General features: G+C 75.5%; 47 protein-coding genes (1 of these 47 only partly in view). 16 read left to right on the top strand and 31 right to left on the bottom strand.

Features of this window, described 5'->3' with window-relative positions; translation table 11 throughout:
- Positions 1 to 643, top strand: partial view of a bis-aminopropyl spermidine synthase family protein gene (locus tag D459_RS0101700; protein ID WP_017591256.1) — the end only. It extends 989 nt beyond the left edge of the window; 643 of the gene's 1632 nt are visible here — the last part of the coding sequence; the start codon falls outside the window, past its left edge; its stop codon occupies positions 641 to 643.
- A 249-nt stretch (positions 644 to 892) separates the two neighbouring features.
- On the opposite strand, the gene D459_RS35740 is transcribed toward D459_RS0101700, so the two are convergent.
- The 13 genes from D459_RS35740 to hisI form a co-directional block, all read right to left on the bottom strand.
- Positions 893 to 1945: a hypothetical protein gene (locus tag D459_RS35740; RefSeq protein WP_026119965.1), complete on the bottom strand. Its 1053-nt coding sequence runs from the start codon at positions 1943 to 1945 to the stop codon at positions 893 to 895.
- A gap of 115 nt (positions 1946 to 2060) precedes the next feature.
- Complete coding sequence (locus D459_RS0101690; RefSeq protein ID WP_017591254.1) at positions 2061 to 3350, bottom strand: hypothetical protein; 1290 nt, start codon at positions 3348 to 3350, stop codon at positions 2061 to 2063.
- A 69-nt stretch (positions 3351 to 3419) separates the two neighbouring features.
- Positions 3420 to 4667 (bottom strand): prolipoprotein diacylglyceryl transferase, encoded by a 1248-nt coding sequence (gene lgt / locus D459_RS30380; protein ID WP_040708855.1) that lies wholly within the window; start codon positions 4665 to 4667, stop codon positions 3420 to 3422.
- 9 nt (positions 4668 to 4676) lie between these two features.
- Positions 4677 to 5735: a DsbA family protein gene (locus D459_RS0101680; RefSeq protein WP_017591252.1), complete on the bottom strand. Its 1059-nt coding sequence runs from the start codon at positions 5733 to 5735 to the stop codon at positions 4677 to 4679.
- Positions 5736 to 5848: 113 nt separating this feature from the next.
- On the bottom strand, positions 5849 to 6385 hold the full coding sequence (locus D459_RS0101675) for a MauE/DoxX family redox-associated membrane protein (RefSeq protein WP_017591251.1): 537 nt from the start codon (positions 6383 to 6385) through the stop codon (positions 5849 to 5851).
- A gap of 249 nt (positions 6386 to 6634) precedes the next feature.
- On the bottom strand, positions 6635 to 7462 hold the full coding sequence (trpA, locus tag D459_RS0101670) for a tryptophan synthase subunit alpha (RefSeq protein WP_017591250.1): 828 nt from the start codon (positions 7460 to 7462) through the stop codon (positions 6635 to 6637).
- Positions 7459 to 8697, bottom strand: coding sequence for a tryptophan synthase subunit beta (gene trpB / locus D459_RS0101665; protein WP_017591249.1), 1239 nt, complete (start codon positions 8695 to 8697; stop codon positions 7459 to 7461). Before trpB ends, trpA begins: the two co-directional genes overlap by 4 nt.
- Before the next feature lie 153 nt (positions 8698 to 8850).
- Positions 8851 to 9657 (bottom strand): indole-3-glycerol phosphate synthase TrpC, encoded by an 807-nt coding sequence (trpC, locus tag D459_RS0101660; RefSeq protein WP_017591248.1) that lies wholly within the window; start codon positions 9655 to 9657, stop codon positions 8851 to 8853.
- Between the two features lie 212 nt (positions 9658 to 9869).
- The gene (locus tag D459_RS0101655; protein WP_020380022.1) at positions 9870 to 10406 is read right to left on the bottom strand and encodes a DUF2752 domain-containing protein; all 537 of its coding nucleotides are present in this window, start codon (positions 10404 to 10406) and stop codon (positions 9870 to 9872) included.
- Positions 10407 to 10531: 125 nt separating this feature from the next.
- A complete protein-coding gene (locus tag D459_RS0101650; RefSeq protein WP_241484942.1) occupies positions 10532 to 10918 on the bottom strand; it encodes a CD225/dispanin family protein in 387 nt (128 codons plus the stop codon).
- Positions 10919 to 11301: 383 nt separating this feature from the next.
- Complete coding sequence (locus tag D459_RS0101645) at positions 11302 to 11625, bottom strand: HGxxPAAW family protein (protein WP_017591245.1); 324 nt, start codon at positions 11623 to 11625, stop codon at positions 11302 to 11304.
- Positions 11625 to 12332 (bottom strand): Trp biosynthesis-associated membrane protein, encoded by a 708-nt coding sequence (locus tag D459_RS0101640; RefSeq protein ID WP_017591244.1) that lies wholly within the window; start codon positions 12330 to 12332, stop codon positions 11625 to 11627. Before D459_RS0101640 ends, D459_RS0101645 begins: the two co-directional genes overlap by 1 nt.
- Positions 12329 to 12727, bottom strand: a complete 399-nt coding sequence (gene hisI, locus D459_RS0101635) for a phosphoribosyl-AMP cyclohydrolase (RefSeq protein WP_026119964.1) — start codon at positions 12725 to 12727, stop codon at positions 12329 to 12331. Before hisI ends, D459_RS0101640 begins: the two co-directional genes overlap by 4 nt.
- Before the next feature lie 175 nt (positions 12728 to 12902).
- Between hisI and D459_RS0101630 the strand changes: the two genes are divergently transcribed.
- The gene (locus D459_RS0101630) at positions 12903 to 13892 is read left to right on the top strand and encodes a hypothetical protein (protein ID WP_017591242.1); all 990 of its coding nucleotides are present in this window, start codon (positions 12903 to 12905) and stop codon (positions 13890 to 13892) included.
- A 79-nt stretch (positions 13893 to 13971) separates the two neighbouring features.
- On the opposite strand, the gene D459_RS0101625 is transcribed toward D459_RS0101630, so the two are convergent.
- The 3 genes from D459_RS0101625 to D459_RS0101615 all read right to left on the bottom strand — a co-directional run bounded on the left by D459_RS0101625 (position 13972) and on the right by D459_RS0101615 (position 18751).
- A complete protein-coding gene (locus D459_RS0101625) occupies positions 13972 to 15819 on the bottom strand; it encodes an ABC transporter ATP-binding protein (RefSeq protein ID WP_017591241.1) in 1848 nt (615 codons plus the stop codon).
- Positions 15816 to 17738, bottom strand: coding sequence for an ABC transporter ATP-binding protein (locus tag D459_RS0101620; RefSeq protein WP_017591240.1), 1923 nt, complete (start codon positions 17736 to 17738; stop codon positions 15816 to 15818). The genes D459_RS0101625 and D459_RS0101620 overlap by 4 nt, the downstream gene beginning before the upstream one ends.
- A 425-nt stretch (positions 17739 to 18163) precedes the next feature.
- Positions 18164 to 18751, bottom strand: a complete 588-nt coding sequence (locus D459_RS0101615; RefSeq protein WP_017591239.1) for a peptidoglycan-binding domain-containing protein — start codon at positions 18749 to 18751, stop codon at positions 18164 to 18166.
- Positions 18752 to 19067: 316 nt separating this feature from the next.
- Here D459_RS0101615 and D459_RS0101610 point away from each other — a divergent pair, with 316 nt between their 5' ends.
- The gene (locus D459_RS0101610) at positions 19068 to 20918 is read left to right on the top strand and encodes a glycosyltransferase family 4 protein (RefSeq protein WP_017591238.1); all 1851 of its coding nucleotides are present in this window, start codon (positions 19068 to 19070) and stop codon (positions 20916 to 20918) included.
- 272 nt (positions 20919 to 21190) lie between these two features.
- Here D459_RS0101610 and hisF read toward each other — a convergent pair whose 3' ends face one another.
- From hisF to hisD, 7 genes are all read right to left on the bottom strand, one after another.
- The gene (gene hisF, locus D459_RS0101605; RefSeq protein ID WP_017591237.1) at positions 21191 to 21964 is read right to left on the bottom strand and encodes an imidazole glycerol phosphate synthase subunit HisF; all 774 of its coding nucleotides are present in this window, start codon (positions 21962 to 21964) and stop codon (positions 21191 to 21193) included.
- A complete protein-coding gene (gene priA, locus D459_RS0101600) occupies positions 21961 to 22701 on the bottom strand; it encodes a bifunctional 1-(5-phosphoribosyl)-5-((5-phosphoribosylamino)methylideneamino)imidazole-4-carboxamide isomerase/phosphoribosylanthranilate isomerase PriA (protein WP_017591236.1) in 741 nt (246 codons plus the stop codon). The genes hisF and priA overlap by 4 nt, the downstream gene beginning before the upstream one ends.
- Positions 22702 to 22780: 79 nt before the next feature.
- Positions 22781 to 23416 carry an imidazole glycerol phosphate synthase subunit HisH gene (gene hisH, locus D459_RS0101595; RefSeq protein WP_017591235.1) on the bottom strand — a complete coding sequence of 212 codons (636 nt, stop codon included), beginning with the start codon at positions 23414 to 23416 and terminating at the stop codon, positions 22781 to 22783.
- A gap of 50 nt (positions 23417 to 23466) precedes the next feature.
- Positions 23467 to 23631, bottom strand: coding sequence for a hypothetical protein (locus tag D459_RS36065; protein ID WP_017591234.1), 165 nt, complete (start codon positions 23629 to 23631; stop codon positions 23467 to 23469).
- Positions 23631 to 24224: an imidazoleglycerol-phosphate dehydratase HisB gene (hisB, locus tag D459_RS0101585; RefSeq protein WP_017591233.1), complete on the bottom strand. Its 594-nt coding sequence runs from the start codon at positions 24222 to 24224 to the stop codon at positions 23631 to 23633. Before hisB ends, D459_RS36065 begins: the two co-directional genes overlap by 1 nt.
- 107 nt (positions 24225 to 24331) lie before the next feature.
- Complete coding sequence (locus D459_RS0101580) at positions 24332 to 25414, bottom strand: histidinol-phosphate transaminase (RefSeq protein ID WP_017591232.1); 1083 nt, start codon at positions 25412 to 25414, stop codon at positions 24332 to 24334.
- Between the two features lie 64 nt (positions 25415 to 25478).
- Entirely contained in the window at positions 25479 to 26789 is a 1311-nt protein-coding gene (gene hisD, locus D459_RS0101575; protein ID WP_017591231.1) for a histidinol dehydrogenase, read from the bottom strand.
- A 331-nt stretch (positions 26790 to 27120) separates the two neighbouring features.
- On the opposite strand from hisD, the gene D459_RS0101570 reads away from it, so the two are divergent.
- The 3 genes from D459_RS0101570 (at position 27121) to D459_RS0101560 (ending at position 29775) form a co-directional block, all read left to right on the top strand.
- Positions 27121 to 27690: a ferritin gene (locus D459_RS0101570; RefSeq protein ID WP_017591230.1), complete on the top strand. Its 570-nt coding sequence runs from the start codon at positions 27121 to 27123 to the stop codon at positions 27688 to 27690.
- Between the two features lie 173 nt (positions 27691 to 27863).
- Entirely contained in the window at positions 27864 to 28364 is a 501-nt protein-coding gene (gene ybaK / locus D459_RS0101565) for a Cys-tRNA(Pro) deacylase (RefSeq protein ID WP_017591229.1), read from the top strand.
- Positions 28365 to 28668: 304 nt separating this feature from the next.
- Complete coding sequence (locus tag D459_RS0101560) at positions 28669 to 29775, top strand: TIGR04222 domain-containing membrane protein (RefSeq protein ID WP_017591228.1); 1107 nt, start codon at positions 28669 to 28671, stop codon at positions 29773 to 29775.
- Positions 29776 to 30041: 266 nt separating this feature from the next.
- Here D459_RS0101560 and D459_RS0101555 read toward each other — a convergent pair whose 3' ends face one another.
- On the bottom strand, positions 30042 to 30713 hold the full coding sequence (locus tag D459_RS0101555) for a hypothetical protein (RefSeq protein ID WP_017591227.1): 672 nt from the start codon (positions 30711 to 30713) through the stop codon (positions 30042 to 30044).
- Between the two features lie 204 nt (positions 30714 to 30917).
- On the opposite strand from D459_RS0101555, the gene D459_RS0101550 reads away from it, so the two are divergent.
- On the top strand, positions 30918 to 31370 hold the full coding sequence (locus D459_RS0101550) for a mycothiol transferase (protein ID WP_017591226.1): 453 nt from the start codon (positions 30918 to 30920) through the stop codon (positions 31368 to 31370).
- Between the two features lie 80 nt (positions 31371 to 31450).
- Here the strand turns inward: D459_RS0101550 and dnaE are convergent, their stop codons facing one another.
- Entirely contained in the window at positions 31451 to 34975 is a 3525-nt protein-coding gene (dnaE, locus tag D459_RS0101545; protein WP_017591225.1) for a DNA polymerase III subunit alpha, read from the bottom strand.
- Between the two features lie 246 nt (positions 34976 to 35221).
- Between dnaE and D459_RS0101540 the strand changes: the two genes are divergently transcribed.
- The 4 genes from D459_RS0101540 (at position 35222) to fxsT (ending at position 44605) form a co-directional block, all read left to right on the top strand.
- Positions 35222 to 36658, top strand: a complete 1437-nt coding sequence (locus D459_RS0101540; protein ID WP_017591224.1) for an aldehyde dehydrogenase — start codon at positions 35222 to 35224, stop codon at positions 36656 to 36658.
- A 243-nt stretch (positions 36659 to 36901) separates the two neighbouring features.
- A complete protein-coding gene (locus D459_RS0101535) occupies positions 36902 to 38953 on the top strand; it encodes a VMAP-C domain-containing protein (RefSeq protein WP_081620403.1) in 2052 nt (683 codons plus the stop codon).
- 13 nt (positions 38954 to 38966) lie between these two features.
- Complete coding sequence (locus tag D459_RS0101530) at positions 38967 to 40082, top strand: AAA family ATPase (RefSeq protein WP_017591223.1); 1116 nt, start codon at positions 38967 to 38969, stop codon at positions 40080 to 40082.
- Entirely contained in the window at positions 40079 to 44605 is a 4527-nt protein-coding gene (fxsT, locus tag D459_RS0101525; RefSeq protein WP_017591222.1) for an FxSxx-COOH system tetratricopeptide repeat protein, read from the top strand. The genes D459_RS0101530 and fxsT overlap by 4 nt, the downstream gene beginning before the upstream one ends.
- A gap of 16 nt (positions 44606 to 44621) precedes the next feature.
- On the opposite strand, the gene D459_RS37290 is transcribed toward fxsT, so the two are convergent.
- On the bottom strand, positions 44622 to 44927 hold the full coding sequence (locus D459_RS37290; RefSeq protein ID WP_161634155.1) for a DUF397 domain-containing protein: 306 nt from the start codon (positions 44925 to 44927) through the stop codon (positions 44622 to 44624).
- 230 nt (positions 44928 to 45157) lie between these two features.
- Between D459_RS37290 and D459_RS0101515 the strand changes: the two genes are divergently transcribed.
- Entirely contained in the window at positions 45158 to 45484 is a 327-nt protein-coding gene (locus D459_RS0101515; protein WP_017591220.1) for a CU044_2847 family protein, read from the top strand.
- A 70-nt stretch (positions 45485 to 45554) separates the two neighbouring features.
- On the opposite strand, the gene D459_RS0101510 is transcribed toward D459_RS0101515, so the two are convergent.
- The 4 genes from D459_RS0101510 to D459_RS0101495 form a co-directional block, all read right to left on the bottom strand.
- Positions 45555 to 47387: an AMP-dependent synthetase/ligase gene (locus D459_RS0101510; protein ID WP_017591219.1), complete on the bottom strand. Its 1833-nt coding sequence runs from the start codon at positions 47385 to 47387 to the stop codon at positions 45555 to 45557.
- Positions 47388 to 47504: 117 nt separating this feature from the next.
- Positions 47505 to 48167 (bottom strand): PaaI family thioesterase, encoded by a 663-nt coding sequence (locus tag D459_RS0101505; protein ID WP_017591218.1) that lies wholly within the window; start codon positions 48165 to 48167, stop codon positions 47505 to 47507.
- A 220-nt stretch (positions 48168 to 48387) separates the two neighbouring features.
- Positions 48388 to 48855: a GNAT family N-acetyltransferase gene (locus D459_RS0101500; protein WP_017591217.1), complete on the bottom strand. Its 468-nt coding sequence runs from the start codon at positions 48853 to 48855 to the stop codon at positions 48388 to 48390.
- A gap of 277 nt (positions 48856 to 49132) precedes the next feature.
- Positions 49133 to 51682: a hypothetical protein gene (locus tag D459_RS0101495; protein WP_017591216.1), complete on the bottom strand. Its 2550-nt coding sequence runs from the start codon at positions 51680 to 51682 to the stop codon at positions 49133 to 49135.
- A gap of 282 nt (positions 51683 to 51964) precedes the next feature.
- Here D459_RS0101495 and D459_RS0101490 point away from each other — a divergent pair, with 282 nt between their 5' ends.
- The 3 genes from D459_RS0101490 (at position 51965) to D459_RS0101480 (ending at position 54982) form a co-directional block, all read left to right on the top strand.
- Positions 51965 to 52723 (top strand): AzlC family ABC transporter permease, encoded by a 759-nt coding sequence (locus tag D459_RS0101490; protein WP_017591215.1) that lies wholly within the window; start codon positions 51965 to 51967, stop codon positions 52721 to 52723.
- Positions 52720 to 53037, top strand: coding sequence for an AzlD domain-containing protein (locus tag D459_RS0101485; protein WP_017591214.1), 318 nt, complete (start codon positions 52720 to 52722; stop codon positions 53035 to 53037). Before D459_RS0101490 ends, D459_RS0101485 begins: the two co-directional genes overlap by 4 nt.
- Positions 53038 to 53284: 247 nt before the next feature.
- Positions 53285 to 54982, top strand: a complete 1698-nt coding sequence (locus D459_RS0101480; RefSeq protein WP_017591213.1) for a thiamine pyrophosphate-dependent enzyme — start codon at positions 53285 to 53287, stop codon at positions 54980 to 54982.
- A gap of 183 nt (positions 54983 to 55165) precedes the next feature.
- Here the strand turns inward: D459_RS0101480 and D459_RS30375 are convergent, their stop codons facing one another.
- Positions 55166 to 56089 (bottom strand): LysR family transcriptional regulator, encoded by a 924-nt coding sequence (locus tag D459_RS30375; RefSeq protein ID WP_017591212.1) that lies wholly within the window; start codon positions 56087 to 56089, stop codon positions 55166 to 55168.
- Between the two features lie 152 nt (positions 56090 to 56241).
- Between D459_RS30375 and D459_RS0101470 the strand changes: the two genes are divergently transcribed.
- Positions 56242 to 57180 carry a DMT family transporter gene (locus tag D459_RS0101470; RefSeq protein WP_338044390.1) on the top strand — a complete coding sequence of 313 codons (939 nt, stop codon included), beginning with the start codon at positions 56242 to 56244 and terminating at the stop codon, positions 57178 to 57180.
- Positions 57181 to 57192 lie beyond the last annotated feature (12 nt).

Below are 57192 nucleotides of genomic sequence, written 5' to 3'. Positions count from 1 at the left end.
CGCGGTGGCGGCCGCGGGCGCGGCGGAGCTGCTCGGCGGGGGGACGGCGGTGGGCGAGTGGCCGGCCGCGGCGCTGCCCGAGGGGGCCCGCCGGGTGCGGTTGGCGACCTGGCTGGCGTCGCCGGTGCCGGCCGAGGACCCGGTGCTGCTGCTGACCGGCGGGTGGGAGGCGCTGCTGGGCCGCGCGCTGCTGGCCGGGGCGGGGCCGCGGGTCCGCGCGGTGGTGCCGTCGTCGGCGCCGGAGGTGCGCGACGCCGCCGGGCAGCGGGCGCTGCGCGCGCTGCTGGAGCCGCGGTTCCGGGTGCGGTTCCTCAAGGGCCGCCCGGGGCCCCGGGAGACGGTGGTGGAGGTGTCCGCCGCTCCCCTGCCGGAGGACGCCCCGGCGGCGGAGCGGCTGCTGGCCTACTGCCAGGAGCGGGCGCACGGCCCGCTCCCCCGCACGCTGCGCGAGGGGCTGATCGCGGTCACCGGCCGGGACGGCGCCCCGGTGAACAAGCGCACCGCCCGTTCCCTGGTGTCCGAGTGGGCGCCGTGGGCCCCGAACCACACCCTGCTCGACCTGCCCGGCCACCGCTTCGCCGAGCTGCGCGCGGCCGCAGAGGGGATGACCGCCGCGGCGGCGGAGCACTCGGCGGAGGGCTGATCCGCCGCTCAGATCCTCGATGGAGGGTTTTCCCCGGACACGGAGCCCCGGCCTTCCCCGGCCCCGGCCCCGCACCACGGCGCTACCTCGTTGAGCTCAGGGTTGTCGTGTCGAGGCTCCGCCCGCCACCGCCCACCCTTGCCGCTGTCACGATGACGTTGAGCTCAACGAGGTAGCGCCGTGGTGCGGGTAGCGCTGTGAACGAGGTGGCGATGTGCCGGGCGGCCGGGGCGGGGCCCCGGCCGCGGGTCAGCCGGCGGGCTGCTCGGTCCCGGGGGCGGTCTCCGCGCCCGCACCGGCTCCGGTTCCGCCGGCTCCCGCACCGGTCCCGGTGTCCGTACCGGTTCCGGCTCCGGCTCCTGTGTCGGTGCCGGTTCCGGTGCCCGCGCCGGTCCCGGCGCCGCCTTCGGTGCCGGTCTGGCCGCCGCCCTGGAACTCCATGTTGCTCTCCACCTCGCCCAGGCGGCGGTAGAGCGGGTCCTTGAAGGAGTTGAGGGCGATCAGCGGCGAGGTGAGGTCCTGGTGCTCGGCCGGGTCCTCGGAGGACTTGTCCTGGGCCCAGGCCACCATCAGGTAGTGGCCGTTGACCGAGGCCTCCGCCCGGCTGTAGCCGGTGCCGAGCCGGGTGAGCGGGTCCTCGCCGCCCGGGTTGGCGATGAACCCGGGGCCCTTGTCCTCCAGGCTCTTCGGCTGCTCCAGGGCTTCGGCGACGGCCTGGGCCGCCTCGGCGTCGCGCAGGTTGAACAGGGCCGCCACCCCGACGTAGTCCTCGGAGTCGTAGGCGGCCCGGGCGGCCTGGGTGCAGCCGGCGTCGGAGAGCGCGGCGGCGGCCTCGTCGCCCCAGACCGCGGCCGAGCAGTCGTCCTCCAGGGACTTGGCCTTGAGGGTGAAGGTGATGCCCTGGCTCTCGATCTCCTCGTTGTCCCGCTCGAACATCTCGCCTTCGGCGAGCGGGCGGGAGTCCACCTCCTGGTCGGCGAGGACCTCGCTCATCCGCTCGGACTCGTAGACGATGGTGTAGGAGGAGGGGCGGGCGTCCGCGGGGGCCTGGGGCCCCGAGGAGGTGAACTGGAGGACGAGCACGACGGCCAGCGCGACCACGGCCAGGCCGAGGGCGCCGAGCAGGATCGGCAGGGCCTTGCCCCGCTTCTTTTTACCGCCGTCCTCCGTGCCGCTCCGGTCTGGCCTGCGGCGGGAGCCCGCCGAGCGCCGACCGGGCGCCGGGGAGCCCTCGGCCTCGTCGGTTTTCCTCCGCCGGCCGCCCTTCCGGGGGGCCGCGCCTGACGAATCAGAAGAAGACACCGGAACCTCTCGGTCGCTGAATCGGGATGCTCACGTGGACCACCGGGGCGCAGGCGTCCCTCGGGCCCCGGCGGGTGAATCCTAGCCGGAACCGCGGAACGGGCGGCCCCGCGGTTCACTCGCCTCCGTCGTCCTTGGCGCGGCTGACTTCCTCGTAGACCCAGACCGCGGCGTCCATCGCGACGACGCCCGCGGTGGCCATGGAGGTGTCCTTGTCGGGCTCCTCGCCGTTGGTGCGGGCGACCCAGAAGACCGCCAGGTAGTGGCCCATGACCTGGACGGAGGCCTGACTGTAGCCCTCGTGCAGGCCCTTGGTGTCCTCCTGCATCGGCACCAGGAAGCCGGGGTCGGACTCCAGGTTGCGCGGGTCGAGCGCCTCGGCCACGGCGGCGGAGGAGTCGGCGTCGGCGAGGTCGAACAGGGTGAACTGCGCCACGTAGTCGCCCTTCTCGTCCTGGTAGACGCCGCGGGCGGCGGAGGTGCAGCCGCCGTCGACCAGGGCCTGGCCGAGGTCCTCGCCCCAGACCCACTGGGTGCAGGTGTCGGTGGCCTCGGAGTCCTCCAGGGCGAAGGTGAAGTCGTCCTTCTCCAGCTTCTCCGCGTCGCCGCCGAAGATCTTCTCCGCGTCCAGGGGCGGCGCGTCCTCGGCCCGGGTGGCGATGGGGTCGAAGATCTCCTGCCCCTCGGTGGAGCCCTGGTAGACGGTGGGCAGCAGGGTGGAGTGGCCGTCTTCGGGCATCTCCAGCCTGGGCTTGTCGCCGCTGCCGATGGGCGTGTCGGAGACGAGCAGGTAGGCGAGGAGGCCCAGCAGGGCGACCAGGGCCACGCCGAAGAGGCCGAGCAGGATGCCCAGGACGACCGTGCCGCGCTTGCGGACGCTCTGCTCGGCGAGGTTGTTGACCACCTGGTTGGGGCGGTCGCCGAGGACGCTCACCTTGCGCAGGGCGGAGGCGGAGAACCGGGAGACGGGGTCGGCGGCGGCGGGTGCGGCCGCGGCGCGGCGGCCGCGGCGCGGGGCGCCGCCGGCGCTCTTGCCGCGCTTCTGCTCCCGCTTCCGGCGCTTCTTCTCGGCGCGCTTCTCGGCCTTGGAGAGCGGCGCCGCCTCGGCGGGGGCGCCGTCCTCCTCCGGTTCACCGTCGTAGGGCCCGTCATAGGGGCCGTCGTCGTAGGACCCGTCGTAGGGCCCGTCGTCGTAGGACCCCTCGTAGGAGCCGCCGTAGGGCTCTTCGGCGGGGCGTTCCGGGTAGGAGTCCGGGTAGGGCTCCCCGCCGCGGGGGTCACCGCCGTGGCCGCGCTCCTCGTCCTCCTGGTAGGCGACGCCGGCGGCGGGGGCCGCGTCGCGGTGGCGCCGGCCGCGGCTCGCCCGGCGGCGCCCCGCTCGTCCCGCGGAGTCGGATCTGCTCACCTGGGTTCTCACTCATCCTCGTCGGCGCCGCCGCGTCCCCCCGCGTCCTGTCCGCGGCGGCGCCGGCGCCTATTCGTCGCGTTCGGTTCCGGGAGCCTTGGCGGCGGCCCCGTTCGCGGTGGTCTCCGCGTCCTCGGTGCCGCTCTCCGCGCTCTCGGCGCCCTTCGCCCCGTCGGGCTCCTCCTCGGGGTCCTCCCCGTCGGCGGAGGAGCGCTCCTCACCGGGGGCCCGGCCCTCGTCGGGGTCTCGGCCCTCGGTGCTCTCCTCCCCGGTGGAGGAACGCTCGCCGTCCCGGTTCGAGTCCCCGGAGGGGGGCCCGGTCCGGTCCGGGGCGTCCGTTTCCGGTTCCGGGGCCGCGTCGCCGCTGTCCCGGCCGCCGGAGGCGGGGTCGGTGTCGAACACCTGGGTGCCCGCCTCCCTGCCGACGGGGACGACCCGGGTGGAGAACCGGTCCAGCCGCTGCCCGGCCCACACGAAGTAGGCCAGTGCCAGCAGGAAGACCAGGATCGACGTCCAGTTGTTCAGGCGCAGGCCGAGGATGTCGTGGGCCGGGTCCACCCGGAGGTATTCGATCCAGAACCGCCCCACACAGTAGCCCATGACGTACACCGCGAAGAGCCGCCCGCCGCCCAGCCGGTCGGTGTAGCGCCGGCCCAGCCAGGCGAGCAGGCCCGCCAGTGCGAGGCACCACAGCGACTCGTAGAGGAAGGTGGGGTGGTAGGTGGTCGCGCCGGGGATGTAGCCGGCCGGGATGCCGTTGTCGGTGGAGACGTGCAGCGCCCAGGGCAGGTCGGTGGGGGCGCCGAACAGCTCCTGGTTGAAGTAGTTGCCCCAGCGGCCGAAGGCCTGGGCCAGCGGGAGGGCCGGCGCGATGGCGAAGGACAGCTTGGACATGGACAGGCCGCGCTGCCGGGCGACCAGCCACACGCCGAGTGCGCCGAGCGGGACGGCGCCCCAGATGCCGAGGCCGCCCTCCCAGATGAACAGGGCGCGGATCGGTTCCCGGCCCTCGCCGAAGTAGAGCTGGTAGTCGGTGATGACGTGGTAGATCCGGCCGCCGATGAGGCCGAGGATGACGGCGGGCACCGCCAGGTCCATGATGGTGCCCTTCTCGCCTCCCATCGCGGCCCAGCGGCGCTCGCTCCAGGCGACGGCGGCGATGACGCCCGCCAGGATGCACAGCGCGTAGAAGTGGATGGTGAGGGGGCCGATCTCGATGCCGCTCATCGGCGGGCTGGGGATCGCCGCGAGGGTGCGGCCGGCCCCGGCCGCCCCCTCGGCGGCCGCCTGGGGCAGGGTGGTCACTGGGGTGGTCATCTCTGCTGGCTATTCCTTGGCCTCGGGGGATGCGGATGCGTCCTCGTTCTCGTCCTCGGCGGCGTCGCCGTCCTTCTTCCCGCCGCCGTCGCCGTCCTCTTCGGCCTCGGCCCCGTCGCCGCTCTCCAGCGGCTCGCTCTGCACCTCGCCGGGGCCGGCCGCGGCGACGGCGTCGCGCAGGCCGGAGGCGGAGTACATCTCGTCGCCCATCTTCTGGCCGTTGAGGTAGACGGTGGGGGTGCCGCTGAACGCCTGGGCCCCGGAGTAGCGGGCGTTGACGTCGGTGGTGGCCTGGAGGACCTGCTGGACGTAGGTGTCGTCCAGGAAGGAGGAGTCGTGGCCGTTCTCGTCGCCCCAGGCGATGAGGTCGGTGACGGGCATGGCGCCGATCTGCTGGTCGGACATCTGCTGCTGGGCGTCCTGGACCAGGGCGGGCGCGTACTCCTTGGCGAACCGCTCGGCGACGGCGGCCTCGGCGTCGACCCGCTCGGCGAAGGCGGGGTCGGTGATGCCGGCCTCCTCGCCCCACTTCTTGAGGTCCTCGACCGCGAAGCCGGGCCTGCCCTCGACCGGCTGGTTCTCGAAGAGGATGTCGTTGTACTCGACGTACTTGCCGGCGTCGGCCGCGGCCCGGGCGGCGGCGGCGCCGCGCAGCGAGTTGGTGCTGATCGGGTCGGGCTGGAGGGCGAAGATGCTCACCGGCCGGTAGTGCACCACGGCCTCGCCCGCGGCGGCCATCTGCTGCAGGGTGGAGCCGCTCGCGGTCTCGAACTGCTTGCAGGCCGGGCACTGGAAGTCGGCGTAGACCTCGACGACCGGGGCCTGGGCCCCCTCCTTGGCCAGCACCACGCTGCCGTCCTGCTGGAGGGTCTGCGGGGGCAGGGCGATCTCGGTGTCCCCGCCGTCCCGGTCGGAGGCGAACCAGAAGTAGCCGCCGCCCAGGATCAGCGCGACGACGACCACCGCCGCGCCGATGACCAGGATCTTGTTCCGCTTGCGCTTGCGCTCCTCCGCGAGCCGCTGCTGTTTGATCCGTTCGCGGGCCTCGCGCCGCGCCGCCTTGCTCATCAGCCGTTCACCGTTCTACGTCGGGTTCGATGCCGGCCCCGCGGCCGCGGGGCGCCGTGTGGGTGTGCTCGCTGCCCGGGGCCCGTGCGGGCGCGGCCGGGCCGCCGGTCCGCTCAGCGGTAGAGTCCGGCGAACCGGTCGAGGGAGAGCGGCGAGCGCGGCCAGACCATGACGATACCGGCTAGGGCGAGGAAGCCGATATCGCGTGCGATGTCGACGCCGTAGGCGGTCTCCCCGGGGGCGACCGGGCCGCCGGTGCCGAAGCACCCGCAGTCGATGTTGAGGCCGCGGGCCCAGGCCGAGACGATGCCGGCGATGAAGACCAGCATGAGCAGGCCGGTGGCGGCGCCGGCGTACCTGGTGGCCAGGCCGACCAGGAGGAGCAGCGCCAGGGCGAACTCCAGCAGCGGCAGGGTGATGCCGATGAACTCGTTGACCGGGTCGGGGAAGAGGTCGTAGGCCTCGACGGACTGGATGGAGAGCGCGACCGGCAGTTTGGAGTAGGCCGCGTAGCCGAGGATGCCGGCCAGGGCGACGCGGGCGGCGAGGGTGACCCAGGGCTGGACGGCCGCCCAGCGCGACCGCGGGGCGGGGGCGTCCCCGGCGGGGCCGCCGGGCGCTGTCTCGGTCGTGTTATCGGTGGAGTCCATGTCAACTTCCCTGAGGGCGGACTGTGCTCGGCGGCCGGCGGCGGGCCGCCGGGCCGGGGGTCGAAGCGGAGCCTACTTTATGTGACCGCGCCGCGACCCCCGGTCCCGCCGGCCTGTGCACGGCGGTTCGGGCCGCGCTCCGGCCGGCCCGTCGCGCCTCCGGTGCGCCGCGGCGTCTCGAACCTTAGCGCCACCGGCCGCCCGGAGCATTCCTCTTCCCAGGAAGAAAACGACTATCTTACCCGATTCTCACCGGGGGTCCGCCTTCTCCGCCGACCGGATCCCCTCGGCGAGCTCTTCGGCGAAGGAGCGGACCGCCGCGCAGGCCGCGTCCAGGTCCGGGGCGTCCAGGACCCGCTTGCAGAACCCGGCGCCGACGATGACCCCGTCGGCGTAGCCGGCCACCTCGGCGGCCTGCGCCCCGGTGGAGATGCCCAGGCCCACGCAGACCGGCAGGCCGGTGCCGCCGATCGCCTCGCGGGTGCGCAGCACCAGCTTCTCCGCGGTGCCCGCGACCTGCTCCCGGGTGCCGGTGACCCCCATCAGCGAGGCGGCGTAGACGAAGCCGCCGGAGGCGGCGGTGGTCAGCCGCAGCCGCTCGTCGGTGGAGGAGGGCGCGACCAGGAAGATCCGGTCCAGGCCGTGCGCGTCGGTGGCCGCGGTCCACTCCCCCGCCTCCTCGGGGAGCAGGTCGGGGGTGATGACGCCGGACCCGCCGGCGGCGGCCAGGTCGGCGGCGAACCGGTCCGCGCCGTACCGCTCGATCGGGTTCCAGTAGGACATCACCAGCGCCGCGGCGCCGGTGTCGGCGGTGGCCCGGACCACGCGCAGCACGTCGGCCGGGGTGGTCCCGGCGGCCAGCGCGGTGTCCGCGGCGCGCTGGATGGTGGGGCCGTCCATCATCGGGTCGGAGTAGGGCAGCCCGACCTCGACCACGTCGCAGCCGCCCTCCACCATGGCGCGGATGATCCGCACCGAGGAGTCCGGGTCGGGGAAGCCGGCGGGGAGGTAGCCGATCAGCGCGGCGCGCCCGGCCGCGCGGGTCTCGGCCAGCCTGGTCTGCAGTGCGGTGGTCACGCCTGTCCCTCCTCGTCCACGAGGCCGAAGTAGGCGGCCGCGGTGTCCACGTCCTTGTCGCCGCGCCCGGAGAGGTTCACCAGGATCACGGCGTCGGGGCCGAGCCTCTCGCCGAGCCGGCGCGCGCCGGCCAGGGCGTGCGCGCTCTCGATCGCCGGGATGATGCCCTCGGTGCGGCAGAGCAGCCGGAAGGCCTCCATCGCCTCGGCGTCGGTGACCGGCTCGTAGCGGGCCCGGCCGGTGTCGGCGAGGTGGGCGTGCTCGGGGCCGACGGCGGGATAGTCCAGTCCGGCGGAGATGGAGTGGCTGGGCAGGGTCTGGCCGTGCTCGTCCTGCAGGACGTAGGTGCGGGCGCCGTGGAACACGCCGGGGGATCCGGCGGTGATGGAGGCGGCGGTGCGGCCGGTCTCGGCCCCGTCGCCGCCGGCCTCGAAGCCGTACAGCGCCACGTCGGCGTCGGGGATGAAGGCGGCGAAGATCGCCATCGCGTTGGAGCCGCCGCCCACGCAGGCCGCGACCGCGTCGGGGAGCCGGCCGGTGCGCTGGAGGACCTGCTCGCGGGCCTCGGCGCCGACCACGAAGTGCAGGTCGCGGACGAGCGCCGGGAAGGGGTGCGGTCCGGCGACGGTGCCGAACAGGTAGTGCGTGCGGTCGACGTTGGCCACCCAGTCGCGGAACGCCTCGTTGATCGCGTCCTTGAGGGTGCGGCTGCCGATGGTGACCGGGACGACCTCGGCGCCGAGCATGCGCATCCGGGCGACGTTGAGCGCCTGCCGGCGGGTGTCCTCCTCGCCCATGTAGATGACGCACTCCAGGCCGAGCAGGGCGCAGGCGGTGGCGGTGGCCACGCCGTGCTGCCCGGCGCCGGTCTCGGCGATCACCCGGGTCTTGCCCATCCGCTTGGTGAGCAGCGCCTGGCCCAGCACGTTGTTGATCTTGTGCGAGCCGGTGTGGTTGAGGTCCTCGCGCTTGAGCAGGATGCGGGCGCCGCCGGCGTGCTCGGCGAAGTTGCGGGCCTCGGTGAGCGGGCTGGGCCGCCCGGTGTAGTCGCGCAGCAGGTCGGCGAGCTCCTGCTGGAAGGCGGCGTCGGCGCGGGCCTTCTCCCAGGCCTCGGCGACCTCGTCCAGGGCGGCGACGAGCGCCTCGGGGGCGAAGCGGCCGCCGTAGCGGCCGAAGTGCCCGAGGGCGTCGGGCTGCGCCGGCGCCGCCTCGGGGCGGTCGGATGCGGTTGTCATGTCGTTCTCCTGGCCGGGTCGGCCCGGCCGAGCCGTGTTCCTGTCGTGGGCGGATCGGTGGCGGGAGGCCGCGGGCGCGGACTCCCTAGGGCCATCGCCTGCGCCGGCCCCACCCCGCCCGCTCCGGCGGCCGCATCGGTTCCTCCACCCGCCTCAGCGCCGGTCCCGCAGCGCCGGGTGCGCGCCCGCGGTGACCAGGTCGGCGACGGCGGTGCGCGGATGGCGCCCGATGACCAGGCTCTCACCCACGAGGACCGCGTCGGCGCCGGAGCCGGCGTAGGCGAGCAGGTCGTGCGGGCCGCGCACGCCGGACTCGGCGATCTTGACCGCGGAGTCGGGGATGGCGGGGGCGACCCGGGCGAAGGTGCCCCGGTCGACCTTGAGGGTGGTCAGGTCGCGGGCGTTGACGCCGATGACGGTGGCGCCGGCGGCCACCGCGCGCTCCACCTCGGCCTCGGTGTGCACCTCGACCAGCGGGGTCAGGCCGAGCGATTCGGCGCGCTCCACCAGCGAGACGAGGGCGTCCTGCTCCAGGGCGGCGACGATGAGCAGCACGGCGTCGGCGCCGTGCACCAGCGCCTCCCAGAGCTGGTAGGAGCTGACCACGAAGTCCTTGCGGAGCAGCGGGGTGGGGACGGCGGCGCGCACCGCGGCCAGGTCCTCCAGGCTGCCGGCGAACCGGCGGCGCTCGGTCAGCACGCTGATCAGGGCGGCGCCGCCGTCGGCGTAGTCGCGGGCGAGCGCCGCCGGGTCGGCGATGGCGGACAGGGCGCCCTTGGACGGGCTGGCCCGCTTCACCTCGGCGATGACCTGGACGCCGGGGCGACGCAGGGCCGCGGCGACGTCCTGCGGCCGGGGGACGGACTCCGCCTTCTCCTTCAGGCTCTCCAGCGGCGTGGCCGCCTGCCGTGCGGCGAGGTCTTCGCGCACCCCGTCGAGGATCTCGTCGAGCACGCTCACGTGGGCCTGCCCCCTCCAGGTAGTCGTGGTCGCGGCGCCGGTGCGCCCTGCCGCCCGCGGCTCAGGGCGGTCGCGGGGCGCTCGCGCAGGCCGGTCGGCGCCGGGCTGCAGCGGAGTCCCCGGTTGCGTCCGATCGTATCCACCCCGGGCCGCGGGGCGGCCACCGCCCTGCGGTTCCGCGGCCGGGTTCCGCGGCCGCCCGGCCCGCGTTCCTAGCCGGACAGGGGCGAAACGGCCGGTTCTCCGCCGGGCGCGAGGAAGAGCCCGATCGGGGTGTTGCGCAGGACCCAGAAGGCGATGATCCCGATGAGCAGGAACCAGAGCCAGGCCGCGTTGAGGATGCGGCGCCCGCGGGTCCACGGCCGGGGCGGCCGGGTGCTCGGGCGGAAGGAGCGGTAGAGCCAGGTGGCGTAGTGGTAGAGCAGGTAGGGCAGCATCGCGACGAGGAAGACGTTCATCTCCAGGGCGCCGGCGATGTCGAAGTTGCTCAGCGCGTGCACGGCGCGCATGGTGCCGCAGCCGGGGCACCAGGTCCCGGTGATGGTGAGCCAGGGGCAGGTGGGGTAGTGGCCCGGCTCGTTGGGGTCGACGAAGTGCACCATGACCGTCCCGGCCAGGCCGGCGGCGCCGAGCAGGATCGGCCAGGTGCCGGGGTGCACCCGGCCGATGAGCGCCCGGGTGCGCGAGAACGGCGCCGCGGGGGCGTCCTGCCGGGGGTGCTGTTCGGTTCTGTTCGCCGTCTCTTCCACGGCCTCCACCTTAGGTCAGGGTCTCGGGTCCGGGGGGCCGGGGCGGGCCGCGGCGCCGGAGCGGGAAAGCATGCGGCGCCGCACACCGGGTGTGCGGCGCCGCGTCGACCGGGCGCGGTTCCCGATCAGTAGTTCTCCAGCTCCTCGAGGTCCTGCTCGAGGTCCTCGTTGAGCTGGTCGAGGTCCTCGTTCATCTGGTCGAGGTCCTCGGTGTCGTACTCGCTGTAGTCGCCGTAGCTCTCCTCGATCTCCTGGAGGTCCTGGTTGGCCTCCTCGACCGCGGCGGCCGCGAGGAACATGTTGACCACGGTGATGATGCCGCTGATGACCAGGGAGATGCTGCCCAGGATGAAGGCGATGTTGCGGAACTTCTTCGCCTTGTCCGCGGACTCCTGGGCGCCCTGGTAGTCGCCCTGGTTCCACTGGCTGTCGATCTTCAGCTGGAAGATCAGCGCCGGGATGCCCAGCGGCCAGCAGCAGAGCAGGGAGAAGATGACACCGGCGATGCCCACGTCGGGCTTCTCGCCCATCGGCTGGCCGCCGGGCGGGGGGCCGTAGCCGCCGCCGGGGGGAGGTCCGGGGGGGCCGGGGGGAGGTCCGTAGCTCATGGGAGCGTGCAACTTTCTGAAGACGGCAATGAAAGAGCGCGGCGCCGCACAGCGGCGGGGGCGGCTCGGGAGCCAGCGGTTTTCAGGGCCGGGGGCGGCTCGCCTCAATGCGCCGCAGAACGGACAGCATCATGCCAGATATGCGGCCGTCTGCGTGCATCCTCGTGCTCTCGGCACGAAAAAACCGCGTCGCAGACCGTTCTGACGCTCTGCGGCGCGGTTCGGTTCCGCCTTTTTCCGGACGATCCCGGCGGGGTCTCCGGGCGGCGTCCGGGGCGGCCCGGAGGCTACTTGGCTCCGGCCGGGGCGGGCTCGCCCTTCTTCTCGGCGCCGGCCTCGGTGGAAGAGGCGCGGGAGGCCTCCCACTCCTCGCGGGTCGGCGGGACCGGGCGGGGCTCCTTGCGGCCGAGGCCGGCCTTCTTCATCACGCCGGCGATCACGGCGAGGACGACGCTGGCCCCCAGCGCGATGCCGGTCCAGGTGGCCATGTCCCCGCCGATCATGATGCCCACGGCCGCAACGGACCAGGCCACGATCCAGGAGATGGTGAGGAACCACGCGGCGACGGTGTTGCCGTGGTCCTCGTGCTCCTCGTGGTGTGCGTCGGCCATCAGGGCTCCTTCTGTGCTGCCTGGGCGCCCGTGACGCGGGCGCGGTCGTGCTCTGCTGTTTCAGGGTCGGTGGGCCCCCGGCCGGCGGCGGGTCCGGCCGCTCCGGGCGCGGGGTCCAGGGTGGGGTCGTCGCCGCCGTCGAGCGACTTCCACAGGTCCGCGGGGTCGGCCGGGCCGCTGCGCGGCCCCCTCTCGGGGGCGCTGTGGCGATCGTACCTGCTGCTCATTCCGGGCCATGACGGGCCCCGCAGCGCGGTCGCGGCGCCCGCGGCGGCGAGCAGCGCGGCGCCGGCCGCCGCCACCGCGGGCCAGGTCCACAGCGGGTGCGGGGCCGCGGCGTCGCCGGCGGCCGCGGCCTGCTCGGCGACGGCGGCGGCGAGCCGGCCGGGGCGGGTCGCGGTCCACAGCACGGCCAGCGCGGAGCCGCCGAAGAGCGCCATGAGCGCACCGACGGCGATCCGGGCGCGCCCGGCGGTGGCGGCGACCGCGGCGAGCGCGGCCAGCCCGGCCCAGCCCAGGGCCGCGGCGGCCGGGGCCAGCCCGGTTCCGGTGAGGCGGACGGGGACGTCGGCGACCGGCCCGGGCATGGCGACGGTGCCCTCGGCCCAGGTCTGCCCGGTGGCGGCGATCAGGCCGGCCGCGCCGGCGGCCGCGGCGAGCACGGTGACCGCGTACTCGCGCCGGGGCGCGCGGGCCGCCCCGGTCACCGCGGCCCCCCGGGGCCGTCCAGCGGCAGCGGGTCGGCGTCGAAGCAGGTCCGGTCGCCGGTGTGGCAGGCGCCGCCGGCCTGGTCGACCTTGACCAGCAGGGTGTCCCCGTCGCAGTCGAGGGCGACGGAGACGACCCGCTGCACGTTTCCGGAGGTGGCGCCCTTGACCCAGTACTCGCCGCGGCTGCGGGACCAGTAGGTGCCGGCGCGGGTGCGCAGGGTGCGGGCGAGGGCCTCGTCGTCCATCCAGGCCAGCATCAGCACCTCGCCGGTGTCGTGCTGCTGGACCACGGCCGGCACGAGGCCGTCGGGGTTGCGCTTGAGGCGGGCGGCGATGCCGGGGTCCAGCCCGGTGCCGCTCGCCGCTTCCTCGGTGGGTGGGCGGCCGCTCATGGTCACAGCCTATGGCCGCTCTCCGGCGGCGTTCCGCCGGGTCGCCCCCCCGCGCGCGGGCGGGGGCGGTGAGAATGGCCATAGCCGGCGCGGGGCCCGGGTGCGGCGGGCGTCGGCGCCGGTCCGCCGGGCTGAGTATCGTCGGGTCGATGCCGCCGCCCGACGAAGGAGTTCCGTGACCGCCCAGCTGCTCTCCGCCGATCTCGCGGGCAAGCCCGCCGCGCTGAACGCGCTCGCCGACCGCCTGGAGCGCCACGACCCGTTCGCGGCGCTGCCGGCCCTGGTGGAGGACGAGCCCGCGGGGATCCTGCTGCTGGGCACCGGTTCGGCGCGCCAGGCGTGCGCCGCGGCGGCGTTCCGGATGCGCCTGGCCGGGCTGGGCGCGGTGGCGGAGTTCCCCTCGGCCGAGGCGGCCCTGCCGCCGGGCCCGGCGACGCTGGTGGTGGCGGTGGACGTCGGCGGGGGGCGGCGGGAGCTGTGCACCGCGCTCGACCGCTACGTGGGCGCGTCGGCGATCATCGTGGTGACCGACGACCCGGCCTCGCCCGCGGCCCGCTACGCCGACGTACTGGCGCCGCTGGGGGCGGAGCGGGAGAAGAGCGGGCTGACCTGCCGCGGCCACCAGCTGGCGCTGGCGCTCCTGCTGCACCTGGGGTACCGGCTGGGCGCCCCGCCGCTGGGGAGCTCGGCGGCGCTGGCGCCGACGCTGCGCCGGGCCGCGAACGCCTGCGCGCAGCTGCTGGAGGGCGTCCGGTCCTGGGTGCCCGCGGCCGCCGCGGCGCTGGCCTGCGACTCCGGCGCGGTGCACATGGTGGCGCCGGCCGGGCGCCTCGCGTCGGCGGAGCAGGCCGCGCTGGTGCTGCGGCAGGGCCCGGTGCTGGCCTCCTCGGCCTATGAGACGGCGGAGTGGTCGCACACCGGCCGGCACCTGGCGGCGGTCTCCGACTACCGGGCGGTGCTGTTCGCCGGGTCGCACTACGACGACCGGTTCGCCGAGCACCTGCTGCAGCTGCGCGGGCGGTTCGTGTCGGTGGGCCGCCCGGTGGACGGCGCCGCCGAGGCGGTGCGCTACCTCGGCGACACCGACCCCGACGTGGCGCTGCTGACCGAGCCGCTGGTCGCGGAGGTCCTGGCCGCGCACTGGTGGGCCGCCCGCGGGCGCTGACCGGCCGGGGGCGCCCCCTCCCCCGGTGACCGGGGCCCGCCGGAGCGCTCCGGCGGGCCCCGGTCACCGGCGGGCCGGGTCAGGCTGAGCTGCGGACCCAGGAGGCGTACAGGTCGGCGTAGACGCCCGGTTCGGCGACCAGGCGGGAGTGCGGGCCGCGCTGGACGATCCGCCCGGCGTCGAAGACCAGCACCTCGTCGGCGGCCTCGGCGGTGGACAGCCGGTGGGCGATCGCCACCGAGGTGCGGCCGCGGGTGAGCCGGTCCAGGGCCCGCTGGATGCGGACCTCGGTGTGCGGGTCGACGGCCGAGGTGGCCTCGTCCAGGACGAGCAGGTCGGGGTCGGCGACGTAGGCGCGGACCAGGGCGACGAGCTGGCGCTCGCCGGCCGACAGCGACTCGCCCCGCTGCCCGACCGGGGTGTCCAGGCCGTGCGCGAGGCCGGCGAGCCACTCCTGCAGGCCGAGTTCGGCGATGGCGGCCTCCAGCTCGGCGTCGGTGGCCTCGGGGCGGGCGAACCGGATGTTGTCGCCGAGCGAGCTGTCGAAGAGGAACCCCTCCTGGGGGACCATCACCACGCGGCGGCGGAGCGAGGAGAAGGCGACCTCGCGCAGGTCCGCGCCGTCCAGCCGGACCCGGCCGGAGTCGGGGTCCATCAGCCGGGTGAGCAGCTTGACGAAGGTGGTCTTGCCCGAGCCGGTCTCGCCGACCACGGCGAGCCGGGTGCCGGGGGCGATCTCCTCGTCGATGCCGTCCAGCACCACCGGCCCCTCGGGGTAGGAGTAGCGGACGTCCTCGAAGCGGACCTCGACCGGTCCGCGCGGCAGCTCCCGGCCGGCCTCGCCGGGGTCGGCGATGTCCGGGACGGTGTCCAGCACGCCCAGCACCCGGCGCCAGCCGGCGATGGCGTTCTGCGCCTCGTTGAAGATCTCGGTGGCCATCATCATCGGCTGGATGAACAGGGTGACCAGGAAGAGGAAGGCGACGAGCTCGCCGGGGGTGAGCTGGCCGCCGACGCCCAGCAGCACGCCGACCACGATCACCGCGGCGTTGCCGACGGCGGCGATCATCTCGGCGAACGGGGAGACCGCCATGGACAGCCGCTGCGCCCTGACCTGGGCGGCGCGGTTGGCGAGCACGGTCTCGTCGATGCGGCGGGCGGTGCGCTCCTCGGTGCCGTAGGCGCGGATGACGGCGGCGCCGGTGACGGTCTCCCCGATCGCGCCGAGCATGTCGCCGGTGCGCTCGCGCACCTTGAGGTAGGCCTTGGAGAGCAGGCCCTGCAGCCAGCGCGCGCCGTAGAGCAGCGGCAGGAAGCAGATCCACACCACCAGGGTGAGCTGCCAGGAGTAGACCGCCATCAGCACGGTGGCGATGACCAGCTGGCCGGAGCTGACGATGAGCAGCAGGCCGCCCCACTGCATGAAGGTGCTGATCTGGTCGACGTCGGCGGTGACCCGGGAGACCAGGGCGCCCTTGCGCTCGCTGTTCTGGGTCAGCACGGACAGGTCGTGGACGTGCCGGAACGCCTTGCGGCGCAGGGTGGCCAGGCCGGATTCGGTGGCCCGGTAGAGCCGCACGTTCATCAGGTAGGAGCAGACCGCGGTGACGGCCAGCGCCGCGGTGCACAGCCCCACGGCGGTGGCGACGAACCGCATGTCGGGGCCGCTGCCGCCGGTGCCGACGCCGTTGTCGATGATCTGCTGGACGGCCAGCGGCACGACCACCTTGCCGGCGGTGGCGACCACCGCGAACAGCAGGGTCCAGCCCAGGCCCCGGGTGAACTCCGGGGAGAGCTCCAGGCCGCGCCGGATGGTGCCGATCGCGGAGTCGGTGGAGCGGTGCAGGGCGGGTGCGGTGCCGCGCGGACCGTCCCCGCCGCCGTCGCGGGCGGGGCGCCCCTGCCGGGTGGTGGACGGGGCGGTCATCGGGCGGTCTCCTCGGTCTCGGCGAAGGTCTCGGTCTGCGCGGCGGCGGCGCGTTCGGCGGCGGCCCGCTCGTAGGCGGTCACCAGGCGCTCGTAGCCGGGCGAGCGGGCGAGCAGCTCGGCGTGGGTGCCGCGGTCGGTGACGGTGCCGCGGTCCAGGAAGACCACCTCGTCGGCGAGTTCGATGGTGGCCCTGCGGTAGGCGACCACGACCACGGTCGCGGCCAGGTCGGTGTCCCGGAGCCCGGCCAGGATCTCCGCTTCGACCTGGGGGTCGACCGCGGAGGTGGCGTCGTCGAGGATGAGCAGCCGGGGGCGGCGGACCACGGCCCGGGCCAGGGCGAGGCGCTGCCGCTGGCCGCCGGAGAGGCTGGTGCCGCGCTCGCCGAGCCGGGTGTCCAGGCCGGCCGGGAGGGCGGCGACGAAGGAGTCGGCGCGGGCGAGCCGCAGCGCGGCCCACACGTCGTCGTCGGAGACGTCGGCGCCGAGCGCGATGTTGTCCCGGATGGTGTCCTCGAAGACGAAGGCGGTCTGCGGGACGAGGGCGGCGGCGCCGGAGATCGCGCCCTTGGCGAGGGCGCGCACGTCCGCGCCGTCGTAGCGGACGGTGCCGGTGTCCGGGTCGACCAGCCGCATCAGCAGGGTGGTCAGGGTGGACTTGCCGGAGCCGGTGGGGCCGACGAGGGCGACGGTGCGGCCGGGGGCGATCTCCAGGTCGACGTCGTGCAGCACGGTGGTGCGGGCGCGCTCGCCGGCGGGCCCGGGGGCGTCGGCCAGGTCGGTTCCGGCGCCGTCGGCGGTGTAGCCGTCCTCGTAGGAGAAGGAGAGGCCTTCGGTGGCGACCCGGATGCCGCCGCCGCCGGCCAGGGCGCCGTCGCCGTGCGGCATGGCGCCCTCCGCGGCGAGGACGGCCTGCACCCGGTCCCAGCCGACGACGCTGCGCGGCAGGTCGCCCAGGAGCCAGCCGAAGGAGCGGATGGGCAGCGAGAGCAGGGTGAACAGGTAGGCCATCTGGACCAGTTCGCCGGGGTCGATCGCGCCGGTGGACAGCCGCCACATGCCGACCAGCAGCACGGCGAGCACGCCCAGGTTGGGCAGGGCCTCCATGACGGGGTCGAACATGCCGCGCATCCGGCCGACCCGGATCTGGGCGTCGCGGAGGCGGTGCGCGGCGGCGGTGAACCGCTCGGTCTCGGTGTCCTCCCGGCCGAGGGTCTTGACCACCAGGGCGCCGTCGAAGGATTCGTGCGCCACTTCGCTGACCTGGGCGCGCAGCGCCTGGGCGCGGGTGGCCACCGGGGAGACCTTGCGCTGGAAGACGACGTTGATCGCGAACAGCAGCGGGAAGACGACGAAGCCGACCAGGGCCAGCACCGGGTCGGTGACGAGCATCGCGACCGCGGCGATCAGCAGCATGAACAGGCTGCCGACCACCATCGGCAGCGGAGCCAGCGGCTGCCAGGCGGCCTCGACGTCGGCGTTGGCGTTGGACAGCAGCTGCCCGGTGGGGTGGCGGTGGTGCCAGGAGAGCGGCAGCTTGAGGTACTTGCGGGCGACCGCGCGGCGGTAGCGGGCCTGCATGCGGAACTGCATGAGGCCGGCGTAGAGGCGGCGCAGGGCGAGGCCGATCGCCTTGAGCAGGCCGACGGCGAGCATCGCGGCGGCGGCCGCGGTGAGCGCGGCGGCGGTGGTGCGCCCGTCGGCGAACGCCGGCAGGATCACCTGGTCGGTGACGCGGCCCAGCACCCAGGAGGAGGCCACGGTGATCGCGGCGTGCAGGGAGGCGCCGAAGACGGCGACGCCGAACACCGCGGGTTCGCCGCGCATCGCGACCCACAGCACCTTCAGACCGCGCAGGAAGACCTTCCGGTTCCTGTCCGGTCCCCCTGCCCCGGCGTCGTCAGGACTGTCCTGCGGCATGCGGCCCCCTGTCGTGTCGCGCTGAGCGGTCGGATCATCGGTCGCCCCGGCGGCGGTGTACGCCCGAAAAAGCACATGCCATCCGGGTCGAGGACGGCATGTGCTCGATCAACCTACTGCGCTGCGCGGCACCGGGACAGCGCTTTATTCAGCACCCGGGCACGGTGGACTATTCCTCCCTGATCACAACGGGTCCCCCCGGTCCGCGGCATACCGCCCTTCCGGGAATCTTCCCTGCTGGGCGGAGGTTCACCGCCCGGCCGCCCGGACGGCCGCCCCCCCGGTGATCCCGGCGCCGCGGCCCCGCCGGAGCGCGCCGGCGGGGCCGGGGCACCGGGTCCGCCGTCGCGGGGCCGGGGCGCGCGGCGGAGGGCCGGCACCCCCGGATCGAGGTGCCGGCCCTCCCGCCGTGCCGCCGGGCCCGCTCAGACCAGTCCGAGCCGGTGGCAGGTGGATCCGGTGACCAGCGCGCGGAAGGTGATGGTGCCGACGATGCCGTCCGCGTCGATGCCGACCTTCTTCTGGAACGCGATCACGGCCTTCTTCGTCTTCGGGCCGAAGATGCCGTCCGGGTCGGAGGCGGCCCGGGTCTCGTACCCGTAGGACTGCAGCGCCTTCTGCACCGCCTTGACCTTGTACCCCTGGTCGCCCTGCTTGGCCAGGCCGAAGCCGGCGCGCAGCGCGGCCCAGGTCTCGGTGTCGAGCCGGCCCGTGCTCGGGATGTCGCGCTTCTTCTGGTACTTCTTCAGCGCCTTCGCCAGCTTCCCGTCGAAGTGCGCCCCGTGGCCGCCGGGGTCGTGGCCGTAGGCGCTCAGCAGGTACCTGGCGAACGACACCTGCCAGGCCCGGTCGCCCTTCTCGTACTCCGGCCAGGCGCAGGCCTCCACCTCGGCCTTCACCCCGGGCGGCGTGTTCGGGCCGTCGGCCAGTGCCGCCGGCGCCCCGCTGAGGCCGACCGACAGCGCCAGTGCGCCCGAAGCCAGTACGGCCGTCGCCCTGCTCGTCACGGACATGGTGTTCTCCCCCGTTCTCCCCGGTCCCGACCGCGCCGGACGGTCGTCCGCGCGGTCGCCCATGCGGTGGTCCGCATGGTCATAAAGGGGACGCCCCGCCCATGCCGGGAGTTCAGCCCTCCGCGTTAAACACCCCGTCCCCTTCTGACCGGGATCACTTTCCCTGCGGCCGGTGAACCCGGGCGCCGCGCTGCGCGTCCGCGCGGCGACACTCGGCGAACCGCCGGTGAACGCGGGCGTTCGGTCCGGGGAATTCACCGGGAGGAAGGCGGGTGCGGGGTCCCGCCCGGGCGGAGGTGGGAGCAGACTCGGCAGGGTGCCCGACCGACGCTCCCCCACCCAGACCGGCCGCCCCGCAACCGAGGCGGCGCCCGCGCAGGCCGCGGCGGCCCCTTCGGTCGCCGACCGGATCCGGGACGGCGCCGCCCGGGCCGGGCTGCGGGCCGCCCGCCGCCTCTCCCCCGGGCTGGCCGAGCGGGTGCGCCGGTTCGCCGACCCGGAGGGCGGCCCGGACGCGCCGCCCGACCGGCGGCCCCGCCGCCCCGCGCTGGCCCTGCTGCTGCTCGCGGCCGGCGAGGAGGTGGACGAGGCCCGGCGCCGGATGCCCGGGCTGACCGGGGAGGCGGGCGAGCCGACCCGGCGCGGGCTGCGCTCGGCGCGCCGGATCGCCGCGGTGCTGTCCGCCGCGGAGCGGCCGCGGATGACCGAGTCGGCGCTGCGCGCCCTCCCCCCGCTGCCCCCGCCCTACGCGGTGTCGCTGGGCGGCGCGGTCGGGGTGCGCCGCGCCCGGCTCCTGTTCGACCAGGGCAGGATGGCCGAGGCCGAGGCCGAGGTGCGCCCGTTCACCGGCGGCCACGGCACCGCCGCGCTGCTGTACGAGCGGCTGCGCGGGGAGCGGCGCGCGCTCGGCCCGCTGCCGGGGCTCCCCCCGCGGGAGGACCCGCCGCTGAACGCGGTCCCCGGGCGGGTGCTGCACGTGGTCTCCAACGCGCTGCCGAAGACCTCGGCCGGGTACACGGTGCGCACGCACCGGATCGTCACCGCGCAGCGCGACGCCGGGCTCGACCCGAGCGTGGTGGCCTTCCCCGGGTGGCCGCTGGACGCCCCGCCGGGGACCCCCGGCCGCTACGAGCTGGACGGCATCGGCTACCACCGGGTGCACCCGGGCCGGGAGCTGCCGGGCGGGCTGGCCGGGCAGATCGACGCGGGCGCCGACGCGGTGTGCGCGCTCGCCCGCGAGCTGCGGCCGTCGGTGCTGCACGCCGCGACCGACCACCGCAACGGCTCGATCGCGGTGGCCGCCGGGGCGCGGCTGGGGCTGCCCGTGGTCTATGAGGTGCGCGGGTTCCTGGAGGAGACCTGGCTGTCGGCGGCCGGGGAGGCGGCGCGCGGCGGCGAGCGGCACCGGCTCATCGTGGAGCGCGAGTCGGCGCTGGTCCGCGCGGCCGACGCGGTGGTGACGCTGTCCGAGACGATGCGGGCCGAGCTGGTGGCGCGCGGCGCCGACGAGGACCGGATCGTGCTGGCGCCCAACGCGGTGGACCCCGCGCTGCTGGACGCCCGCCCCGACGGGGACGCGTTCCGCTGCGCACACGGCCTGGAGGCCGGCGACTTCGTGGTGGGCTCGGTCTCCAGCATCGTCGGCTACGAGGGCTTCACCACCCTGGTGCGGGCGGTGGCGCTCCTCCGCGACCGGGGCGTCCCGGCCCACCTGCTGCTGGTGGGGGACGGCAGGGCGCGGCCGGAGGTGGAGGCGGCGGTGCGCGAGCTGGGCCTGTCCGAGCTGTGCGTGCTGCCCGGCCGGGTGGACCGGGACGAGGCGCTGCGCGCCCAGGCGGCGCTGGACGTGCTCGTGGTCCCCCGGTCCGACGAGCGGGTCTGCCGGCTGGTGACGCCGCTGAAGCCGGTGGAGGCGATGGCCCTGGGCACGCCGGTGGTCGCCAGCGACCTGCCCGCGCTGCGCGAGCTGCTCTGCGGCGGCGGGGCCGGGCTGATGGTGCCGCCGGGCGAGCCCGGGCCGCTGGCCGACGCGCTGCAGCGGCTCCGCGAGGACGCCGGCCTCCGCGCGGACCTGGCCGCCGCGGGCCGCACCGAGGTCGCCGAGCGCCGCACCTGGCCCCGGGTGGCCGCGGTCTACCGCGACCTCTACACCCGCCTGGCGCGCTGAACACGGGGCCGGCCCGGATCGCCCCGCCGGCCCCGGCCCCGCACCCACCCCGCCGACCTCAGCCCCGCACCCACCCCGTTGAGCTCAGGGTTGTCGTCTTTTCCCGGCCCCCTTTTCACTCGCTAGGAGGTTCCCGCTTCCGCGGGCCGGGCAAAGATGACAAGCCGGAGCTCAACAAGGCAGCGCCGCACCGCGGGACGCCCGTGCTCCTCCGGTGATCTTGGGGTTGTGGCCGGGGAGAAGGCCCTACCGGGGCCGCAGCGTGGCGCGGGTCAGCGGACCGGGGTGCCGTGCCGGGCGAGTTCGGCCTTGACGTCGGCGATGGTGAAGTCGCGGAAGTGGAAGACCGAGGCGGCCAGGACCGCGTCGGCGCCGGCCTCGACCGCCGGGGGGAAGTGGCCGACCTCGCCGGCGCCGCCGCTGGCGATCAGCGGGACGTCGACGACCGCGCGGGCGGCCCGGATCAGCTCCAGGTCGAACCCGGCCTTGGTGCCGTCCGCGTCCATCGAGTTGAGCAGGATCTCGCCGGCGCCGAGCTCCGCGGCGCGCTGCACCCACTCCACCGCGTCGATGCCGGTGCCGCGGCGCCCGCCGTGCGTGGTGACCTCGAAGCCGCTGGGGGTGGGCTCGCAGCCCTCGGCGGTCCGCCGGACGTCGGCGGAGAGCACCAGCACCTGGTTGCCGAAGCGCTCGGCGATCTCCCGGATGAGTTCGGGGCGGGCGATCGCGGCGGTGTTCACCCCGACCTTGTCCGCGCCGGCTCGGAGCAGCCGGTCGACGTCCTCGGGGGTGCGCACCCCGCCGCCGACGGTGAGCGGGATGAACACCTGCTCGGCGGTGCGGCGCACCACGTCGTAGGTGGTCTCCCGGTCGCCGCTGGAGGCGGTGACGTCGAGGAAGGTGAGTTCGTCGGCGCCTTCGGCGTCGTAGCGGGCGGCCAGCTCGACCGGGTCGCCGGCGTCCCGGAGGTTCTGGAAGTTGACGCCCTTGACCACCCGGCCGGCGTCGACGTCCAGGCAGGGGATGACGCGGACCGCGATGCTCACGCCCGGCCCGCCTCTCCGACCGCGGCCAGCGCCTCGGGCAGGGTGAACGCGCCCTCGTACAGCGCGGTGCCCATGATGGCGCCCTCGACGCCGTCGGGCACCAGGCCGGCGATGGCGCGCAGGTCGTCCAGGCAGGACACGCCGCCGCTGGCCACCACCGGCCGGTCGGTGTGCGCGCACACGGTGCGCAGCAGGTCCAGGTTGGGGCCCTTGAGGGTGCCGTCCTTGTTGACGTCGGTGACGACGTAGCGGGCGCAGCCCTCGGACTCCAGCCGCTCCAGGGTGGTCATCAGGTCGCCGCCGTCGCGGGTCCAGCCGCGCGCGGCGAGGGTGGTGCCGCGCACGTCCAGGCCGATGGCGATCCGGTCGCCGTGCTCGGCGATGATCTCGGCGCACCACTCCGGGTCCTCCAGCGCGGCGGTGCCGATGTTGACCCGGGTGCACCCGGTGGCCAGCGCGGCCGCCAGCGACTCGTCGTCGCGGATGCCGCCGGACAGCTCCACCTTGACGTCGAGCCGGCCGACGATGCCGGTGAGCAGCTCGCGGTTGTTCCCGCGGCCGAAGGCGGCGTCCAGGTCGACCAGGTGGATCCATTCCGCGCCGTCGTTCTGCCAGGCCAGAGCGGCCTGCAGCGGGTCGCCGTACCGGCCGCCGGAGCCGGCCTTGCCCTGGACGAGCTGGACGGCCTGGCCGCCGGCGACGTCGACGGCGGGCAGCAGTTCGAGGGTGGAGGACATCGCTTTCGGTGACCTTGCCTTCCGGGTCGGGTGGGGCGGTTCGGGGCGGCCCCTCCCCCGGTGCGGGGAGGGGCGGGTGCTACAGCGTGCGGACCCAGTTGGCGAGCACCCGGGCGCCGGCGTCGCCGGACTTCTCCGGGTGGAACTGGGTGGCCGACAGCGGGCCGTTCTCCACCGCGGCGACGAACGGCTCGCCGTGCACCGCGTAGGTGACCAGCGGCGCCGCGATGTGCGGGGAGGTGGCCTCCAGCTCCCAGTCGAGCACGCCGTAGGAGTGCACGAAGTAGAAGCGCTCCTGCGGGTCGACGCCGTCGAAGAGGCGGCTGCCGGCGGGCGCCTCCACGGTGTTCCAGCCCATGTGCGGGACGACCGGGGCGCGCAGGCGCTCCACGGTGCCGGGCCACTCGCCGCAGCCCTCGGTGGTGGTGCCGTGCTCGACGCCGCGCTCGAAGAGCACCTGCATGCCGACGCAGATGCCCAGCACCGGGCGGCCGCCGGCCAGGCGCTTGCCGATGATCCGCTCGCCGCCGACGCCGCGCAGGCCCGCCATGCAGGCGGCGAAGGCGCCGACGCCCGGGACGACCAGGCCGTCGGCGTCCAGGGCGGCGTGCGGGTCGGAGGTGACCTCCACGGCGGCGCCGGTGCGCTCCAGGGCGCGCTGCGCGGAGCGGAGGTTTCCGGAGCCGTAGTCCAGGATGGCGACTCGTGGCTGCACGTTCGACCGTGCCCTTTCTCAGTCGGTCGCGGCGGCGGCCCGGCGGGCCGTCAGCCGCTGAAGTAGCCCAGCCGCAGCACGCCGGAGGCGACGGCGAGCACCGCGCACACCGCCAGCGCCGCCGCGAGCAGGCGGAGGTTCTTCCAGGTGGAGACCGCGCCGCCGAGGAGCAGCCCGCCCAGCGCGATGAGGAGTACGGCCCACAGGTCCTGCATCACAGGGCGCCCTTGGTGGAGGGCACCCAGCTGACCCGGGGGTCCCGCTCGCAGGCGAAGCGGAGCGCCCGCGCGAACGCCTTGAACTGGCACTCCACGATGTGGTGGGCGTTGCGGCCGTAGGGCACGTGCACGTGCAGCGCGACCTGGGCCTGGGCGACGAACGACTCGAAGATGTGCCGGGTCATCGTGGTGTCGTAGTCGCGGCCGATCACCGGGGCCATGCCCTCGGGCTCGGTGTGCACCAGGTAGGGGCGGCCGGAGACGTCCACGGTGACCTCGGCCAGCGCCTCGTCCAGCGGCACCTTGGCGTCGGCGAAGCGGCGGATGCCGGCCTTGTCGCCGAGCGCCTGGCGGAACGCCGCGCCGAGCGCCAGCGCGGTGTCCTCCATCGTGTGGTGGGCGTCGATGTGCAGGTCGCCCTCGGTCCGCACGGTCAGGTCGAACAGCCCGTGCTTGGCGAGCTGGTCGAGCATGTGGTCGTAGAAGCCGACGCCGGTGGAGACGTCGGCGACCCCGGTCCCGTCCAGGTCGACCTCGACCAGGACCTTGGTCTCCTTGGTGGTGCGTTCGATGCGGCCGGTGCGGCTCATGGCGGTGGGGTTCTCCGGTGCTGGCTGGGATGGTCGGGTGGTGCTGCGGCCCGGCGCGGGCGGGCCGGGTCGGGTGGCGCGGACCGGGGTCCCGCCGGTTCCGGGGGTCACCCCGTCACCTGGAGCAACGCCTCCCGGAAGGCGGACATTTCCTCGGGGGTCCCGATGGTGGCGCGCAGCCACTCGGGCGGGCCGACCTCGCGGATCAGCACGCCCCGCTCCAGCATGCCGCGGAAGACCGCGGTGCGGTCGGGGAACTCCCCGAACATGACGAAGTTCGCATCGGAGTCGGCGACCCGGAAGCCGTGCCCGCGGAGCCACTCGACCAGGGCGTCGCGCTCCTCACGGAGCTGCTTGACGCCGCCGAGGAGCTCGTCGGAGAACTCCAGTGCGACGCCGGCGACGGCCTGGGTGACCGCGGACAGGTGGTAGGGCAGCCGGACCAGCTTCAGCGCGTCGACCACGGCGGGGTGCGCGGCGAGGTAGCCGACCCGCGCCCCGGCCAGCGCGAACGCCTTGGACATGGTGCGGCTGACGATGATCCGCGGGTTCTCGTCGAGCAGGGTGAGGGCGCTGGGGGTGCCCTCCCGGCGGAACTCGGCGTAGGCCTCGTCGACCACCACGACGCCCGGGGCGGCCGCGGCGATCCGCTCCACGGTCTGCAGCGGCAGCGCGGTGCCGGTGGGGTTGTTCGGCGAGGTCAGGAAGACGACGTCGGGCCGGTGCTCCTCGATGGCGGCGAGCGCGGCGCCGGTGTCGACGGCGAAGTCGTCCCCGCGCCGCGCGGCGGTCCAGCGGGTCCCGGTGACCTCGGAGATGACCGGGTGCATCGAGTAGGAGGGCTCGAAGCCCATGGCGGTGCGGCCGGGGCCGCCGAAGGCCTGCAGGATCTGCTGCAGTACTTCGTTGGAGCCGTTGGCGGCCCACACCCGGGAGGCGTCCAGGCCGTGCCCGAGGTAGCGGGCGAGGCCTTCGCGGAGCCGGACGGCGTCGCGGTCGGGGTAGCGGTTCAGGCCGCGGGCGGCGGCCGACACCGCCTCGGCGAGCGCCGCGACCAGGCGCTCCGAGGGCGGGTAGGGGTTCTCGTTGGTGTTCAGCGCGACCGGGACGTCCAGCTGCGGCGCACCGTAGGGGGTGCGCCCGCGCAGGTCGTCGCGGAGCGGCAGGTCCTGGAGGCCGAATTCGCTCACTGTGTCGTCAATCCGTTCCGGCGGTCTGTCGGCGGTGCGGCGGGGGCGCTGCGCGGCGCCCGGGTCAGCCGCGATGCCCGGCGGGCCGGCCGACCCGCGCGGTGACGGCCTCGCCGTGCGCGGGCAGGTCCTCGGCCTCGGCGAGCGCCACCACGTGCGGCGCCGCCTCGGCGAGGGCGTCCCGGTCGTAGTGCACGACGTGGATCCCGCGCAGGAAGGTCTGCACGCTCAGCCCGGAGGAGTGGCAGGCGCAGCCGCCGGTGGGCAGCACGTGGTTGGAGCCGGCGAGGTAGTCGCCGAGGGAGACCGGGCTGTGGTCGCCGACGAACACCGCGCCGGCGTTGCGCACCCGCGCCGCGGTGGCGTGCGGGTCGCGGACCATGATCTCGAGGTGCTCGGCGGCGTAGGCGTCGACCACCGCGAGGCCGTGGTCGACGTCGTCGACCAGCACGATGCCGGACTGCGGCCCGGAGAGCGCCTCTGCGACGCGGTCGGCGTGCTTGGTGGCGGGCACCCGGGCGCGCAGCTCGGCCTCGACCGCGTCGGCCAATTCGGTGGAGGGGGTGACCAGCACCGAGGCGGCGACCACGTCGTGCTCGGCCTGGCTGATCAGGTCGGCGGCGACGTAGCCGGGGTCGGCGGTGTCGTCGGCGAGCACCGCGATCTCGGTGGGGCCGGCCTCGGCGTCGATGCCGATGACCCCCTTGAGCAGGCGCTTGGCGGCGGCGACCCAGATGTTGCCGGGGCCGGTGACCATGTCGGCGCGGGCGCACTCGCCGGCGCCGTAGGCGAACATCGCGACCGCCTGGGCGCCGCCGACGGCGTACACCTCGTCCACGCCGAGCAGCGCGCAGGCGGCCAGCACGGTGGGGTGGGGGAGGCCGCCGAACTCGGCCTGCGGCGGGGAGGCCACGGCGAGCGAGCCGACCCCGGCCTCCTGGGCGGGGACGGTGTTCATCACGACGCTGGACGGGTAGACGGCGCGGCCGCCGGGCACGTACAGCCCGACCCGGCCGACCGGCACCCAGCGCTCGGTGACGGTGCCGCCCGGGACGACCCGGGTGGTGGTGTCGGTGCGCCGCTGGTCGCGGTGGACCAGGCGGGTGCGGCGGATCGCCTCCTCCAGGGCGGCGCGCACCGCGGGGTCCAGGTCGCGCAGGGCGGCGGAGATCTCCTCGGCCGGGACCCGGATGCCGTCGAGGTCGACCCCGTCGAAGCGCTTGCCGTACTCGATCAGCGCCTCGACGCCGCGATGGCGGACGTCCTCGCAGATCGGGCGGACTTTCTGCACGGCGGCCTCGACGTCGGTCTCGGCGCGGGGCAGTGCGTCCCGCGGGTCGCCGGTGGTGCCTCGGAGGTCGATTCGGGAGATCACGCCCCCATTCTAGGGGCCCGCCGCCCCGCGCTCCCCTCCGGTCGCCCCGTTCACCTGGGGCGCGCCGCGGGGGCGGGTGCCCGGCCGGCGGCGCCGGCGGCCCTCCGGCCGCGGCGGCGGCGCGGCGGAGAGGGGGCCCGGAGCGGGGCCGCGCACCCTTCCCGGCCCGGTGCGCACCTTTTTAGGGAAGCCTCACCATAAAAGGACTGAATTAGCTCGCCCTTACTTTGGGAGGGCTAACCTAAATTGATTTCGCAAAGGCTTTCCTAAGTGACGAGAATTGCCAGCGCCATTGTTCGACAATTGATTTGCCGGACGTTACCGTAGGGGTATGGCTTCTACGACACACGGCGCCGAGCACGGCCTTTCCAAGTTCCACCGCCTCCTGCTGGACCAGGTCCGGCACGAGTTCACCGCCTCGCACCAGTACGTCGCCCTGGCCACCTGGTACGACGACCGCCACCTGCCGCAGTTCGCGCGGATCTTCTACCGGCAGGCCCTGGAGGAGCGCGACCACGCGATGATGATCGTGCGCTACCTCATCGACCGCGACGTTCCGGTCTCCATTCCCCGCCCCGACGAGATCCAGAACGAGTTCCAGTCGCCGCGCGAGCCGGTCGCGCTCGCACTCTCCCAGGAGCAGCGCGTCACCGAGCAGTTCCACGTTCTCTCCCGGGTCGCCCGCGAGGAGAACGACTACACCGGCGAGCAGTTCCTCCAGTGGTTCCTCAAGGAGCAGGTCGAGGAGGAGCACAAGATGTCCACCATTCTGGACGTCGTCGACCGGGCCGCCGGCGGCTCCCTGTTCGAGGTGGAGACCTGGCTCTCCCGCGAGATGCCCGACGAGACCGGCGGCGACGCCGACGCCCCGGAGACCGCGGGGCCCGCGCTGACGGTCTGAGTTCCGCGGAGCTCGGCGGGAGCCTGTCCTCCGGCCGCCCGGCCGCCCCGGCCGGGCGGCCGCCGCCGTCCCGGGCCCGTCCCGGGCCGCCCATCCCGGGCCCGCCTCAGGCCGTCTATCCTGGGCCCGTCCCAGGCCGTCACCCCAGGAACAGAGAAGAGGCGTTTCGCACCGTGAGCGCCAAGGGCGGAAAGGGCGGGAAGGGAACCCCCGCCACGGTCGCCGCGTCCCGAGCGAAGATCGACTTCACCCTGCACCCCTACGAGGCCGCCGGGGACGGCGGCTCGTCCTACGGCGAGGAGGCCGCCGACGCGCTCGGCGTCCCGCACGACCGGGTCTTCAAGACGCTGGTCACCGAGGTGGACGGCGCCCTCACCGTGGCGGTGGTGCCGGTCGGCGCCTCGCTCAGCCTCAAGGCCCTGGCCGCCGCCGCGGGCGGCAAGAAGGCCGCCATGGCCGACCCCGCCGCCGCCGAGCGCAGCACCGGCTACGTGCGCGGCGGCATCAGCCCGCTCGGCCAGCGCAAGCGGCTGCCCACCGTGGTGGACTCCTCCGCCGCCGGCCACGGCACCGTCTACGTCTCGGCCGGCCGCCGCGGCCTGCAGATGGAGCTCTCCCCCGCCGACCTGGTCCGCCTGACCGGCGCCGCCACCGGCCCGATCGCCGCCCCTTAGACCGCCGGCGGGAGAAGGGCGACCGGCCCCGGAGCACGCCCCGCCGGCCGCTCCCCCGGCGGTCTCGGCGTTGCGGCTCCGTCCGAGCGCTCTGATCGGACCGCAGCACCGAGACCGCCGCCCGGGGCGACTTCCGAGCAGGGCCGCGGCCGCGCGTCCCGATGCGGGCAGCGCACCCGCACTTTCGTCACGCTCCGTGGCGACGTTGCGGCGACCCGTTTCCGTCGGGCACTTTTCAGCGCGCGCCGACCGTTCTAACGTGGTCTGCATCACAACACGGTGCGGGGCGCGTGAAGGAGGCGCGATGATCCCGGCGATCCTGCTCGGCACGGTTCTCCTGCACGTGCCGGCCCTGCTCGGTTTCCTCGCCTCGCGCCACGCCCACACCCGGCTGCGCCGGTCCGGTCCGCGCCGCCCCGTCCTCGGCGCGGACGAGCTCACCCCGCTGGAGCTGGGCATGCTCGCCGGCGGCCTGCAGCGGATGGGCGAGGTCGCGCTGGCCGAGCTCTACCTCGGCGGCCGGGTGATCGCCCGCGGCCACGGCGCGGTGGCCCGCCCCGACCCCGAGCCGTCCGCCGCCGCCCGGCTGATCCGCGCCCTCAGCCCGCCCGCCCGGGTGATGGCCGACCGGCTGCGCCCCAAGCGCAGCATGTGCGCCGAGGAGCTGGTGAACACCGCCGCCCGGAGCGACCAGGCGACCGTGGTGCTGTGGCGGCTCCGCCGCCTCGGGCTGTTCTTCCCGCCGCAGCGGATGCGCGGGGTGCGCCGGGTCAGGCGCGCCGCCGCCGGCCTGCACACCGTGCTGGGGGCGGCCGCCGCGGTGCTCGGCCCGGCGCTGCTGGTGGTGGGGATGCACCCGTCCTCCGGCCCGGAGGGGGTCTGGTCGGTGCTCTGCGCCGGGCTGCTCCTGACCTACCCGTTCCACCTGCACCTGTCCCGCCGCGCGGTGGGCGCGCTCAGCGGCCCGGTGCTGTGCGGCGCCGTCGCCGCCGGCACCGCCCTGGCCTCGGTGCCCTCGCCCCGGGTCGCCCCGGTCGCCCTCGCGCTGTACGCCGGCTGGTTCACCGTGCACGGCGCCTACCGGGCCACCGGCGGGCGGCTCGGCCCGCGCACCCTCGCCGGGGACGCGCTGCTGGCCGAGGCGGGCCGCGCCGGGCCGGCCGGCGGACCGGCGGCGGCTCTGCGCTCCACCGCCCTGCTGGGCTTCCGGTCGCTGCGCCGCCGCGCCGACTCCCCGGAGCCGCCGGAGCTGCGCGAGCTCGCGCTGGTCCGGTCGTTCGCCGCGGCCGTGGGGCGCGGCTTCGGCCGGCCCGACGGCGACCTGGGCGGCGACTTCTCCGGGGACGGCGGGAGCGGGACCTGGCGCGGTGACGGCGACCCGACCACCGCGGCCCGGCACCGCCCGCGCTGAACACGGCCGACCCTCCGGGCGCATCGGGCCTCTGCCGCCGTGCCCCTCCCGCAATGCGGCCGGGCGCATCGCCGGCGGCGCGGAGGAACCGGGCGCCTCGGCCGGGCCGCAAGGAGCATGGCGGAGGGCGAACGGGTCAAGGGGGGTGGACGGCCCGGCCTCGGCGGCCGGTTTCGGACCGCGGCCGGGGAGCGGCGCCGACCGGCTCCGCGGAAGGACCGGACGGCTCCCCGAGACCGCGGGAGCCCCGGCGGAGGGCGGACGGGTCAGGAAGGGCGCTCGGCCCCGGTCTCGGCGGTGGGGCCGGCGGGCGGGGCGGGCGCGTCCCCGGGGGCCGCGGGGGCCGGGGCCGGGACGGCGGGCTCCTCCGGGACGGGCGGCGGCGCGGGGACGCCGTCGGTGGGCAGGTCGCGGCGCCAGATGCTGACCGCGTCGAACAGCCCGTACTGCAGCACCGCGACGAACGGCCAGACCACCAGCGCGCCCAGGGCGTCCAGGCGGATCCGGTCGGTGATCACGTCGCCGGGCTCGGCCCCGGCCAGGGCCCGGCCGAGGGCGTCCCCGTCCAGGAGGACCCCGGTCCCCCAGAGCAGCAGCGCCCCGATGACCGACCCGGCGGTCAGCCCGGTGAGGCAGGCCATCCGCAGGTCCGGCACGGGCCCGCCGCCCGGCCGCTCGGCGGCGCGCCGCGCCAGGCCGTACTGGGCCAGGTAGGAGCAGTAGCCGGTGAGCATGCCGGCGCCGGCCGCGATGAGCGCGTAGCGGCCCTGGACCGCGAAGGAGGCCTCGGTCGCCGGGTAGGGCAGCACCGCCCCGCCGTCGCCGACGGTGACCTCGGGCCGGGGGGAGATCCCCCACCACAGCGCCCCGAGGGGGATGCCGAGCAGCGCGACCGCCGCCAGGACCGCGACTCCCGCGGTCCACCGTCTGCGCACCATCGGCCGGTGCCCCCTTCCGTTCCGCTGCATCGAATCTATCCCGGTCCGCGACCGGGAAAACCAGTGGTCCCCGCCGGGGGCGGTGTTCACAATGACCGCATGAACACACCGGTGGACAGCAATGTGAGGCCTCTCCGACCGACCCCCGCCGCCCGGCGCCGGGCGCGCCGCCCCGCGCTGCCGTCGGCCGCGGACGAGGCCACCATGGTCTCGGCCTATCTGGACCGGCAGCGCGCCGCGGTCCGCGCGCTCTGCGCGGAGCTGGGCGAGCGGCCGCCCGCGCATCCGGCCCCGCTCTCCCCGCACGCCGTGGCGGCCCACCTCACCTGGGTGGAGCACCACTGGTTCGAGGTGGTGATGCTGGGCCGCCCGGACCGGGTCCCGCGCCCGGCGGAAGGGTGCACGGGCGGCGGGCGGGCGGACGGCCCGCCGCGCCCGCTCGCGGTCCTGCTGGACGAGTACGACGCGCAGTGCGCGCGCTCACGGGCGGTCACCGCCCGGTTGGAGCAGCGCGCCGGGGCCCGGCTGGTGCAGCAGGGCGGCGCCCGGGTGACGCTGCGCTGGGTGCTGCTGCACGTGCTGGAGGAGACCGCCCGGCAGGGCGGCCGGCTCGACATCCTCCGGTCCTGGCCGCAGGGGGCCGCCATGTCCGGCTGACCGCGCGGAGCCCGCCCCGCGCCCGCGGGGCGGGTGCCCCGCCGGGGGCGCGGGCGGGTGCCCGCGCCCCCGGCGGCCGCTCAGACGCCGCCCAGGCAGTTGGAGCCGAGCAGCGCCTTGAGCTCGCCCATCAGCGCCGGGGAGGGGCTGACCCGCAGCCCTTCGTCCAGGGCGAAGACCGTGGTGCGCGGGCCGTTGTGCACCTGGAGGTGGACCTGGGTCTGGCCGCGGTTGCGGTCCAGGATGTCGCGGAACTCCCCGATGGTGTTCTTCTCCACCCGGGAGATCGGCATCGACACCACCACCGGCTGCTCCTTGCCGACCTGGGACAGGTCGGGCTGGACCACCTCCATCGCGATGAGCTTGGGGATGTCTTCGCGGCGGTCCAGCCGGCCCTTGACGTAGAGCACCGCGTCCTCGGCCAGCACCTGGGAGCAGAGCTGGTAGGTGTTGGGGAAGATCATGCAGTCCACGGCGCCGCCGAGGTCCTCCAGCTGGGCCATCGCCCAGCTGTTGCCCTGCTTGGTGATCTTCCGGGTCAGCCCGGAGAGCAGGCCGCCGACGGTGACCGTGGTCCCGTCGGGGCGGTCGGCGAGGTCGGCGACGGAGCAGTCGGTGTTGGCGGCCAGCATGCTCTCCAGGCCGAGCAGCGGGTGGTCGGAGACGTAGAGGCCGAGCATCTCCCGCTCGAACGCGAGCAGCGTGGTCTTGTCCCACTCGCCCTCCGGGATGTCCGGGACCACCTGGATGCCCGACTCCGGCTCGGCGATGCCGCCGAACAGCGAGTCCTGGCCGGCGGCCTCGGCCCGCTTGTGCCCGATGATCGCGTCGATGGCCTGCTCGTGCACGAGGACCAGGCCCTTGCGCGACTGGCCGAACTCGTCGAAGCCGCCGGCCTTGATCAGCGACTCCACCACCCGCTTGTTGCAGACCTGCTGGGGGACCTTGTCCAGGAAGTCGGCGAAGCCGGTGAACCGGCCCTTCTCGGTGCGGGCCTTGACGATGCCGTCGACGACGTTGCCGCCGACGTTGCGGATCGCCTCCAGGCCGAAGCGGATCTCGTCCTCCCCGCGCGGGGTGAAGGTCGCGTCCGACTCGTTGACGTCGGGCGGCAGCACCTTGATGCCCATCCGGCGGCACTCGTTGAGGTAGAGCGCGCTCTTGTCCTTGTCGTCGCCGACCGAGGTGAGCACGGCCGCCATGTACTCGGCCGGGTAGTTGGCCTTGAGGTAGGCGGTCCAGTAGGAGACCAGGCCGTAGGCGGCGCTGTGCGCCTTGTTGAAGGCGTAGTCGGAGAAGGGGACCAGGATGTCCCAGAGGGTCTTGACCGCCTCCGCGGAGTAGCCGTTCTTCTTCATCCCCTCGCTGAACGGCTTGAACTCCTTGTCCAGGACCTCCTTCTTCTTCTTGCCCATGGCGCGGCGGAGCAGGTCCGCTTCGCCGAGCGAGTACCCGGCGACCTTCTGGGCGATCTGCATGACCTGCTCCTGGTACACGATCAGGCCGTAGGTCGTGCCCAGGATGTCCTTGAGCGGCTCTTCGAGCTCGGGGTGGATCGGGGTGATCTCCTGCTGCCCGTTCTTGCGCAGCGCGTAGTTGATGTGGGAGTTGGCGCCCATCGGGCCGGGCCGGTAGAGGGCGCCGACCGCGGAGATGTCCTCGAAGTGGTCGGGCTTCATCTGGCGGAGCAGGGCCCGCATCGGGCCGCCGTCGAACTGGAAGACCGCCAGGGTGTCGCCGCGCTGCAGCAGTTCGAACGTGGGCTTGTCGTCCAGGGTGAGGCTGAGCAGGTCGACCTTCTCGCCCCGGTTGGCCTCGATGTTCTTGATGCAGTCGTCCATGATGGTGAGGTTGCGCAGCCCGAGGAAGTCCATCTTCATCAGGCCGAGCGACTCACAGGTCGGGTAGTCGAACTGGGTGATGATCACCCCGTCGGAGTCGCGCATCATCACCGGGATGTGGTCGGTGATGGGCTCGGAGCTCATGATCACGCCCGCGGCGTGCACACCGGTCTGCCGGATCAGCCCTTCGAGGCCCTGGGCCAGGTCCATGACCTGCTTGACCTCGACGTCGTCGGTGTAGAGCTGGCGCAGCTCGCCGGCCTCGTTGTAGCGCGGGTGCTTCTCGTCGAAGATGCCGGAGAGCGGGATGTCCTTGCCCATGACGGTGGGCGGGAACGCCTTGGAGATGCGGTCGCCCAGCGCGTAGGGGAAGCCCAGGACCCGGGAGGCGTCCTTGACGGCGGCCTTCGCCTTAATGGTGCCGAAGGTCGCGATCATGGCGACCTTGTCCTCGCCGTACTTCTCGGTGACGTAGCGGATGACGTCGCCGCGCCGGCGCTCGTCGAAGTCGATGTCGATGTCGGGCGGGGACTCGCGCTCGGGGTTGAGGAACCGCTCGAAGATCAGGCTGTGCGGGATGGGGTCGAGGTCGGTGATGCCCAGCGCGTAGGCGAGCAGCGACCCCGCGGCGGAGCCCCGGCCCGGGCCCACCGCGATGCCGTTCTCCTTGGCCCAGTTGATGAAGTCGGCGACCACCAGGAAGTAGGACGGGTAGCCCTTCTGCAGGATGACGCCGACCTCGTACTCGGCCTGGGTGACGTAGCTGTCCGGGACGCCCTCGGGGAAGCGGCGCTCCAGGCCCTGCATCACCTGCTTGTGGAAGTAGCTCTCCTCGGTCTCCCCCTCCGGCCAGGGGAGCTGCGGCATGAGGTTGTAGTAGTCGAACATGCCGGCGGTGTCGACCATCTCGGCGATGGCCAGGGTGTTCCGGCACCCCTCCTGCCAGGCCTCGGAGGTGTCGATGGCGCGCATCTCCTCGGCGCTCTTCAGGAAGTAGCCCGAGCCGCCGAAGCGGAACCGGTTCTCGTCGGCGATCTTCGAGCCGGTCTGGATGCACAGCAGGGCGTCGTGCGCGTCGCGCTCGCGCTCGTAGGTGTAGTGCGAGTCGTTGGTCACCACGAAGCGCAGGTCGAGCTCCTTGGCGATGTGCAGCAGCCCTTCGCGCACCCGCCGCTCGATGTCCAGGCCGTGGTCCATCAGCTCGACGAAGAAGTTCTCCCGGCCGAAGATGTCCCGGTAGGCGGCGGCGACCTCCATCGCCTCGGCCTCCTGGCCCAGGCGGAGCCGGGTCTGCACCGCGCCGGAGGGGCAGCCGGTGGTGGCGATGATGCCCCGGGCGTGCTCGGAGATGAGCTCCATGTCCATCCGGGGCTTGCGGAAGAAGCCCTCGGTGGAGGCGCGGGAGTTGAGCTTGAAGAGGTTGTGCAGCCCCTCCTTGTTCTGCGCCCACATGGTCATGTGGTTGAACGCGCCGCCGCCGGAGACGTCGTCGCTGCGCTGGCTCGGGTCGCCCCAGCGGACCGGCTTCTTGTGGTACCGGGATTCGGGCGCCACGTATGCCTCGACGCCGATGACCGGGGTGACCCCGGCGGCCTTGGCCTGCTTGTAGAAGTCGTTGGCCCCGTGCATGTTGCCGTGGTCGGTCATCGCGACGGCCGGCATCTTCTCCTGCTGGGCGACTTCGAACAGGTTCTTCAACTTCGCCGCCCCGTCCAGCATCGAGTACTCGGTGTGGACGTGCAGATGGACGAAGGAGTCGGCCATGGCTCGGTTACCCCGTTATGCGGATCGGTGGGACAGAGGACGCCTCACGAGCCTACGCCGCCCCCGGCTGTGGATGGGCGCGTCCGCGCCGCGGGTCCCGGTGGCGGCGGCCGCATTCGCCGGCGGCCGGCCGGAGCCGGCCCGGAGGGCGGAACCCGTTCGCCCGGCGGGCGGTGGAACGACCCTGGCGGGTTCCGCCCCTCCGAGGCAAACTGAAACCTGTTCTCGTTCTGCTTTGGAGGCCTGATGCGCGAACACGACCGGCTCTACATCGGCGGCGAGTGGACCGAGCCCGCCTCCGCCGAGACGATCGAGGTCGCCTCACCGCACAGCGGGGAGGCGGTCGGCCGGGCCCCGGAGGGGACCGCGGCGGACATGGACCGGGCCGTGGCGGCCGCCCGGCGGGCGTTCGACACCGGCCCCTGGCCGCGGACGGACCCCGCGGAGCGGGCCGCGGTCCTGGCCCGCCTGGCCGAGGGCTACCTGGAGCGCTCCGATGAGCTCGCGGAGCTGATCACCGCCGAGATGGGCTGCCCGATCTCCTTCTCCCGGCTGGCCCAGGTGCCGGTCCCGCAGCAGACCCTGGCCTACTACGCGGGGCTGGCCGAGGACTTCACCTGGCGGGAGACCCGGCCGGGGCTGCTCGGCCCGGTGCACGTCGAGCGGGAGCCGGCCGGCGTGGTGGCCGCGGTGGTGCCGTGGAACGTCCCGCAGTTCCTGATCATGGCGAAGGTGGCTCCGGCGCTGCTCGCCGGGTGCACCGTGGTGGTCAAGCCGGCCCCCGAGACCGCGCTGGACCCCTACCCGCTCGCCGAGCTGGCCGAGGAGGCCGGGGTCCCGCCGGGCGTGCTCAACATCGTCGCGGCCGGGCGGGAGGCCGGGGAGCACCTGGTCGCCCACCCCGGGGTGGACCACGTGGCCTTCACCGGGTCGACCGCGGCCGGGCGGCGGATCGGGGCGCTCTGCGGCGAAGCGCTCAAGGGGTGCAGCCTGGAGCTGGGCGGCAAGTCCGCCGCGATCCTCCTGGACGACGCCGACCTGGCCGGGTACACCGCGATGCTGCCGCTGACCGCACTGCTCAACAACGGCGAGGCGTGCATCGCCCAGGCGCGGATCCTCGCCCCGCGGTCCCGCTACGCCGAGGTGGTCGAGGCGGTCACCGAGCGGGTCGCCGCGCTGGCCGTGGGGGACCCCGCCGACCCGGCGACCGAGATCGGCCCGCTGGTCTCGGAGCGGCAGCGCGAGCGGGTGGAGGGCTACATCGCCTCGGGGGTCGCCGAGGGCGCCCGGATCACCGCCGGCGGCGGCCGCCCGGACGGCCTGGACCGGGGCCACTACGTCGAGCCGACCGTCTTCGCCGACGCGCACAACGGGATGCGCATCGCCCGGGAGGAGATCTTCGGCCCGGTGCTGGCGGTGATCCCCTACGACGGCGAGGAGGAGGCGGTCCGGCTGGCCGAGGAGAGCGACTACGGGCTGGCCGGCTCGGTCTGGACCGCCGACCCGGAGCGCGGCCTGGCCCTGGCCCGCCGGATCCGCGCCGGGACGTTCGGGGTGAACGTCTTCAACATCGACGTGAACACCCCGTTCGGCGGCTACAAGGCCAGCGGCCTGGGGCGGGAGTTCGGCCCCGAGGGCCTGGAGGAGTACCTGGAGCACAAGTCCATCGTGACCCTGGGCTGACCGGCCGGGCGGCCGGGCGGCCGGGGCGCCCGGCCTCCCCCGACCTCCTCGGCGCGGCGGCCCCGTCGGAGCGCTCCGGCGGGGCCGCGGCGTCGGGACCGCCGCCCGGGCGGGGCGGCTCCGCATGTCAGTGGTGAATTTCTGGTGATGACACCCCTACATAGCGTATTCATCACCAACGGCGGGAACAATTAGGAGCCAACCGAATCACCCCCGACAACCGAAGAAAGTGACCGCTCAACGGTGGCCTCTCCTTCTCCCACCCTCCGTTCCTCACCTCTGCCCTCCCCCGCCTGGCAGGTGCGGATCCCGGCCGTCGACGGGACGGTGGCGGGCGGCGGCGTCGCCCTGCCCGGGGGCACGGTCCTCACCTGCGCGCACGTGGTCGACGCCGCACTGCTCCGGCCGCGGCGGGCCGGCGCGCCCGCGGACGGCACCGCACTGGAGGTGGACGTCCCCGGCCCCTGCGGTTTCACCCGGCGCACCGCGCACCTGATCGGGGAGGCCTGGGACGCCGCCGGGGACACCGCCCTGCTCCGGCTCGCCCCCGGCGCCGGCGCCGACCCCGAACCCGCCCGGCTGCTCGCCCGGATGTCCCGGATCGAGCGGACCGGGCGGCCGCTGCCGGTCCGGATCCGCGGCCACCCCTCGCTCCTCGGCGACCAGGCGCCGCACGGGCTGGTCGCCGCGGCCCAGGTGGCCGGCTACGGCCTGTTCGAGGGGGCCGCGCAGCTGAACCTGGCCGCGGACCAGCCGGTCCGGATCACCCAGGGGTTCAGCGGGTGCGGCGTGCGCGCCGACGACGACGGCGGGGTGGTGGGCATCGTGCGCAGCTCGCTGTTCGGCGCGGGCCCCGGCGCCGACGGGCTGCTCGCCGCGATGACCCCGGTGGAGTCCATCCCGTCCATCTCCCACCTGGTCGCCGACGCCGAACTGGCCGAGGCGGAGTCCTTCCTGGGGCGCACGGCCTTCACCGGGGTGCTGCCGGCCTACCGGTCGGCGACCCGGGAGCGCCCGCTGGAGGCGGTCGGCTTCCGCACCGCGCTGGAGGCCTTCGACCACCTCAGGGAGCTGGCGCCCGGGACGGACGGGCTCCCGCCGGAGGTGGTCTTCGCCGAGGAGGTCGCCAAGCTCCGGCCCGCCGCGCGGGGGCCGCTGCGCGGCTACGCCGACTCGCGCGGCCCGGAGGAGGTGCCCGGGGAGGCGCTGCGGCGGCTGCGCGCCCGCCCCGCGCCCCGGCCGCTGGCAGCGGCCCGGCTGGAGATCGTCGCCGAGCCGCTGCCCGGCGGCCGCGGGCCCCGCTACGAGGTGCGCTCCCGGCTCCGGGCGGGCGGCTCCTCCACCCCGGCGCGGACCGCGCGCGTCGGCGAGGCGGAGCTGCCCGGCGAGGCGCTGGAGATCGTCCGGGAGGCCGAGCTCCTCCTCGGCCGCGGCCCTTATCCGCCCCCGGTTCCGATGACGCTGGATTTCTACCTTCCGCTCCCTCTACTGCTTTCCGGAGGAATTGCGCACTGGCGGGTGCGGACCCCGGCCAGCCCGCACGGGGAGCGGCTCGGCAGCGCTTACCGCATCGTGCTGCATTCCTATGAGAGATCGTTCGCGCCGCATTGGAGCGGGGCGCGGCTGCGAATGCGGCGGCGGCTGGAGCGGGCCGCCCGGGAGGGGGCGGGGCGGCTGCGCGGCCTGCCCCCGGCGGTGCCGCCGGGCCGCGCGCACGACGCGCTGGCCGACCCGCGGATCGCGGTGTGCACCGTGGACACCGGGGCGGACGGGGCCGGTGCGGCGCTCGCCCTGATCGCCGCGCTGGAGGCGGGGGTGCCGACGCTGGTGTGGCGGATCGCCCGCCCCGGCGCCGGCCCGCACCGGCCGGGGGCCGCCCGGGACGGCTACCGGGAAAGGCGGGGCGGAGGTGGCGGGAAAGAGCCGTTGCTCCCATGGAACGGGCCGCCGATTTTCGATAAGTTGTTTTACCGCGGCGACCTTTCACTGAGCGCCGCGGAGATCGCCGATCTTCCGCGGCGTTTGCACGAGTGGCGCATGGAATCCACCGACACCGACATTTCCGACCCGATGCACACCGGGCACGGCGACCCCTTCGACATCGCCCTGCTCACCGATCACGCCGCGCCGCCCGCGGCGGCCGCGCGGCGCCCCGCCCCCGCCGGTTCCGACGTCATCCCCCCGCCGCGTGCCGGGCGGAGCGGCCCTGCCCCCGCCGCGCCGCCTCCCCGGCCCGCGCCGCTCCCCGGGGCGGCGCCCATTTCCGCCCCAGACGAGCTCCTGGACAGCGAATAGGGAGGTCCCGCCGATGACGTCCGACCCGGGGAGCGCCCCCGGCACGCCGGATGGCGCCGCCGCGGCGCCCTCCTGGTGGATCTACCGGGGCACCGGGACGCCCAGCCCCTACGCCGCTCCGCTGCGCGAGCGCCTCCCGCCGCCCCCGCCGTGGCGCCGGTTCCCCGGGACGCCGGACCCCGCTCCCCCGCCGGAGGACCGGGACGAGAGCGAGCGGGTGCTCGGCCCGCCCCGGCCGACCGGGCCCCGCCCGCTCTCCCCCGCCGAGACCGCGGTCGTCACCGCGGTCAACGCCGCCCTGCTGCTGCGCCGCCCGCTGCTGGTCACCGGGCCGCCGGGGGTCGGCAAGTCCAGCCTGGCCCACCGGGTCGCCCGCGAGCTGGGCCTGGGCCGGGTGCTGCGCTGGTCGATCACCAGCCGCAGCACGCTCGCCTCCGGGCTGTACGAGTACGACCCGCTGGCCCGGATCCACGACATCTCCGCCGACGCGGCCGCGGCGCCCGACGGCGGCGCCCCGGAGGCGCGCCGCCCCATCGGCGACTACCTGAGGCTGGGGCCGCTGGGCACCGCGCTGCTGCCGTCGGCCCAGCCCCGGGCGCTGGTCATCGACGAGTTCGACAAGGGCGACGCCGACCTCGCCAACGACCTGCTCGACGTGCTGGAGAGCGGCGGCTACCGGATCCCGGAGCTGGCCCGGCTGAGCTCCTCGGAGCCGGAGGCCACCGTGCCCACCGACGACCCGGGGCGCACCGCGGTGGTCCGGAACGGCTCGGTGGCCTGCCACGAGTTCCCGTTCACCGTGATCACCAGCAACTCCGAGCGGCCCTTCCCGGCGGCCTTCCGCCGGCGCTGCCTGCCGGTGGAGCTCCGCCCGCCCGACCGGGACCAGCTGGCGGAGATCGTCGCGGCGCACTTCGGCACCCGCGAGCACGGCGCCGACCGGGAGCTGATCCGCTCCTTCCTGGAGGAGTCCGCGGGCAAGGGCGGGCTCTCGATCGACCAGCTACTCAACTCGGTCCATCTCGTTAGTGCCGATGTCCGGGCCCATGCCACATCCTGGGACTCGGACGCCTGGCAGCACGTCCTCGATGTGATCTGGCAACGCCTCACGGAAACGGACCGAGAGTGACCGGGCGCGACGACCAGGAAAGACCCCGGGACGACCGGGGGGAGGCCGCGCAGCCGCCGCCCCCCGGCCCGCCGCTGCCCGGCACCGGCTCCCCGCAGTGGTGGGAGGTGGGCGACGCGGTCTGGCTGGCCGCCCGCACCGCCGCGCATGCCGACGCTGCGGGCGGACCGCATGACACCGCTGCGGGCGGACCGCAGAGCACGGTCGCGGGCGGAGCGCATGACGCCGTTGCGGGCGGACCGCAGAGCGCGGTCGCGGACGGTCCGCAGTCCCCGCCCCGGCAGGGGGACGCGGTCCCGCCGGCCGCCCCCGCCGGTCCGCCGCCGGTGCGGCCGGGCGGGCCGGCCGGGATCCTCCCGCCCGCAGGGCGGACCGGCACCGCCCCGGCACCGGGCGGGCCGCTCGCCGCCCGGCCCGCGGCCCCCGTCCCCCGCCCCGAGCTCGCCGACCGGCAGGGCCTGGTCCGGGCGCTGTCCCGGCTGCGCCGCAGGCTCCCCGGCCCTGGCCGCGGCCCGCTGGACGAGTACGCCACCGCCGAGTCCTACGCCCGGCGCGCGCTGGCGGTGCGCCGACCGGCCGGCCCGAACCCCGCCCCGCTGATCCCCCGGTTCGCGCCGGAGCGGCGCCCGGCGGACCGGCTGACCGTGCTGGTCGACGCGGGGCTGCCGATGCTCGTGCACGAGCCGCTGGTGGAGGAGTTCCTGGCGCTGGTCGAACCGCTGCGGCTGTTCCGCCGCACCCGCGCGCTCCGCTTCGACTCGGACAAGGCGTGGCCCGACGACCTCGTGCTGCGCGCCGGCCACGGGCCCGCGCCCGATCCGCGCGAGCTGTTCTCCGGCGCGCCCTCCGCCGCGGAGGTCGTGCTGGTGCTCACCGACGGCGCGGGCGAGGGCTGGCACCGCGGCGCCGTGCAGACCTGGCTGGCCCGGTGGGGGCGGCGGGCGGCGGTCGCCGTGCTGCAGGTGCTCGACCGGCCGCAGTGGCCGCGGACCGGGCTGCGCACGCGGCCGCTGGTGCTCTCCGCCCCCGGGGGCGCGATGGCGCCCAACGCGCGCTACCGGGTCCGCCTCCCGGCGGGCGCCCTCGCCCCGCCGCCCGGCGAGGGCGGCTCCCCGGACGCGGTCCCCGTCCCGGTGCTGCCGCTGCGCACCGCCGACCTGGAGCGCTGGGCGGGTTTCGTCGCGCAGTCGCCGGCCGTGGCGGAGCTGCCGGTGTCGGCGGTGCCGGCCGAGCCGACCGCCGAGCCGTTCGGCACCCGCCCGCCGGAGGAGGCGCCCCTGGCGGCGGACTCCTCCGCGGACCCGGGGGAGCTGGTGGCCGCGTTCCGAGAGACGGCCTCCCCGGCCGCCTTCGAACTGGCGGTGTGCCTGGCCGCGGTGCCGCTGAACATGCCGATGGTGCACGCGGTGCGGGAGGCCTTCGTCCCGGAGGCGACCACCGCCGACACCGCCGAGGCGCTGTGGTCCGGCCTGATCGCGCGGCGGCCGGGCGGCGCCCCGGTCACCCGGGCCGACCAGGTCTCCCTGGGGTTCCGCCCGGGGGTGCGCGCCGCGCTGCTCGCCGCCGGCGGCCGGCGCGCCCGGATCCGCGCGCTGCTGGAGACCGCGGTGGACCGGTTCGGCGCGCTGCCCTGGACCGGGCCGCTGGCGGCGCTGCTGCGCGGGGAGACCTTCGACCCGGCGCTGCCGCCGGTGCACGACGAGACGGCGCCCGCCGCGCGGGCGCTGCGGCCGGCCATGCGGGCCCTGCCCGGGCCGCTGCGCCGGGCCGCCGAACTGTGGGACGTGGCGCGCCCCGACTCCGACGGGTCGGGGGCGGCGGGCGCCCCGCCGGCGGTGCGGACCGCCGCCGGCCACGATCGAGCCGAGCAGAAAGACGAAGACGTGACCTCTGCAGACCCCGACTTCTCCGGTGCCGGCCGCCAGGTCGCCACGGAGACCTCGCGCGCCCCCGTCCCCGAGCAGGCCGCCCCGGTGGAGCGGCCGGCGGTGCTCCCGGCCCCGCCCGGCCCGGTCCGCGGGCCGCTGTCCCGGAGCCGGCCCCACGTCTGGGGGCGGATCCCGCAGCGCAACCCGGCGTTCGTCGGCCGCCAGGAGCTCCTGGACGAGCTCTCCCGGCGGCTGACCGCCGGGGACACGCACATCCTGCCGCAGGCGCTGCGCGGCATGGGCGGCGTGGGCAAGACCCAGCTCGCGCTGGAGTACGCCTGGCGCAGCCAGGACCGCTACGAGCTGGTGTGGTGGATCCCGGCGGACACCCCCACCCAGGTGCAGCAGGCGCTGATCGACCTGGCCCCGCGGCTGGGCATCGACGCCGACCGCGACCCGGCGAGCATCTCCCGGACCGTGCTGGAGACGCTGCGCTCCGGCCACCCCTACCGGGACTGGCTGCTGGTCTACGACAACGCCGCCGCGCCGGAGGACATCCGGCCGCTGCTGCCCAGCGGCGGCCCCGGCCAGGTGCTGATCACCTCGCGCGCGGCGGACTGGCGCAACGCCGGCGGCCACCTGCTGGAGGTGGACGTGTTCCGCCGCGAGGAGAGCGTGGAGCTGCTCGCCAAGCGCGGCCCGGAGTCGCTGACCGCCACCGACGCCGACCTGATCGCCGACAAGCTCGGCGACCTGCCGCTGGCCGTGGAGCAGACCGCGGTGTGGCTGTACGAGACGATGATGGACCCCGCCGACTGGCTGGAGGTCTTCGACGAGAAGCAGGCGGAGCTGCTGAGCGGCGTGGCGCCCTCGCCGGACTACCCGTGGACGGTGGGCGCCACCATGAACATGGCGCTGGACCGGCTGCTGCAGACCGACCCGGCGGCGCTGCGGCTGCTCCAGGTGTGCGCGTTCCTGGCGCCGCAGCCCGTCCCGCGGCGGCTGTTCAACAACGCGCGCAACGTGGAGGGCCCGGCGGAGCTGCGGGAGGTCCTCTCCGACCCGGCGGTGCGGCTGGGCCGGGTGCTGCGCGCGATCGACCGGTACGCGCTGGCCCGGATGGACCACCGGACCTCCACCTTCCAGCTGCACAAGCTGGTCCAGGAGACGCTGAAGCTGCCGCTGGACGACGAGCGCCGCGCCGAGTACCGGCACTGCGCGCACCAGCTGCTGGCCAACTTCGACCCCGGCGACCCGGACTCGGTGGCCGACTGGCCGCGCTACGCCGAGCTGCTCCCGCACATCTGGGAGACCGAGCAGTGGGACTGCGAGAGCCCGTGGTGCCGGCAGCTGGTCCTCAACGAGATCTCGTTCCTGCACACCTGGGGCCGGGTGAAGGCGGCCCGGACGCTGGCCGAGACCACCGTCAACCACTGGACCCGGCACCTGGGCGCCGAGCACCCGCAGACGCTGCGCGCCCGCGCCCGGTACGCCGCTCTGCTGTCCACCCTCGGCGACTTCGAGGAGGCGCATTCGCTCACCCTGCACGTGGTCGACACGCTCACCCGGCTGCGCGGCGCGGCCGACGAGGAGACCCTGGAGGTCCGCCAGGACCTCGTCCTCCAGCTGCGCAACCTCGGCCGGTTCCACGAGGCGCTGGAGGTCAGCGGGGAGGTCCTGGAGGCCCAGGAGCGGGTGCTCGGCCGGGACGACCCGCTGACCCTGCAGACGGCCCACATCCACGCGGTGGGGCTGCGGCTGATGGGCCGCCTCGAGGAGGCCATGGCGATCGACGGGTACAACCTGCAGCGCAGGACCGAGATCCTCGGGCCGGAGAACCCGCGCACCCTGTCCAGCGGGTACGCCCTGGCCGTGGGCCTGATGGAGCGGGCCGAGTTCGGCAAGGGGCTGGACCTGATCGAGGACTGCAGGACCACCGCCGAGCGGGTCTACCCCGAGGACAACCAGTTCCGGCTCGGCCTGCTGCTGCTGCAGGCGACCCTGCTGCGCCGGATGGGACGCGTCCAGGAGGCGCTGGCGCTGTCCGAGGAGACTTATGCGATCTACCTCGGGAAGGGGGCGCCGGAGGCGTTCACCACCCTGCAGGCGGCCGGCTGCCATTCGGTGGCGCTGCGCGCGGCGGGCGAGTACGACCAGGCGCTCGCCCTCTCCGAGCGGACGCTGGAGGGGTTCCGGAGCGCCTACAACGACCGGCATCCGGCCTACGCCGACGTCGCGCTGAACCACGCGGTGATCCTCCGGCTGCTCGGGCGGGCCGATGAGGCCCGCCTCCTCGACGAGGCCGCGCTGGAGGTGCACACCGGGATCGGCGAAGGGCACCCGAGCACCATCGCCAACGCGGTCAACCTGGCCAGCGACCTGTTCGTCGGCGGAAACCCGGCCAAGGCGCTGGAGCTGGACGAGCGGACGCTGCGGACCTCTCGTTCGGCCCTGGGCGACGAGCACCCGCTCACCCTCGCGGCCGAACGCAACCTGCTGCTGGACAGGGCCGCGGTGCACGGGGACGCCTGCCTCGAGGAGAGGAAGCGGGTGGTGGCCCGGTACGCCCTGGTGTTCGGCTCCGACCACCCGGCCACCCGGTCGGCGGCCCAGGACGTCCGGGCCAATTGCGACCTGTTCCCCAACCTGATGTGAACCGGGGCCGGCGGGGTCAGTCGACCGACGCGCCGCGGCGCAGCAGCGCCAGGAAGGCGCACCAGTCGCCGTCGCCGAAGCCGAGTTCGGCGCCGTCCCGGTTGCGGGAGTCCCGCACTCGGACGCCCGCCGCCGCGGGACGGGCCTCCACACAGCCATGGGCGTTCGGATCGCTTCTCCGCGGGGTGCGCCATCCGCGCCCGTCGTGCAGCCCCCGCCGGAGGCGCCGCCCCTCGTCCGGGCGGTGCTCTCCGGTGGGCGGTGTGAAAGGGCCGGCCCGTTCCCCGGCCTCCTCGCAGAATTCCGTCGGATCAGCGTTCATAGGGACCTCTCGGCCGTGCACTGGGGGAACGCGCCCCGGTACGCGGGGTACGGGCGGTGGGCGCACTCGTCCCATGGCGAAATTCCCGACTGGGCGCCGGTCGGCGTGGTTATCCCCCGATCGTTTATCTCTATGTCGACCGGTCCCGGACATTTCCCTTACGCATTGTGGCGATCCAGGTGACCATGGCATTTCCGATTCCGGTGCCGGACCCGGCCCGAGGGAGGCAAATGGCGGAGATCGTCCGTTTCGACAACGAGGAGGGCGCGGCGGTGCTGGTGGAGGCCGCCGGCAGCTCGCCGCAGATGCGCGACGTGAGCGGACGGGACATACTACGCGATTCCGACCAGACGATCCAGCGGATCCTGGGCCGGGTGCGCGACCTGTCCGCGCTGGTCGTCCGGGAGATGCGGGGCGTCGCCGCGGAGGCCGACGAGCTCAGCGTCCAGCTGGGCATGAAGATCAGCGCCGAGGCCGACGTGTTCCTGGCCAAGGCCACCGGGGAGAGCAGCATCCAGGTGACGATCACCTGGCGGCGGGGGGACGCCCCCCGCTGACCCCGGGACCGGGGCGGCGGCGCCCGGCCTCGCCGGCCGCGGCGCCGCCGCCCGTTCCGGTCCGCCCGGATCAGCGTTTGGCGTACATCCGCTCGACCGCCTCGGACTCGCGGTCCAGGATCCGGGCGCGGCGCAGCTTCAGCGTCGGCGTCAGGGTCTCGTCCTCGACGGTGAACGCGCGGTCCAGCACGGTGAAGGCGCGGACCGACTCCGCCCGGGAGACCGCGCCGTTGCCGGCGTCCACCGCCTTCTGCACCTCGGCGCGGAGCCCGGGGTCGTCGGCGAGCTCGGCGACGGTGGCCTCCGCGGGCCGGCCGGCCCGCTGCTTCCAGGCGGCGAACTCCTCGGCGTCCAGGGTGATCAGCGCGGTGACGAAGGAGCGCCCGTCGCCGATCAGCATGCACTGCTCGACCAGCGGGTCGGCGCAGATCCGCTCCTCGATCGGGACCGGGGCGACGTTCTTGCCGCCGGCGGTCACCAGGATCTCCTTCTTCCGCCCGCTGACCCGGACGTAGCCGTCGGCGTCGGCCTCGCCGAGGTCGCCGGTGGCGAACCAGCCGTCGCGGAAGGCCTCCTCGGTGGCCTCCGGGCGGTTCCAGTAGCGGGAGAAGACGGGGCCGCCCTTGACCATGATCTCGCCGTCCTCGGCGATCTTGACCTCGACGCCGGGCAGGGGGTGGCCGATGGTGCCGGGGCGGATCCGGCCCGGCGTGTTGGCCAGCACCGCGGCGGTGGTCTCGGTCAGCCCGTAGCCCTCCAGGACCTCCAGGCCGATGCCGCGGTAGAAGTGCAGCAGCCGCACGTCCAGGGCGCCGCCGCCGGAGATCACCCGGGTGCACCGGCCGCCGAGGGCGCCCATCAGCTTGCGGTAGACGAGCGGCTCGAAGATGCGGCGGCGGAGCCGGAGCAGGGGGCCGGGGCCGCCGGGGCCGTCCAGCGCGGTGCTGTAGGCGACCGCGGTCTCGGTGGCGGCGTCGAAGATCCGCCGGGACAGCCCGCCGGTCCGCTTGCGCGCGCCGGTGTGGATCTTCTCGAAGACGTAGGGCACGGCGAGCAGGAAGGTCGGCCGGAAGGTGCCCAGGTCGGCGATGAGGTCGGCGACGCTGGCCGCGTGGCCGAGCTTGGCGCCGGCGTGCACCGCGGCCACCTCCACCATCCGCCCGAAGACGTGCGCCAGCGGCAGGAAGAGCAGGGTGGAGGGGGCGTCGTCGCCGCCCGGCTCGCCCTCGAAGAGCACCGAGAGGGCGTGCGTGGCGCCGTCGATCTCGGCGAAGAAGTTGGCGTGGGTGAGCACGCACCCCTTGGGGGTCCCGGTGGTCCCGGAGGTGTAGACGATGGTGGCCGGGTCGGACGGGGAGACGGCCTCGCGGCGCGCCTTCACCTCCGCGTCGTCCACCTCGGCCCCGGCGGAGGCCAGCGCCTCCAGGGCTCCGGGCTCGCCGCGCAGCGGGTCCAGCGTCCACAGCCGGCGCAGGCCCGGGACCTGCTCCCGGACGCCCTCGACCGCGGCGGTCGCGGCCTCGCCGTCGACGATGCAGCCGACGGCGCCGGAGTCGTTGAGGATCATCGCGATCTGCTCGGGCGAGGAGGAGGGGTAGATCGGCACCGGGATCGCGCCGGCCGCCCACGCGGCGAAGTCGGCGATGGTCCACTCGTAGCGGTTGGCCGAGAGCAGGCCGATCCGGTCGCCGGCGGCGACGCCGGCGGCGATCAGGCCCTTCGCGACCGCCATGACCTGGCCGCGCACCTCGGCGGCGGGGACGTCGCGCCAGCCTCCCGAACCGTCGGCCTTGCGGCTGAGCATCGCGGACTCGGGGTGGAGGTCCGCGCGTTCGAAGAGGACCTCTGCGAGGCCGCCGTGGGTGCGGGGCTCGCTCGCTGCGGGGGTGGAGATGTGGGTCACTCTCCTGTGTCTATCCGACATTCGTAACAAATACGAACATTTGACACGGACGCTCGGCATGACAAACGCCATACTCCCCCGGCCCCCGGAGCGGCCCCGCGCCCCTGCGCGCACCCCTCACTCGGGCAGCGACAGGCGCACCATGATCGCGGTGCCCTCTGCGGTGACCTTCCCGCCGTGCCGGATCTCACCGGAGACGAAGACCTTCCGCCGCTCGGTCCCGGTCACCCGGGCGCTGATCTCCAGCGGCACGTTGAGCGGGGTGGGCTCGCGGTAGTTCACGTCCAGGTTGGCGGTGAGCCCCGGCATGCCCGCGACGCTGGAGGCGGTCCCCAGCGCCTGGTCCAGCAGGGCCGCCAGCCAGCCGCCGTGCACCAGTCCGGGCGGCCCCTGGTAGAGGCCGTTCAGCAGCACCTCGCCGCGGACGCCGCCCTCGGCGTCCTTCTCCAGGACCAGCGGCGGGGCCAGCGGGTTGACCGGCCCGGAGACGCCGTTGGTGAGGGTGCCGTACTCGATGGAGTCGTCGGGGTAGGTGTAGCGGACCATCGCGCCCAGCTGCCGGCGGCCGCCCTGGACCAGCTCCTCGGCCTTGGCCACCGCGTCGGCGGCCGCGGCGAGCGCCTCGGGCGGGGCCTCGGTGTGCGCGGCGGCGTCCATCAGCGACCGGACCCGCTCCACCAGCGAGGCGAGCTCGGCGGGGATCTCCTCCTCGGGGACCACGGTGAATCCGTAGTCGGCGGGATCCGGCAGTTCCGTCACCGGCTGTGCGTCGACCGTCATGTCTTCCTTCAACGATTCGATCCGCAGCGCCGCTCGGCGCGTGCGCGTACCGGAGGCCGGGTTCTCGGGCCCGGCCCCCGAACCGAATCTTACTCGGTAGTAGCTTACGGCGCCGGTCCCGGGGCCGCGCGGGAGGGATCCCGCGGCCCGGAGCCGCCGCCCGCTCTCTCCAACCCGCGCCCCGCCTCCCGGTATTTCGTGAGCCTCGCCACCGCCCCGCTCAGCCGACCGGCTCCTTGGCCATGGACACGTGCACCATCCCGGCCTCGGTGAACTCGGGCCCGTGGGCGGTGTAGCCGAGCCGGGTGTAGAAGTCCCGGGCGTGCAGCTGGGCGTGGAGCTCGATCCGGGTGACCCCGCACCGCGCGGCGTGCTCCTCCAGGGCCCGGACCAGGCGGGCGCCCAGCCCGGCCCCCCGCGCGCACGGCAGCACCGCGAGCCGCCCCAGCACCCCGGTCCGGCCGCGGACCACCATCCGCACCGTGCCCAGCGGCACCCCGCCGACCCGGGCCAGCAGGTGCTCGGCCCCCGGGTCCTCCGCGTCCGGCTCCAGCGCGCTGGACACCCCCTGCTCGGCGACGAAGACCGCCCCCCTGATCACATAGCAGGCCGCCCGGTCGGCCTCGCCCACCGCGGGCCCGATCTCCACCGCGCCCCGCGCCCGCCCACCGCTCTCGTCGTTCCGCATGGCCGCACCCTAGTGCGCCGAGGCGCCGATCCAACGGCCACCGACCAGGAGACTCCTCCCTCCCCGGCAACGATCCAGGCCCAGTGGCCCCGAAGCACCCGCCGATGCGGGACCGGTCGACGGGGCTGCGGGGCGGCACGCCCCTCGGCCGCGCGGCGCCTCCCCGCCCCGCCCTCCGGAGCGGACGGCGCGGCCCGCCGGCCCCGGAGGACCCGGAGCACCGGCACCGGCCGCGACACCGAGGCCGGACCCTGCGGGAGAGCGCCGCCGGGGCCGGTCAGGGCCACCAGCGGTAGACGTCCCGCAGCGCGGCGAGGTACTCCCGGCCCGCCGCCGGGCCGCCCAGTTCCCGGGCGGCGCCGAGCAGCACCGGGGAGCCCGGGGCATCGCCCGTCGAGTAGCGGTCCAGGGCGGCCCGGACCCGGCCCAGGACGACGTGGTCGGGGGCGCCCCGCTTCCGGTCCCGCTGGGCGCGGCCCAGCTCGGCGTGGGCCTGCTCCTCGTGGCAGATGCCGTGCGGCATCGGCGCGTCGGCGAAGGCCACCGGCTCGGGCGCCCCCGAGGCCGCCCACGGCGTGCCCGGCGGCCGCTCCCCCGCGTCCAGGTACGGCGCGACCTGGGCGAACGCCTCCCCCGGGGAGTGGTAGAAGAAGAACACCGGGCGGGGACGGGACAGCTGCTCGGCCAGGAGCCTCCGGCGCCGCCCGGCGTCCGCGGGCAGCCGCGCCAGGATGCCGGCCGGGTCGGCGCCTGCCGCGCGGGCCGCCGCCAGCGCCTCCTCCAGCACCCGGACGCGGCGCTCCCCGTCCAGCCGGTCCGACAGGGCGGTGAGCGCGGCGGCCCGCTGCCCGTCCCGCCCCTCCGGGAGGCGGCGGACGGCGGCCAGCCCGGCCTCCAGGGACGCCCCGGACAGGTGCCCGGCCCGGCCGGTCACGACCCGGGCCAGGTAGCCGGGACGGCCGTCCTCCTCGACCTCCTCCAGCACCCGGACCATCAGGTCCTCGGGCAGCACCGGGGCGAGGTCGTCCAGGAGCGAGTAGGCGAAGAAGTTCTGGTGGCCGACGTGCTCCAGGGCGAGCTCCAGGGCCCCGGCCAGCGCGTCGCGGCGCTCCGCCCCGGTCAGCAGCCCTGCGGCGTCGAGCAGCAGGGTGTACCTGCGGTCCTCGTCGGCCACGGTGCGGGCCGCCCGGACGGCCTCGGCCAGCGGTGCGGGCCGCTCCTCCGGCGGGAGCAGGCCGGCGGCCCCGATCAGCATCTCGGCGCGGTCGTCGGCGTCGGTGAGCCCGCGCGCCAGGGACAGGGCCTCGCCCGCGGCCCCCGCCCGCTCCGCCTCGGGCACCGCCTCCGCCTGGGAGAGCAGCATCCGCACCCGGTCGCAGGGGTCGGCGACGGCCCGGGCCGCGGCCGGCGCCTCGGCGAGGACCGGCGCCCTCGATTCAGGCGGGAGCAGGGACGCGACCGCGTGCAGCGCCCGGGTGCGGTCGAACGGGTCGGGTACCGCCCGGGCCGCCTCCAGGGCGCCGGGCAGCAGCGGCCCGCGCTCGGCGGCGGGGACCGCGGCGGCGGTGTCGGCCCACAGCTCGGCCCGGCCCGGCGGCTCCTCCCCCGCCCCGGCCTCGGCCAGCGCGTCCGGGCGCTCGGCGGCGGACAGCAGCGGGATCAGCGCGGTCCAGCGGAGCCGGACCGAGCCCTCGTACTCGGCGGCCGGGTCGAGCAGGGCGACGGCGGCGCGGGCCTCGGTGAGCACCGCCGCCCGGTCCTGCGCGGGCAGCCGGGGGGCCAGCGCGGTCAGGGCGTCCGCGCGGTACCGGGGATCGCCCAGGGCGCGGGCGGCCGGGACGGCGTCCAGGGCCGCCTCCGGTGGCAGGTACGGGACGACCCCGTCCAGGGCGAGCGCCCTCTCGATGTCCGGCGGCCGGGCGGCGGCCACCGCCAGCGCGCGGCCGGCGGCCTCCTCCGGCATGTGCGGGGCCAGGTCGCGCAGCACCTCGTGGCAGCCGTACCCGTCGGCGTACTCCACTTCGACGCGGTCGAAGAGCCGGTGCCAGGCTTCGGCCGGCAGCAGCGGGGCGACCTCCGCCACCAGGTCCTCGCGGGGGCCGCCGACCACCAGAGCCTGGTCCATCGCCTCCTCCGCCACCGCCGCCCGGTCGGCGGCGGGCAGGTGGGGCAGGAGCGCGAGCAGGGCCCGGCAGCGCTCACCGGGCCGGTCCCGGGCGCGGGCGCGGGAGAGCGCCCGGACGCCGTCCCAGATCCCGGCCTCCAGCAGCAGGGCGGGGAACTCCTCCGACTCGCCGAAGCGGGGGCCGGCGGCCCGGGCCGCGCAGATCCCCATCAGCGCGTAGCGCATCTCCAGGCCCAGGCCGGGCGCTGGGCGGCCGCCGGCCGGAGCGGCCGCGGCCGCCAGCGCGCGGGCGGTCCGCAGGTCGGCGAGGTACCCCTCGACGTCGCCGGCCCGGTCCCGCGCGTCGAACCAGACGTTCACCGCGCCGGGGCGGTGGTCGGCGGGCCGCTCGCAGGCCAGCAGCCGGTGCACGTCCCGGTCCCGGCCCGCGGCCGCCAGGTGCCGGACCGTGTTCCGCAGCCCGTACCCGCCGTCCTCGTCGCCCCGCTCCGGTTCGGCGGCCAGCAGCGGCAGCCCGGCGTCCAGGCCGCCCCACCGGTCGAGGTGGCGGTCGGCGATGCGGCCGTGCCGGGCGCGCTCCGCCTCCGCCGAGCGCTCGATGGCCAGAGCGCGCAGCGCGTCGCGCATCCGGAGGTACCCGTGCCGGGCGGCCTCCCGCCCCTGCGGCTCCGCCGGCCGGTCCGCCGAACCCGGTATGCGCATGTCGCTCCGTCTCCTCGTCATCGGCTCCGGCCGCAGGGGCGGCGGACGAGGGAACGCTAGTGGCGCCCGGCCCCGGCGTACAGCGAATATCCGGCCGCGCGGGAGGACGGGAGCGGGCGGGGAGGGCGGCGCGCAGGAGCCCCGCGCCCGGACCGGAGCGAGGGGGCCGGCCGCCCGGTTCCGTTCGGCGCCGCGAAGGCGCAATAACGTTCAAGAACGGGACACTTCCGGCGCCCTAGGTTCAGGGGCGTGAGCAATCCAGTCTTCCCTCTCTCTCCGCCGGTGCGCGATGCGCTGGGCATCGGGGTGGCGGTCGGGGTCTCCGGGACGGCGTTCGGCACGGCGGCGGTGGCCGCCGGGCTGAGCGTGCCCCAGGCGTGCGCTCTGAGCCTGTTCGCGTTCACCGGCGCCTCGCAGTTCGCGCTGGTGGGGGTGGTCGCCGGGGGCGGCAACCTGATCGCCGGCGCGGTGGGCGCGCTGCTGCTCGGGGCCCGCAACACCCTGTACGGGCTGCGCATGGCCGACCTCCTCGGCTGGCGCGGGGCCCGGCGGGCGGTGGCCGCGCACGGCGTCATCGACGAGACCGCGGCGGCCTCCCTGGCCCAGCGGACCCCGGCCGCGTCCCGGACCGCGTTCATCGCCACCTTCGCCTCCCTCTTCGTGTTCTGGAACGCGACCACCCTGCTGGGCGCGGTCGCCACCGAGCGGATCGGCGACACGTCCGCATTCGGCCTGGACACGGTGGGGCCGGCGATCTTCCTCGCGCTGCTCTGGCCGCGCCTGCGGGAGAGCGGCCGGATCCGGCTGGTCGCCGCGGGCGGCGCGCTGATCGCGCTGGCCGCGGTGCCGTTCCTCCCGCCGGGCGTCCCGGTGCTGCTCGCCGCCGCGGCGGTGCTGCTCGGCCCGGCCCCGGACGGCGGTACGCCGGCCGGCGGCGGAGCCGGGGGGGCCGCCCGTCCCGGGGACGGACCGGTCCCCCCGGGCGGGGACGGCGGCGGCGCTGCGGACGGCGCCGCGGACCGGCGGGAGGTGCGGCCGTGACCCTGTGGATCGCCATCGCCGTCACCGCCGTCGGCTGCTACCTGCTGAAGTTCGCCGGCCTGGCGGCGCCCCGGCGGCTGCTGGACGCCCCGCCGGTGCGCCGGTTCGCGCTGACCGTCCCGGTGGCGCTGCTGGCCGCGCTGGTCGCGGTGCAGTCCTTCACCGACGGCGGGTCCGCGCTGGTCGCCGACGCCGCCCGGCTGGCCGGCCTGGCCGCGGCGGCCGCCGCCCTGCTGCTGCGCGCGCCCTTCCTGGTGGTGGTCCTGGCCGCCGCCGGAACCACCGCGCTGCTGCGCGCGGCCGGGCTCGGCTAGGCCGTCTCCGCAGGGGCCGGCCCCCGGCCCCTGCTCCGCCCGGGCAGGCGGCCCGCCGCCGGTCCGCGCTCCCGGCGGGCCCCGTGCAGGGCGGCCGCGCGGCGGAAGTGACGGGAGGCCTCTCCCGGGGCAGGTAGCCGGTGAAGGGCCGCGGACCCCGGCGGGCGGGTCCGCCCGCCGGGGTCCGCGGCCGTGCTCCTCGCGGTGCCCCCGCGACCGTGCTCCTTGCAACGATGGAAGGACCGCCGTGCCCCCCGAGACCTCCTCCCCGGACACCGACCGCCGCACCGCCGCCGAGGCGGTCGCCGAACTGCTGGCCGCCGCGCACGTGCGGCGCTGCTACACCGTCCCCGGCGAGAGCTTCCTGGAGCTCGCCGACGCCATCGACCGGCGCGGCGACATGCTGCTGGTGTCCACCCGGCACGAGAACGGGGCCGGGTTCATGGCCGAGGCCGAGGGGAAGCTGACCGGCGTCCCCGCCGTCGCCGCGGCCACCCGGGGCCCGGGCGCCGCCAACCTGTCGGTCGCCGTGCACACCGCCATGCAGGACTCCACCCCCATGCTGGTCTTCCTCGGCCAGGTGGAGACCGACCACCTGGGGCGCGAGGCCTTCCAGGAGGTGGACCTCACCGCGTTCTACGCGCCGATCACCAAGTGGTCCACCACCGTCACCCGGGCCGACCGGCTGGTCGAGGCGACCGCGCGCGGCCTGCGCATCGCCACCTCGGGGCGGCCCGGCCCGGTCGCGATCGCGGTCCCCGGCGACCTGTTCGGGCGGCCGGTCGGCGCGCCGGCGCTGCTGCCCGGGGCCGCCCCGCCCCGGCCCGCGCTGGGCGAGGACGAGCGGGACCGCCTCGCCCGGTGGCTGGCCGGGGCCGAGCGGCCGGTGATCATCGCCGGGGGCGGCGCGCGGGGCGCCCGGGAGGAGCTGGTCCGGGTCGCCGAGCGGTTCCAGGCCGGGGTGTACGCCTCCTGGCGGCGGCAGGACGTCTTCCCCAACGGCCACCCGCTCTACCTGGGCCACCTGGGGCTGGGCTGCCCGCCGCAGGTGACGGCCGCGCTGCAGGAGGCCGACGCGGTGCTGGTGGTCGGGTCCCGGCTGAGCGAGACCACCACCCAGGCCTACCGGTTCCCCGCCCCCGGGCTGCGGGCGGCCGACTCCCCCGTGGCCCAGATCGACATCGACCCGGACCAGGTCGGGGCGGTCTCCGGGGTGTGGCTGGGCGCGGTCGCCGACGCCCGGCGGGCGCTGCGCGCCCTGGCCGACTCCCCGCTGACCGCCCCCCGCCGGGACTTCGCCGCCGCGCACCGGGCCTGGCTGGACGGCACCTCCGCCCCCGCCGAGGCCGCCGTCCACCCGGGCGGGCGGCTGCACCCCTGGGCGGTGGTGGACGCCATGCGCTCCGCGCTCCCCGCCGACACGGTGCTCGCCAACGACGCCGGGAACTTCGCGGCGTTCCTGCACCGCGGCTGGCGGTTCGAGGAGCCGCGCACCCAGCTGGCGCCGACCAGCGGCGCCATGGGGTACGCGGTCCCCGCGGCGGTCGCCGCCAAGCTGGTGGAGCCGGACCGCACCGTGGTCGCGGTGGCCGGCGACGGCGGCGCGCTGATGACCGGCCAGGAGCTGGAGACGGCGGTGCGCACCGGCGCCGCGATCATCGTGGTGGTGTTCCAGAACGGCCTGTACGGCACCATCGCCATGCACCAGGCCCGCGAGCTGGGCCGCACCGCGGCGACCGACATCAGCGGCCCGCTGGACCTGGCCGGCTACGCCCGGTCGCTGGGCGCCCGCGGCGCCACCGCGCACACCCCCGAGGAGTTCGCCAAGGCCCTCTCCGGGGCGCTCGGCTCCGATCTGCCCACCCTGATCGACGCGCGCACCGACCCGGACGTGATCAGCCCCGGCGCCACCCTCTCCGGGCTGCTCGGCGGGCACGGCGGCTGACCCGGTGGGCGGGCCGCCGGAGGGATCGCCGCACCGGTCCGGGGCGGCGGCCCCGCGCGTCCCGGCGGGCGGCCCGCGGCGCGGCCGCGCCGGCCCGGTCCCGGTCCGTTCCGCGCGGCCGGGCCGGCCCCCGCCGGTCTCCGAGGGGGCCGCGCGGCCTGTCCGGCGGCGTCCGGGTCGGCATCAGACCGGCGGGCGCCCCGCGGTGCAGACGGTCTGGGCCGCCTCGCGGAGGGCGCGCACCGCCGCCCGGATCGCGGGGCGGCGGGCGGCGTCGGCGTTCCAGAACACGTAGACCTGGCGGACCAGGGCGGGCTGCACCTGGACCAGGCGGACCCCCTCGGGGACCGGGCCGCGGCCGAGGCGGGGGATGACCGCGGCGCCCAGGTCCGCGGCGACCAGGGCCATCTTGGTCTGGTGCTCTTCGGCGGTGTGCGCGATGCGGGGCTCGACGCCGCGCTCCCGGAGCATGCCGTGCAGCCACTCGTCGCAGGTGCCGCCGCGGGTCCAGCTGATCCAGGGCAGCCGCAGCACGTCCTCCAGCGACACCAGGTCGTGCCGGGCCAGCGGGTGCCCGGCGGGCAGCGCGATGTCGGCGACGTCGTCCATCAGCGGGGCGCGGGCCATCCCCTTGGAGAGCGGCAGCGGCGCGCCGATCCAGTCGACCACCACGGCCAGGTCGGACTCGCCCCGGGCGACCGCCGGCACGCTCTCGTCCGGTTCCTGCTCGGCGAGCTCCACGACCAGGCCGGGGTGGTTCTCCCGGAGCGCCACCAGGGCCTGCGGCAGCAGCCCGCGGGCGGCGGTGGCGATCGCGGACAGCCGCAGGTGGCCGATGACGGCGTCGCGGTGCGCCTCCAGGTCGGCCTCGGCCTGGCGGACCATGGACAGGATCCGCGAGGTGTGCTCGACCAGTACCTCGGCGGCCTCGGTGAGCCGGACCCCGCGCCCGTTCCGCTCCACCAGGGGCTGGCCGACCTCCCGCTCCAACTTGCTGAGCTGCTGGGAGACCGCGGAGTTGGTGACCCTCAGCTCCTCGGCGGCGCCGGTGAGCGACCCGTTGAGCGCGATCGCGTGCAGGACCCGCATCCGTTCCACACTCAGCATGTAAGCCATTCTAACAGGGTCCTTAAGGAGATTGAAGTAGACCTAAGCGGACGGGGCGGGATAGAAACATCCCATGACGACCGCTCTCCGGCCGCCCGCCTCCTGGCAGTGGCGGTTCCTGCTGCTCGCCCTGGTGTGGGGGGGCGAGCTTCCTGCTCATCAAGATCGGCACCACCGCGTTCACCCCGGCGCAGATCACCCTGGGCAGGATGGCGGCGGGCGCCCTCCCGCTGCTGGCCCTGGTCCTGCTGACCGGCGGCCGGCTGCCCTCCTCCCCCCGGATCTGGCTGCACCTGTCGGTCGCGGCCCTGTTCCTGAACAGCATCCCGTTCACCCTGTTCGGCTACGCCGAGCAGCACATCCCGTCCGCGCTCGCGGGCATCTGCAACGCGGCCACGCCGCTGTTCGCCATGGTGTTCTCGATGCTGATGCTCTCCGACGAGCGGCCCGGGCCGCTCCGGCTGGCCGGGCTGGGCGTCGGCTTCGCCGGGGTGCTGGTGGTGTTCGGGGTGTGGGCCGGGTTCGGCGGGGCGGACGGCACCGGCATGCTCCTCGCCCTGGGCGCCGCGCTCTGCTACGGGATCGGCACCCCCTACCTGCGCCGCGCCCTGCTCACCGGGCGGCGCCCGGCCGAGCCCGGCGGACCGGCCCGGCCCGCCCTGGCCGCCGGGTACGGCCCGGTGGAGCTGGCCGCCGCGCAGCTGCTCATCGGGACGGTGCAGATGCTGGCCGCCACCGCGGTGCTGGACGGGGCGCCGGCCCGGGTCCCCGCGGACGCGGTGCTGGCCGTGGCGGCGCTCGGCGTCTTCGGCACCGGCCTGGCCTACGTGCTGCAGTACCGGATCATCGCGGACGCCGGGGCGACCGTCGCCTCCACCGTGACCTACCTGGTGCCGGTGGTGGCCGTCGCCGCCGGGACGCTGCTGCTCGGCGAGCGGCTGTCCTGGAACGAGCCGGCCGGCACGGTGCTGATCCTGCTCGGCGCGGCGCTCACCCAGGGGGTGCTGCGGCTCCGGCGGCGGGCCCCGGAACCGGTGCCCGCGGGGGCGGCCGCCCCCGCCCCGGAGCGGGAGCCGCAGCCCTCCGGGTGACCGCGGAGCCGC

The organism is Nocardiopsis potens DSM 45234 (assembly GCF_000341105.1).
Taxonomy (GTDB): domain Bacteria; phylum Actinomycetota; class Actinomycetes; order Streptosporangiales; family Streptosporangiaceae; genus Nocardiopsis_A; species Nocardiopsis_A potens.
Note: the sequence above shows the minus strand (reverse complement) of the source record. Positions and strands in the feature narration are given on the sequence as shown.

Excerpts from the sequence above, each read along its gene's own strand:
- D459_RS0101645 (WP_017591245.1), bottom strand. The coding sequence starts at position 11,625 with ATGGCCGACGCACACCACGAGGAGCACGAGGACCACGGCAACACCGTC.
- dnaE (WP_017591225.1), bottom strand. The coding sequence starts at position 34,975 with ATGGCCGACTCCTTCGTCCATCTGCACGTCCACACCGAGTACTCGATG.
- hisB (WP_017591233.1), bottom strand. The coding sequence starts at position 24,224 with ATGAGCCGCACCGGCCGCATCGAACGCACCACCAAGGAGACCAAGGTC.
- D459_RS37290 (WP_161634155.1), bottom strand. The coding sequence starts at position 44,927 with ATGAACGCTGATCCGACGGAATTCTGCGAGGAGGCCGGGGAACGGGCC.
- D459_RS0101540 (WP_017591224.1), top strand. The coding sequence starts at position 35,222 with ATGCGCGAACACGACCGGCTCTACATCGGCGGCGAGTGGACCGAGCCC.
- D459_RS0101625 (WP_017591241.1), bottom strand. The coding sequence starts at position 15,819 with ATGACCGCCCCGTCCACCACCCGGCAGGGGCGCCCCGCCCGCGACGGC.
- D459_RS30375 (WP_017591212.1), bottom strand. The coding sequence starts at position 56,089 with ATGCTGAGTGTGGAACGGATGCGGGTCCTGCACGCGATCGCGCTCAAC.
- D459_RS0101555 (WP_017591227.1), bottom strand. The coding sequence starts at position 30,713 with ATGGTGCGCAGACGGTGGACCGCGGGAGTCGCGGTCCTGGCGGCGGTC.
- D459_RS0101680 (WP_017591252.1), bottom strand. The coding sequence starts at position 5,735 with ATGAGCAAGGCGGCGCGGCGCGAGGCCCGCGAACGGATCAAACAGCAG.
- D459_RS0101675 (WP_017591251.1), bottom strand. The coding sequence starts at position 6,385 with ATGGACTCCACCGATAACACGACCGAGACAGCGCCCGGCGGCCCCGCC.
- D459_RS0101560 (WP_017591228.1), top strand. The coding sequence starts at position 28,669 with ATGATCCCGGCGATCCTGCTCGGCACGGTTCTCCTGCACGTGCCGGCC.
- hisI (WP_026119964.1), bottom strand. The coding sequence starts at position 12,727 with ATGAGCGGCCGCCCACCCACCGAGGAAGCGGCGAGCGGCACCGGGCTG.
- D459_RS0101500 (WP_017591217.1), bottom strand. The coding sequence starts at position 48,855 with ATGCGGAACGACGAGAGCGGTGGGCGGGCGCGGGGCGCGGTGGAGATC.
- D459_RS0101550 (WP_017591226.1), top strand. The coding sequence starts at position 30,918 with ATGGTCTCGGCCTATCTGGACCGGCAGCGCGCCGCGGTCCGCGCGCTC.
- D459_RS0101530 (WP_017591223.1), top strand. The coding sequence starts at position 38,967 with ATGACGTCCGACCCGGGGAGCGCCCCCGGCACGCCGGATGGCGCCGCC.
- lgt (WP_040708855.1), bottom strand. The coding sequence starts at position 4,667 with ATGACCACCCCAGTGACCACCCTGCCCCAGGCGGCCGCCGAGGGGGCG.
- D459_RS0101570 (WP_017591230.1), top strand. The coding sequence starts at position 27,121 with ATGGCTTCTACGACACACGGCGCCGAGCACGGCCTTTCCAAGTTCCAC.
- D459_RS0101620 (WP_017591240.1), bottom strand. The coding sequence starts at position 17,738 with ATGCCGCAGGACAGTCCTGACGACGCCGGGGCAGGGGGACCGGACAGG.
- D459_RS0101495 (WP_017591216.1), bottom strand. The coding sequence starts at position 51,682 with ATGCGCATACCGGGTTCGGCGGACCGGCCGGCGGAGCCGCAGGGGCGG.
- priA (WP_017591236.1), bottom strand. The coding sequence starts at position 22,701 with ATGTCCTCCACCCTCGAACTGCTGCCCGCCGTCGACGTCGCCGGCGGC.
- D459_RS0101615 (WP_017591239.1), bottom strand. The coding sequence starts at position 18,751 with ATGTCCGTGACGAGCAGGGCGACGGCCGTACTGGCTTCGGGCGCACTG.
- D459_RS36065 (WP_017591234.1), bottom strand. The coding sequence starts at position 23,631 with ATGCAGGACCTGTGGGCCGTACTCCTCATCGCGCTGGGCGGGCTGCTC.
- D459_RS0101515 (WP_017591220.1), top strand. The coding sequence starts at position 45,158 with ATGGCGGAGATCGTCCGTTTCGACAACGAGGAGGGCGCGGCGGTGCTG.
- trpB (WP_017591249.1), bottom strand. The coding sequence starts at position 8,697 with ATGACAACCGCATCCGACCGCCCCGAGGCGGCGCCGGCGCAGCCCGAC.
- D459_RS0101505 (WP_017591218.1), bottom strand. The coding sequence starts at position 48,167 with ATGACGGTCGACGCACAGCCGGTGACGGAACTGCCGGATCCCGCCGAC.